This window comes from Kaistella treverensis, assembly GCF_900114045.1.
Lineage (GTDB): Bacteria > Bacteroidota > Bacteroidia > Flavobacteriales > Weeksellaceae > Kaistella > Kaistella treverensis.
The window spans coordinates 285,995-343,392 of sequence record NZ_FORQ01000001.1 but is presented as its reverse complement, the minus strand read 5'-3'; the positions used below and the strand labels follow the sequence as shown (position 1 = coordinate 343,392).

The following is a 57,398-nucleotide window of genomic DNA, read 5'->3' as shown; positions in this document are numbered from 1 at the left end:
CCGAATATTACCGCCTCATTGATTATTTTGCGACTTATACAAACGGTAAAATTGGTGTGGCAATGGGCGTTAACAATCTATTGGATGTTTTTGATGAGAATTATTACAAAAATCTTTCCGGTGGAATTCTGGAAGCTTTCGGTAAATTTTTCCGCCAGGATATGCGTGTTTACCTGTATCCTTACAAAGATCCGGAAAGCCACGAGCTGCTTACAGCCGACAATTTGAAGGTGAAAGACAGTTTGAAAGAACTCTACAAATATTTCAAACACAACAACAGAATTGTAGATATCAAAAATTATAACCCTGATTATTCTGAAATTTATTCCCGCATCATTCTGGAAAAAATTGCAAATCACGTTTCCGGTTGGGAAAAAGAAGTTCCCGACGGCGTTGCAGAATTGATTAAAGAACGCGGTTTATTCGGTTATAAGGAAGAATTGAAATTAAAAGAATTTTCTTAAAAAAATAAAAATGTCAGAAATTAAAAAACGACTTTCGTCGATTATTGAAAGTCCCGCTCACGATACGCAGGTGAAATTACAGAAAATCTGTCAACTGTTGGATCAGGAAATCCCATATTTCAACTGGACAGGATTCTACTTCAAAAATGGAGACAAAGATGAGCTGATTCTAGGTCCTTATGTTGGGGCGCCAACCGATCATACCATTATTCCGTACGGAAAAGGAATTTGCGGTCAGGTTGCCGTTTCCAATGAAACTTTTGTGGTTCCGGATGTTCACGAGCAGGACAATTATTTAAGCTGCTCCATCGATACCAAAGCCGAAATTGTGGTTCCGATTATTGTAGATGGCAAAAATGTAGGCCAAATCGATATTGATTCGCATAAAGTTGATCCTTTTACCGATGAAGACCGCGAAATGCTAGAATGGCTTTGCGCTGAAGTCGGAAAGATATTGTAACAGATTTGCCTAAAAATAAAAAGTGTGGATTTTACGGTCCACACTTTTTTTTGAATTAAATTTTACTGAGCTAAATCCGCGATGCCTTTTTGGTCTAAACGGTAAACAGTCCATTCGTCCATCGGTTTTGCCTGAAGCGATTCGTAGAAGTCGATTGCCGGCGTATTCCAGTTCAGCACCGACCATTCCATTCTACCGCAATTTTCTTCGCGCGCAATTTTTGCGAGTTCAATGAGCAATTTTTTACCGTAACCTTTTCCGCGGAATTCCGGTTCTATGAAAAGATCTTCCAGGTACATACCTGGTTTTCCCACGAACGTTGAAAAATTAAAGAAATACAGCGCGAAACCAACCGGTTTTCCCTCTTCTTCTGCGAGCAACACTTTTGAAAAATTCTTGGTGAAAATATTCTCGCGAAGTTCTTCTACCGAAGTGATGACTTCATTCTCCATTTTCTCGTAAACGGCTAGTTTTTTAATCAAATCAAAAATAACGGGCGTATCGTCTGGTGTGGCTTTTCTTATATTGAGCATGTGCTATTTTTTAGGAAACCAAAGTTAACTATTTTGAATACAATGGCTAACAAAATAGGCGGCTAATACGGCAAAAAATTTAAACCACAAAAGGCACAAAGTTTTGCTGAAAAATAAGCTGCTTTTTGAGCATAATTCCTCGTTTTAACAACATTTATAAGCGGAAAAGCACAAAGTGCACAAAAGCTGAGAATAAGATATTTGCTGCTTTATGGGCAAAATATTTAACTTTACCAAAGTTTGCGTAAAGTAATGAGGATATAACTTAAAGCTTATAGCTTATAGCATAATGCAAATTTTAAGCTGCTTAAAAAGCACCGCAATAGCAGCTAAAAAAAACCTCCGGAAAATAACCGGAGGTTTTGCTGTTTTTTTCGTTTTACAAGATTAAATCTCGGTATTCATATCCCAGTTCTGCAGATAATCATGAACGTGTTTCAGGAACATTCCACCCAAAGAACCGTCAACCACGCGGTGATCGTAAGAATGCGACATAAACATCAGATTTCTAATCGCGATAACGTCGCCATCTTTGGTTTCCAGAACTGCTGGTTTTTTCACGATGGCACCAACGGCTAAAATCGCAACCTGCGGCTGCGGAATAATTGGTGTTCCCATGAGATTACCGAATCCGCCAACGTTGGAAATGGTGTAAGTCGCGCCTTGAGTATCTTCCGGTCGTAATTTTTTGTTTCGTGCGCGGTGAGCCAAATCATTAATGGCTTTCGCCAGGCCGGAAAGTGAAAGCTGGTCGGCATTTTTAATCACCGGGACAATCAGGTTTCCGTCCGGAAGCGCAGTTGCCATTCCGATATTGATATTTTTCTTTTTGATGATTTTATCGCCGTCCACGGAAATATTGATGAGCGGAAAATCCTGAATCGCTTTTACAATTGCTTTTACGAAAATTGGCATGTAGGTGAGTTTTTCGCCTTCACGCTTTTCGAAAATATCTTTGTGTTTGGTTCTCCATTTTACCACGTTGGTTACATCGGTCTCGATGAATGACGTAACGTGCGGCGAAATTCTTTTCGAATTCACCATCGCTTCGGCAATAATTTTTCGCACGCGATCCATTTGGATAACTTCATCGCCGGCATTTACCTGAACCGGAGCTGAAACCGGAGCAGCTGCTTGCGGTGTTGGAGTCACTGGCGTTTGAGCGGCTGCCGGAGCGCTTTGCGGCGCTTGTCTATTCGCTACGAAAGCCAGAATATCTTCTTTGGTGATGCGGCCTTCCAGACCTTTTCCTTTAATCGACTGCAATTCTGCTTCAGAAATATTTTCCTGCTGTGCGATCGATTTTACCAAAGGTGATAAATATAAATCTGATCCTTCGAAATTAGTTGAAGTTTTTGCGCTTTCCATGGCTTTTACCGCGTCAGAATCTACATTTGGAATTTGAGTTTTCACTTCTTCAGCGCTTTTCGGTTCCTGTGGCTGCTCTGCTACGGCATCACCAGCGCCGGAAACTTCCAGAATCGCAATGGCTTCTCCTACTTTTGCTACTTCATCTTTCTGTTTCAGAATTTTTAAAATTTTCCCCGAAACAGGCGTCGGTACGTCGCTGTCCACTTTGTCGGTTGCGATTTCTACAACCGAATCATCTTCTTTTACGCTGTCGCCTTCGCTAAACATCCAACTGATAATCGTCGCTTCCATCACGCCCTCTCCCATAGAAGGCAATAGTAATTTATATTCTGCCATTTTAATTTTCGGTTTTTACAAAGATAAAAATTTTTACCATTAAGAAAAATTGAATTAAAAAGCCGATTTTTTGATTTTTTTCTAAAATTTACATTTCCAGTTTCTATCTTTGGTGTCTTATTTTAAAACATGAAAAACTTATATATCGTCGCGCTGTTTCAGTTCAAAGAAAATGATATCATGGATGCTTTGGAACTGCTGAAAAAGCTTGTCATTGAAACGCGGAAAGAAGAAGGTTGCCTTCAATATGATTTGGTGGAAGACCGCGAAAATAAAGGCGTATTTTTCATCGTAGAACTTTGGGAAAGTGAAGAGCATCACCACCAGCACAACGGTACGGACCATTTGATGAGTTTCCGTATGCAGTCAACATCGATGCTGCAGAAATCCGCAGAAGTATACAAAGGCTACAAAACTTTTTAGCCGCTAAAAGGGCAGTTTTTTCCGATTTAGCGCGCTAATGAAATCAGATAAAACTGGCCTCAAAAACCGCCAAAAAATGCTTTTTGATTTTTTCTTTCAGCTCCGCCATTTCAGCTTCTGAAAATTCTCTTTCCAGTTCGCGCTGTAGTGAAGTCACCGATTTGTCCCGAATTCCGCAAGGAATAATATATTCAAAATATCGCAAATCCGTGTTTACATTCAGCCCGAAACCGTGCATGGTCACCCATTTCGAGGTTTTCACGCCCATGGCGCAAATTTTCCGTGCGTACGGTTTGCCCACGTCCAGCCAGACGCCGGTTTCGCCTTCGCTGCGCTCGCCGTTTAAGCCATATTCCGCAATGGTTCGTATAATCACCTCCTCCAAGTTCCGCATATAAAGGAAAATATCAGATTTGAAATTGTCCAAATCCAGAATCGGATAACCCACCAGCTGCCCAAAACCGTGGTACGTAATATCGCCGCCGCGGTTCGTTTTTACAAAAGTCGCGTTGATTTCCTCCAGTTTTTTCGCGTTCGCCAGCATATTATGGTCGTCGCCCGATTTTCCGATCGTGTACACGTGCGGATGCTCTACAAACAGCAGATAATTCGGCGTTTCCACTTGCTCATCTTCGCATTTTTGGCGGTTTTCCAGCTTTAGATCGATAATTGTTTTCATCAGTTTTTCCTGCAAATCAAAAGCCGGCTCGTAATCCATCAAACCTAATTCCTGAAAATTCAAACTTCTATTTTGGGTGCGTGTCATTAATTATTATTTTTGGGGGCAATTCCCTCGCAGCCGCCTATCCAGCCGCTCGGGTCGGGCTCTCCGCTGCAATCTTTTTTCCGCGGCGGCTTCGCCGCTGCGGAAAAAAGGATTTTCACTGCGATCCCTATTGCGAAAAATTCGCCGGTTAAAGGTCTTTTTTTTGAAAAAAACCGAAATAATTCACCTGATTTTTTCCGTTGCAAATTTATAAAATTAATTTATTATGCATCGAATAAAACTTTCACCTTCTTCGGCCCAATTTTCCTTGTTCAGCAAAATATTTACAAAAGCCGTCCCGATGATTCCGCCGGCAGCTTTTTCAGTGACTTTTTCGAAATCCATTTTATTTTTAATGCCAAAACCAATCATCACAGGATTTTTCAGATTCAGACTCGCTAATCTTTCCAAATACGCTTCGTTGTTGATTTCTTTCGCATTGTTTCCCGTTGTGGATGAGCTGGAAACAGCGTAGAGAAATCCGGAGCTTAACGAATCCAGATATTTAATTCTTTCGTCCGGAGTTTCCGGAGTCACCAGAAATATGAAATTCAGACCAAACTTTCCGAGTATTTTGCCGTAATTTTTCTCAAATTCAATGGGCGGCAAATCCGGAATAATCAAACCAGAGACGCCGCAATCTTTACATTCTTTGCAAAAATTCTCAAAACCAAAACTTAAAACCGGATTGATATAGCCCATCAAAACAATGGGAATTTTAATTTCATCTTTCACCGCTTTCAGCTGGCTGAACAATTTGGCGATCGTCATGCCGTTTTTTAGCGCAATTTCATGTGCTTTTTGAATCACCGGACCGTCGGCCACCGGATCGGAATACGGCATACCGATTTCCATAATTTCCGCGCCGGCATGCTGAATAAGTTTCATGATTTCCGTGGTGTCCTCCAGTTTCGGGATTCCCGCGGTGAAATAAATGTTGAGTTTTTTGGATTGCGGGCTGTTGGGTGTCGGATGCTGAGTGTTGCGTGTTGCGTGTTGGCTATTATTTTGGTCAGTCATAATTCTGTTTTTACTAAATATTTTTTAAAGCGGAAACCCGCGCCCCGGCCTGAGTGGAGCTCTTTTGCGAGGAGGAACGACGAACAAAAAGCGGGAACGGAGGACGGAAAAGATGCCCAATTCTTTAAAGATTTTGCAAGTAAGTTTCCATGTCTTTGTCGCCACGTCCCGAAAGGCAAATCACGACAATGTCGTCTTTCGCAAACTTTTTCTTGTCCAAAACCGCCAGCGCGTGCGCCGATTCCAGCGCGGGAATAATGCCTTCAGTCTTGGTCAGTTCAAACGCCGATTTCAGTGCTTCTTCGTCGGTGATACTGAAAAATTCTGCCCTTTTAGCGGTAAATAAATTCGCGTGAAAAGGCCCGATTCCCGGATAATCAAGTCCCGCAGAAATCGAGTGCGGATCGATAACCTGACCGTCTTCGGTTTGCATCACAATGCTTTTACTTCCGTGCAAAATTCCTAAAGTTCCCAAAAATGTCGTCGCGGCAGATTTCCCGGAATCCAGACCAAATCCACCCGCTTCCGCGGCGATTAATTTTACATTTTCTTCGTTCACAAAATGGTAAAAAGTGCCTGCTGCATTGCTGCCGCCGCCCACGCAGGCGATGACATAATCGGGTTTTTCGCGCCCGATTTTTTCCTTTAGCTGCCATTTTATTTCCTTGGAAATCACGCTTTGAAACCTCGCTACCAAATCCGGAAACGGATGCGGACCTACAACGCTGCCGATGATATAATGCGTGGTTGTGGCATTGTTAATCCAATCCCGAAGTGCTTCGTTTACGGCGTCTTTCAAAGTTTTGGAACCTGAAGTTGCAGGAATAACTGTGGCGCCGAGCATTTTCATGCGGCCAACGTTTGGCGCCTGTCTCGCAATATCCACTTCGCCCATATAAACGATGCATTCGAGGTTCATCAAAGCGCACGCTGTTGCCGTGGCAACGCCGTGCTGGCCCGCGCCGGTTTCGGCAATGATGCGCTTTTTACCGAGTTTTTTGGCAAGTAAAACCTGACCCAAGGCGTTGTTGATTTTGTGCGCGCCGGTGTGGTTCAAATCCTCTCTTTTAAGATAAACCTGCGTTTGGTATTTTTCGCTGAGATTTTTCGCAAAATAGAGCGGCGTGGCGCGTCCCACATAGTTTTTCAGCAAATCCTGAAACGCGGTTTGAAATTCTTCGGAGTCGATAATTTCAATGTATTTCTGCTTAAGTTCCGCCACATTTGGATACAACATTTCGGGAACGAAAGCGCCGCCAAATTCGCCGTAATAGCCGTTTTCGTCTGGGTTTTTATAATTTTTCATAAAGCTTTTTTATTTTTTCAAGGTCTTTTACGCCGGGTTTAATTTCAAATTTTGAATTGATGTCGAGCGCAAAAGGTTGATTTTTAATATTTGAAATTTGATCTACATTTTCAAGCGAAATTCCGCCGCTTAAAAAGTAAGGTTTTGGAATTTCCAGATCATCTAAAATTTGCCAGTCAAAAGTTTTTCCCGTGCCTCCGTACGCCGCGGAATCGGTGTCGAAAAGAAAAAAATCAACAAATGGATAATGGTAAATTGTTAATTGTAAACTCTTAACGTCGTTTCCTATTCGTATTGCTTTTATAATTTCAATTTCGGGCTTTAAAAAATTCCGAAGTATTTCGACGTATTTTTCGTTTTCATCGCCGTGGAGTTGAACAAAATTTAGGCAACTTTTCTCGGCGATTTCAGCTATTTTTTCCACATTTTCATTTACGAAAACTCCAATTTTTCCGGAATGTTCAATACATTTAATTTCGTCAAAGGTTAAATGATTTAATACAAAACGTGGCGACTTTTCATAAAAAATAAAGCCCAAAAAGTAAGTTTTCAGCGAAATTAATTCCTGAATTTGATCAAGTTTTGTGAGTCCGCAAACTTTTAATTTCATCACAATATTGTATTTGTAAATTCTTCAAAAGCTTTTCCGGGATTTTCGTTTTTCATAAAATATTCGCCCATTAAAAATCCGTCGAAACCTTTTTCCTTTAAAAATTTGAAATCTTCAACATTGTAAATTCCGCTTTCAGCAATCGATAAAGTTCCGCTTGGCAGTTGGTTTTTTAAATTTACCGAATGCTGTAAATCAACTTTAAAATCTTTCAGATTTCTGTTGTTGATTCCGACCAAATCGATGTTTTTATTAAAATGCTGCAATTCTTCTTCGGTATGAATTTCAAGCAAAACTTCCAATCCGAGTTCGTGCGAAAATTCTGTAAATTCCTGTACCTGAGCTGGTGAAAGACAGGCAGCGATCAGCAAAACGACATCAGCGCCAATGGATTTTGCTTCGTAAAACTGATATTCATCAATCATAAAATCTTTGCGCAAAATGGGAATCGAAATCTCATTTCGAACTTTTAAAAAATCCTGCATTTTACCGCCGAAAAAATCCTGGTCGGTGAGAATTGAAATTCCACTTGCGCCAAATTTTTGGTAAGCTTCCGCAACTTCTAAAACGTCAGCTTTATCATTTATAATTCCTTTGCTTGGAGATTTGCGCTTAAATTCAGCGATAATTCCGGATTTTTCTCTCAGTGATTTTTTCAAGGAATAGGTTTTGCGTGCAAAAAATTCGGTGTTTTTTAGCTCGTTAATTGAAACTTTATTTTTTGCCTGCAAAACCTCTGTTTTTTTCCGTTTTACAATTTGTTCTAAAATATTCATTTTTTAATCTTACTTTAATTTAATGACAATCTGCGACCCGGCTTGAACGGAGCTCTTTTTGCGGAGCGCAGCGCAGCAAAAAAGCGGGAGTGGAAGACGGAATTTGTCGCCACAAAAATTTTAATTGATAATATTATTCAGCGAGAGCAACGCATTTCCATTTTCTAAACTTTCCGTTGCTAACGCCAAACAATCATCGTAGCTGCCGTATTTTTCGGTGTTTTTCAGTGCCATCGCGGCATTTGCAAGCACGACGGAATTTTGTTCGAAAGTGCCATTTCCTTCCAGAATATTTTTGAAAATTTTCGCTGCTTCCTGTTTGGAATTTCCACCAAAAATAGTTTCAGCATGAATATTTTTGAAACCTAATTCTTCTGCGGAGAAAATGTATTCGCCGGATTTATCGAAAATTTTGGTGTCTGAGGTCAGAGAAATTTCGTCGTAGCCGTCCAGCGCGTGCACAAGCAGGAAATTTTGATTTTTTTTCTGAAGCAAATACTGGTAAATCCGTGCGATTTCTAGACTGTACACGCCGATCATTGAATATTTCGGCTTCGCGGGATTTACCAACGGACCCAAAACATTAAAAAAGGTACGCAAACCCAAGCCTTTCCGAAGTGGACCAACCGATTTCAAAGCCGGATGAAAAACGGGCGCGTGCAAAAAACAGATGTTTCCTTTTACCAAGTCTTTCTTTAAATCTTCGGAATTGGATTTAAATTGATAACCCAATTCTTCGAGAACATTTGAAGAACCGGAGATCGTAGAAACGCCGTAATTGCCGTGTTTTGCCACTTTCTGTCCCGTTCCCGCAACCACAAAACTAGCCAAAGTGGAAATATTGAAGGTGTTTTTGCCGTCGCCACCGGTTCCCACAATATCCACCAAATCATTCGTTCCCAAATCCACGGGCACCGAAAGCCGAAGCAGCGCCTCCTGAAAACCCGCCATTTCGTCGAGCGTAATGCTGCGCATCAGGAAAACGGTAACAAAAGCTGTGACTTCATTTTCGTTGAATTTATTTTGCGCAATTTCGGTGAGAATTGCTTTGGCTTCAGCTTTTGAAAGCGTATTGTGATTGAATAAATATTGTAAAATGTCTTTCATTTTTTAAATTGAGAGTTGATAATTAATAATTGGCAATTAATAATTAACCATTAAAAGCTAACCATTAATAAAGTTTTCAAGAATTTGCTTTCCATGCGGTGTTAAAATGCTTTCAGGGTGATATTGTACGGCATGAACGTCGTAGGTTTTGTGCTGTAAACTCATGATCATCCCGTTTTTATCAACGCTTGTAATTTGGAGTTCTGCCGGAAAATCTTCGGTGTTTACTGCCCAGGAATGATATCTGCCGACTTCTAAAATATCGGGCAAATTGTGCAAAATTTTGTGATTTGAAATTTTTGTAGCTTCGGTAGCAACGCCATGATAAATTTCGGCAAGATTGATTAAACTTCCACCAAAAGCTTCCGCAATCGCCTGCTGACCGAGACAAACGCCCAAAATTGATTTTGTTGGCGCGAACTTTTTAATGACTTCAAGCAAAATTCCGGCTTCTTCGGGAATTCCAGGTCCTGGTGAAAGTATGATTTTATCATATTTTTCAATGTCTTCCAGCGAAATTTGGTCGTTGCGGAAAACATCAACTTTTTCCTGCGTAATCTGCTCAATCATCTGAACGAGGTTGTAGGTAAAACTGTCGTAATTATCGAGAACCAGGATTTTGGTTGAAGGTTGATGGCTGATGGTTGTCGGTGTTGTATCCGTCATTTTATTTATTTCTATAATAATTAATAAATCCGTTCAATAATTTTTTGCAGATTATTATCTGGTTTAAAATGATTGTAAGCTGTTCTTCATTTAAATAGTTTTGATCAAATGAAATGTACAACTGTGTTTCTAACTCGTAGAGCGATCCTCTTGCAATAAACAGAAAGTGTATGGTCTCTTTTGATGAATCTCTTCCGCAACCTTCTGCGATATTTGACGGAACAGAAACTGCACTTCTCCTCATTTGACTTGTAAGACCAAATATTTCGTCTCCAGGATAATTTTTAGTCGCTTTGTAAATTAGGTTTGTAAGTGTTCTCGATTCTATCCAAACATTAAGATTTATGTATTCCATATCCATTTATGTATTTCTATCAACTATGATCTATCAACAATCAACTATTACCCAATTTTTTCCGCTTTTAAAACTGCTTTTTTCAGCGCGCCAAGTTTATGGTTAACTTCCTGCAATTCGTTTTCAGCGGAAGATTTTGCCACAATTCCAGCTCCAGCTTGGTAAAATAAAGTATTGTTTTTGCTTAAAAAAGTGCGGATCATAATCGCCTGATTACAGCTTCCGTCGAAACCGACAAAACCAATAGAACCGCCGTAAAAACTTCTGGAAGTTTTCTCGTATTCATCGATAAGCTGCATGGCGCGGTATTTTGGCGCACCGCTTAAAGTTCCTTGCGGAAAAGTAGTTGCAATCATTTCATACGGATTTTGATCTTCCGAAACCTCAGCAGTAACTTCAGAAACCATATGAATAACGTGAGAAAAAAACTGAATTTCCTTGAGTTTTGAAACCTTTGTATTTTTTCCCAAAATACTTAAATCATTTCGTGCTAAATCAACAAGCATGGTATGTTCCGCGTTTTCTTTCGCATCTTTTCGAAGTTCTTCAGCTGCTTTTAAATCATCTTCTACATTTCCGGTGCGCTTGAAAGTTCCTGCAATCGGGTGAATTACTGCTTTTTTATCCTTAATTATCAATTGACTTTCCGGACTGGAGCCCATTAATTTATAATCTCCATAATCGAAGAAAAATAAATATGGTGACGGATTGATGTTCCGCAAAGCGCGGTAGACATTGAACTCGTCGCCGACAAATTTTTGTTGAAATCTTCGGCTTAAAACCAGCTGAAAAACATCACCACGGAAACAGTGTTTTTTTGCTGTATCAACAGCAAATAAATATTCATCGTCGGTTAAATTGGATTCTTCATCACCCACTTTTTCAAAAGGAAAAGTTGGCGCATTTTTTTGCTGAATCAGATTTTCGATTGTAGAAAGTTCAGATTTTAAACCCTCGATTTTGTTTTCGATCAAAAACATTTCATCGTTGTGGTGATTAATCGCAATCACGTACTGATAAAGACGGTAACGTAAAAGCGGAATTTTATTTTCGCTGCTTTTTTCAGTAAATTTTATATTTTCAAAAAACGGAATCGCGTCGTAAGAAGTGTAACCAAAAAATCCCTGCGCCGATGTCCCGAGCGGCAAATTCGGTTCTTCACATTGGAAAACGTCAGAAAAATTCTGAAGTAAATCGGTTAATTTTTCGGTTTTAATATCGATTTTTTCTGCACTTTCAAGCGGAAATTTTATTTGTGCTTCCTCATAATTTCTAATTTCTATTCCGGCAATCGCATTCACCGCGATAAATGAAAAATTATTGTCGGTATTTTGGTTTCCGGCGCTTTCCAAAAGAATGGTGTCGCGGAACTGGTCGCGCAGCCTGAGGTAAATTCCAATCGGAGTGAAAAGGTCGCTCAATGTTGATTTTACCGTGGTTTTCAGCTTTATTTTTTGGTTGAATTTCATGCAGATTTTTGATTTTTGGATATAAAAAAAGACTTTAACACAATGTCAAAGTCTTCTTATTATTTTGATAAAATATATTTTTTTACACAAAAGAACAGTGCTCAAGACTTTGAAAGTTTTGAGGCCACCACCAGTTTGTATTGTTTACCGATTTCATTGTTGCAAATGTATAAATCATTTTCTTACCACCAAGAAAAAATGTTATAAATCTTTTATTAAAATCTACTCTTCAACGTTTTTCAGCGCCATCAGCAAAGTGTAAGCACCTTTAATTACATACTTTTTGCTGCGGTTTTTCGGTTCGAAATTTACAAGTTCGGAAAACCCATTTTCAGAATTTCCTATGGTCACAGGAAACATTGCAAAAGTTTTAGGCTGTATTTCTTCAAAAATATATTGTCGGTTTTCCCAGGTCACGATTGCATCATCGTTAATTACGAAACCATTTTCCGCATTCACCTCAAATTCAGCGTTCATAAATGTTCCGGGAATTAATGATTCGTCCTTGTCAATCAAATCACAATGAATTGTCACACTTCGGTCCGGCGCGAAATCTTTACCAATAAGTTTCACTACAGCGGCATATTTTTTCTCCGGATTTTGGTTCGTAAATGCACGGACGCGCTGTTCCAGAGAAATTTTACCAAGGTCTTTTTCAAAAACTTTAAGTTGCAGTTGCGTGGAATTGTTATTGATGATGGTAAAAATTACTTCCGCCGGCGAAACGTACTGGCCAACAGCAACATTTACCGTTGAAATATAACCGGAAATTGGTGCTGTAACCGAAATACTTTTATGGATTTTTCCCGCGCTTACACTTTTCGCATCAATTCCGTATGAACGCAACTGCGACGCAATACCTCGAACAGCCGCATTTTGATTTTCTGCATCATTCAGCGCTCGCTGCGTAACTTTGTTGGAACTTGCCTGATATTGATTTAAATACTTCTGTCTTTCGTAATCTTTTTGCGCGTAACTGAGTCCGGATTTTGCCTGAAGATAATCCTGTTGAAGTTTTGCGAGTTCAGGATTTTCAACAACGGCAAGCGTCTGACCTTTGGAAACAAAATTTCCGGGCATAAAACGGGCAATTTTTACAATTCCGCCAGACGACGACGAGACGCTGGACATCGCTTGCGGCGGCACATCAATTTGCCCCGAAAGCATAAGTTTGTTCGCAATCTCCTGACTGCCGAGCGTTTTGGTTTCAATGCCGGCATTTTTCAGCTGTCGATCCGTTAGCGTGATTTGATTACCCGAAATAGTAAACGTATCTTTTACCACCACTTCTCCCTTTTTTGAACAGGAAAAAAGGAGCGCAACAGCAGAAATTATGGTTATTAAATGTTTCATTTTTTTTGTTTTTTTATTCGCCTTTTAAAGCGTTCAGTTCTATAATTTTTTCGTTAAACAGTTTTTGCGCGTCAATATAGCGGCTCTGAATTTCGAGACTTTGATTGACGAGCATGGTGTATTCCAGGTAATCTATTTCGCCTTCTTTTAAAAGCAGATTCGCCGTGAACATGATGGTTTCCGCGTTTTTCAGGCCACCACTTTTGTAATATTCAAGTTCTGATTTCAGTTTTTCCGATTCAGCAACAGCTACGGCGTATTGATTTTTCAGATTTTCGACGGCTATTTGGTAATTATTTTCGGCAATTTGCTGATTGATTTTCTGACCTTCAATCACCGATTTCTGCGCAGAATTAAATACCGGCAAACCAACACCAACCAATCCGCTTTGGAAACGCTTTCCATGATTATAGAATTTTTCGTCCGCACCAAAACCGTACTGTGTCGCGGAGGTTATCCCGAAATTAAAAGTCGGTAAAAGCTTGGTTTTTTCGGCGTTTAAACGGGCATTTTCTATATTTTTTTGCTGTTCAAACTGTTGCAGAATTGTTGGATTTCCTTCGTAAATATGATTTTCATTCAGCTGCGTTTTGTAGAAATCATCTTGAAGATTCGTGAAAATATAAGTGTCATTAATTAAATAATTAAACAGCTGAAGTGCCACCTCGCGGTCTTTTCTCAAATTCTGTAATTGAATTTCAGCCTGACTTCGGTAATTTTCCGCTGTTGTTTTCTCTAAAATATTGCTTTCGCCCGCGCGCAACCGAAGCTCCGCTCTCTGAAGGTATTTTGAGTAAATGCTGTCGGTTTTTTCAAGAAGTTTCTGCTTTTCGTCGAGGTAATTTAAAGTATTGTAAACCTTTGCCAAGTCACGTTTTAAATAGGATTTTTGAACCTCAAGACTCAACTGCGCATTATTCCATTCTTCCACCAAAACCTGAGTTTGGTTTTTGTAAAATTTCGGTAAACGCAGCGTTTGCTGAATTGAAACAGCGTTGTCCACATAAGCCGAATTCATTTGGCCGATTTCACCCGTAATATTTAGCGGATCAATCGCGACTGCGGAATTTTTAATTTTCTGCTGATAATCAATTTTTAGCTGACCTGCTTTTATCGAAAGGTTATTTCCAATTGCTTTCTGCTGCGCGGTTTCAAGCGAAACAGGAATTTGAGAAAAAACCCTCAAACAGGCCAGAAAAAGTAGTATTGTTAGATATTTTGTTTTCATTTTTAAAATTTATTCTTCAAGATTTACAGTTTTTCTGCGCTGTGGAAAATGCTTTTCAAACCAAATATATACAGTTGGCAAAATGAAAAGCGTTAGGAAAGTCGCGAGTAGTAAGCCACCGATAACCACGGTTGCAAGCGGCCTTTGCACTTCTGCCCCTTCGCCCTGACTTAAAGCCATTGGTAAGAATCCAAGTGAGGCAACCAAAGCGGTCATTAAAACCGGGCGAAGTCTCATTTTACCACCAATTCTTACTATTTCATTCAAATCTGAATGGGTTTCTTTCTGCCGGTTGAATTCGGCAATCAAAACAATCCCGTTGAGCACTGCAACGCCAAAGAGCGCGATAAAACCGACACCTGCGGAAATGCTGAAATTCATGCCGCGAAGCCACAATGATAGAATTCCACCGATTGCTGATAATGGAATTGTAGTGAAAATGATCAGGCCGTATTTTATCGAGTTGAATGCGAAGTAAAGCAGCAGCAGGATTAAAGCTAAACTCACCGGAACTGCGATTCCCAGACGTTTTTGTGCCTGCTGTAAATTTTCGAAAGTTCCGCCGTATTTTATGGTATAACCAACCGGAAGTTTCAGTTCTTTATCAACAACTTTCTGTAAATCCGTAACCGTAGATTTGATGTCGCGACCTTTGACATTGAAGCCAACGATGATTCTGCGGTGCGCCTGTTCGCGCTGAATTTGGTTTACACTTTCTTTAATATCCACCTGCGCAACAGAAGCCAGTGGAATTTCACCACCTGAAGGCAACGGAATCAAGAGGTATTGTACGTTTTGCAAATTTTTACGAAGGTCGCCGTCCAGCCGTACCACGAGATCAAACTTTTTCTCCTCTTCAAAAACAGAACCCGCAGTTTGGCCGGCAAAAGCAGTATTCACCATTTTGTTGACTTCGCCAATATTCAAACCGTATTGCGAGAGCGCGGCACGATTGTATTCAATGACGATTTGCGGCATTCCGGAAACAGGTTCAACGTAGATGTTTTCAGCACCATCGATTTTCTTGGAAATTTCTCCCAATTTTTCTGCGTAAACTTTCAGCGAGTCGAGATTTTCACCAAAAATTTTACAGACAACGTCTTGCCGCGCGCCGGTCATGAGCTCATTAAAACGCATATTTACCGGATACTGAAAAGAATAAGTAACGCCAATGAGATTTTTTTTGAGCTCTGCGGACATTTTTTCTGAAAGTTCATCGTAAGTAGTTGCGGACGTCCATTCAGCGCGCGGTTTCAAAATAATCATCATATCGCTGGCATCAATAGGCATTGGGTCGGTAGGAATTTCGCTGCTGCCGGTTTTCCCCACAATTTTTTCGATTTCAGGAAATCTTTTCAGCAGAATTTGCTGACTTTTTAGTACTGCTTCGGTGGAAGTTTTTAGATTACTTCCCGGTAAAACCCGCGTGTCTACAGCAAAATCGCCTTCAGGCAATGTTGGAATAAACTCGCCACCCAATCTTGACATGATAAAAACCGAAATAAAGAAAATAACCAAGGTTCCGAAGAAAAGCGCATTCTGATATTTCAAAACTTTTTTCAAAATTCGGTCGTACCCAGCTTCCAGTTTCGCCATCATCCGGTCCGCATAATTTGTCGTGTGCGTAATTCTTTTCGAGAGAAACAGTGCGCTCATCATGGGAACGTAGGTCAAAGACAGAATAAATGCACCTAAAAGCGCAAAAATTACCGTTTGCGCCATCGGTTTAAACATCTTGCCCTCCACACCTTCCAAGGTTAAAATCGGCAAATAAACGATCAGAATAATAATCTGCCCGAAGACCGCTGAGTTCATCATTTTTCCGGCAGAACTCTGTACGGTTTCGTCCATTTCCCGTACGGTCAGCATGCTTTTGTTCTGAAGTGTTGGACCGTGAAGCCGATGGAGAATTGCTTCGACGATGATTACAGCACCGTCCACAATTAAACCGAAATCCAGAGCACCCAAACTCATCAAATTTCCGCTGACTCCGAAAAAATTCATCATAATGAAGGCAAACAGCATCGAAAGCGGAATTACTGAAGAAACAATAAGCCCGGCACGCAGATTTCCGAGGAAAACCACCAAAATAAAAATGACGATAAGCGCACCTTCAATTAGGTTTTTTGAAACCGTTGAAATAGCGTTGTTCACCATTTTGGTACGGTCTAGAAATGGTTCGATTACCACGCCTTCGGGTAAGGTTTTTTTTATTTCTTCAATCTGGGATTTTACCTTTTCAATCACCTCATTAGAGTTGGCACCTTTCATCATCATCACCACCGCGCCCGCAACTTCGCCTTTTCCATTGTACGTCATTGCCCCGTATCTTATCGCATTTCCGTACTGAACTTTACCAATATTTTCGATTAAAACTGGTGTCCCGTCGGGAAGGTTCTTCACCACGGTTTTTTCAATATCCTGAATTTTTCCCATTAAACCTTCCGTTCGGATGTAGAGAATTGTGGGACCTTTTTCGATATAAGCGCCGCCCGTATTTTGGTTATTGTTTTCAAGCGCAGTGAAAACTTCCTGCATCGTGACGCCCATCGATTTCAGCTGTGATGGATTAACAGCAACCTCGTACTGTTTTAGGTTTCCGCCAAAACTCGCAACATCAGCAACACCATCGGTGCCGAGAAGTTGCCGTCGAACAATCCAATCCTGAATCGTGCGCAGCTCCATTGCATTAAACCGATGTTCGTAGCCGGTTTTTGGCCGGATGATGTACTGATATATTTCTCCAAGACCTGTGGAAATTGGTGCCATTTCGGGGACGCCGAGTGTTTTCGGAATATCTTTGGAAACATTTTGCAACCGTTCGGAAACCTGTTGTCTTGCAAGATAAAGATCTACACCTTCTTCGAAAACGATGGTAACCACGGAAAGTCCGAAGCGCGAAAAACTCCGCATCTGCTTAATGCCCTGAATATTGTTCATCGACTGCTCAAGCGGAAAAGTGATGAACCGTTCGATGTCCGGAGCGCCCAAACTAGGTGACGAAGTGATGATCTGAACCTGATTGTCAGTTATGTCCGGCACCGCATCTATTGGCAGTTTCCGGAGTTCTATAATTCCATAAATAATCCAGCCGAGCGTCATCAGAATAATGATCAGCTTGTTTTTTATGGAAAAACTGATGATTTTGTCTAACATTGTAAAATTTTAAATTAATTATTTAGCAAAGTTTTTACGCGCTAATGATCTCATAATTAGAAAACTATGAGATTCATTAGCCATAAAAGGACATTAATCATCGTGTTCGTCTGCTACATTTTCAGCAGCATTATCGCCGCCATTATCAGTTTGCGCGTCGTTTCGGATCTCAGTGTGACGGATTTCACCACCGGTTGTTCCTGCTTTTTGGGCAAAAAACAGGCTCGAGACAGCAAAAATTCCGACCAAAAAAGGCATTATTTTGGAAAATGTAAAATTTCTGAAACTCGCGAACAGTGCGACCAAACTTAAACCGCCTACGACATAGGAAAGTCCGGCGAAAAGCTCAGCAGCTTCTTCATGAGTTTTAATTAAACTTTCGGCAACGCCGGGAAGATGTTCCACGCCTTCTTCGGCGCCTTCGCCAGTAGCCATCGCCGCGATGGAAGCAACAGCACCCAAAATAAAAATGATATAAGCATTGCGTTTTGAAACTTCGGATTTAGCAAAAATTCCGATAAGCAGAAGCACGATTCCTACGAAAGGAAATATAATTGGCAAATGGTTTACAACCAAGTGCAGATGTGAATTGTTCATTGTTTTTGATTTTAAAATTTAAATAATAAGATTGGCGAAAACCTTTCAGCAAACGGTTTTGCTGAAAATACTTCCTGTGTGGTTTTACTAATTAAATAAAAATCGGCGGACGGAAAATAGACGCGAACGCGTCTGAAGTGTGTCCGGAGAAATAGGAAAAAATTGGTGCTTTTTGCCCGAAATTTTCCGGTGCTTTTAGTTTAATGCTGAAAATTTCCGGAACGGCAAGCGAGCCAATAGAAAAAACATTGCTTTCGTGCGTCTTAAAAGGCAATTTCATATCCTGGCTGTAATCGGAATCTATGCCGTGGTCTTCGAAATAATGCATTTCTATAAAAGAGAAAAAAGTGGTGTTTTTGCCGGTAATTTTGTGCGAAATGTAATGTTCGACGAGGTTCGGCAACTTCAAAATCTGGCGCGCCTCTGTAAAAGACAAGAGGTAAATGCAGAGAAAGAAATATATAACCGGCTTTTTCACATCACAAAGGTACGACGGGAAACACCCAAAAAGTACGGCAAAAAGTAATTTGGAATTACTTTAATTAAAAATAAAAAATTGGTCATTCAGCCTGTAAGAAATTTGAATTTAATGCTGAAAATTTCAGGTAAATTTTAGCCGCTATTTTGCCATTTTTTTCGTTATTTCAGTTGCAGAAAATTCTGTAAATTTGCCATCTTAAAATTTGTCAGCATCATGCAGTTATCAGAACAGGAAATTATCCGCAGAGAAAAGTTAAAAAGCCTGGAAAAATTGGGCATCAACGCATTTCCCGCCGAAGAATTTAAAACCACCGAAACCACCGAAACCATTAAGCAGGATTTTGCTGAAGGTAAAAAGGTTGTTATCGCCGGCCGCTTGATGAGCCGACGAATTCAGGGAAAAGCGAGTTTTGCGGAACTTCAGGATTCTGCCGGTAAAATTCAGGTTTATTTTAACCGCGATGAGATTTGTCCGGGCGAAGACAAAACGCTTTACAATGAGGTTTACAAGCATCTTTTGGATATTGGTGACATCATCGGTATCGAAGGTGAACTTTTTACCACACAGGTTGGTGAGATGACCGTAAAAGTGACGAATTTCAAGATTTTAACCAAATCTCTACGTCCGCTTCCACAACCAAGAACCGACGAAAACGGAGTAATTCACGACGCTTTCAATGATCTGGAACTTCGCTACAGACAGCGTTATGTGGATTTAATTGTAAATCCGCATGTGAAAGAAGTTTTCATCAAAAGAACAAAACTGTTCAATGCAATGCGGACTTTTTTTAACGACGCAGGATATTTCGAGGTGGAAACGCCAATTTTACAGGCAATTCCGGGCGGCGCTGCGGCGAAACCTTTCATCACGCATCATAATGCTCTCGATATTCCCCTTTATTTGAGAATTGCGAATGAATTATATTTGAAAAGACTGATTGTTGGCGGTTTTGACGGTGTTTATGAGTTTTCTAAAAACTTCAGAAACGAAGGAATGGACCGAACGCACAATCCGGAATTTACCGCGATGGAAATTTATGTCGCGTACAAAGATTATAACTGGATGATGGATTTTACCGAGAAATTGCTGGAATTTTCCGCAATGCAGGTAAATGGAAGTGTAGAATCTACGTTCGGCGAGCATACAATCAGCTGGAAAGCACCGTATCCGCGCGTTTCTATGACCGAAGCTATTAAAAAATATACAGGTTTCGACATTACGGGGAAAACCGAAGAGGAACTGTTTGATTTTGCAAAATCCATTGGTGTGGAGGTGAATGAAACCATGGGGAAAGGAAAATTGATCGACGAAATTTTTGGTGAAAAATGTGAAGGTAATTTCATACAGCCGACTTTCATCACCGACTACCCTATTGAAATGTCGCCTTTAACCAAAAAACACCGCAGTCAGGAAGGTTTAACAGAACGTTTCGAACTGATGGTTTGCGGAAAAGAAATCGCAAATGCCTATTCGGAATTAAATGACCCGATTGACCAAAGAGAACGCTTTAACGAACAGCTGAAATTAGCGGAAAAAGGTGATGATGAAGCAACCGGCTTTATCGACGAAGACTTTCTTCGCGCGCTGGAATATGGCATGCCACCAACTTCCGGTTTGGGAATCGGTATGGACCGTTTAATTATGTTTTTAACCAACAATCCTTCCATCCAGGAAGTGCTGTTTTTCCCGCAAATGAAGCCGGAAAAAGCTGCACCAACTTTCGAGCTTGATGAAGACGAAAAAATGGTTTTAGAAATCCTGAAATCGCAGGAAGAACCAATGACTTTGAACGTGGTAAAAGTGAAAAGTCAGCTTTCCGGAAAAAAGTGGGATAAAGCCGCGAAAAATTTAACCAAATACGAATTGGTTAAAGTTGAAAAAATTGATGACGTAGTTTTGATGAAAGCACTTTAAGCGCTACATTTTTTGAAATATTTAATCCCCAAATTTTCGGGGATTTTTTTATGGATTTTCCCCAATTTTATAGGCGAATAAATTTCAATATTCCATCGAAATTCAGTATCTTTGTTGGTCTTTTGAAATAGAGAAAAAACGCTCTGTTTCTCAGCAAATTTTTAATTTAAAAATATTTAAAATTCGGGGCTTTGGTCCTGAAGAATAGAAAAAATATGAGCCAAAAAGAATACACAGCGAGCAGTATACAAGCATTAGAGGGAATGGAGCACGTAAGAATGCGGCCATCAATGTACATTGGAGATGTGGGCTCCAGAGGTCTGCACCACCTGGTTTACGAGGTTATTGACAACTCCATAGATGAAGCTTTGGCAGGCCACTGCGACACCATTTCAGTGGTGATTCACGAAGGTGAAAGTATTTCGGTAAGAGATAACGGCCGCGGTATTCCGGTGGATATGCACGAAAAAGAACAGAAATCTGCCCTGGAGGTTGTAATGACCAAGATTGGTGCGGGTGGAAAGTTCGATAAAGATACTTACAAAGTTTCCGGTGGACTCCACGGTGTGGGTGTTTCGGTGGTTAACGCGCTTTCCAATTCTTTGGTGGCGACCGTTTACAAAGACGGTAATGTGTATCAGCAAAAATATGCTAAAGGAAAAGCTTTGGCAGATGTGGCGCAAATCGGTACAACTGAAGAACGCGGAACTTTGGTTTCGTTTACGCCGGATGACACCATTTTCCAGGATTTGGTGTACAGCTACGATACTTTGGCCAGCAGACTTCGCGAACTTTCTTATTTGAATAAAGGCATCACGATTACTTTGACTGATGAAAGATTCATCGATGAAGAAGGCGCTCAGAAATTCGATATTTTCTACTCTGAAGGTGGTTTGAAAGAATTTGTTGAATATATCGATGGTAACCGCGAAAGTATTATGAACAACGTCATCTTCATGGAAGGTGAAAAAGACAATATTCCGGTGGAAGTTGCAATGCGTTACAACACGTCTTACAACGAAAATCTGCACTCTTACGTAAACAATATCAATACGCACGAAGGTGGAACACACCTCGCGGGTTTCCGTAGAGCTTTGACAAGAACTTTAAAAAAGTTCGCTGATGAAATCGGTCTTCCTGCAAAAGAAAAAGTAGAAGTTACCGGTGACGATTTCCGTGAAGGTTTAACTGCGGTTATCTCTGTGAAAGTGATGGAACCTCAATTTGAAGGTCAAACCAAAACAAAACTTGGAAACTCCGAAGTTTCCGGTGCGGTAGACAAAATTGTTGGCGAAATGCTTACTAATTTCCTGGAGGAAAACCCGAACGAAGCGAAATTAATTGTTCAGAAAGTAGTTCTTGCAGCAAAAGCACGACAGGCGGCGAAAAAAGCCCGCGAAATGGTACAGCGCAAATCGCCGATGGGCGGCAGCGGCTTACCGGGAAAACTTTCCGACTGTTCTTCAAAAGATCCCGCAATTTCCGAACTGTTTTTAGTTGAGGGAGATTCCGCAGGTGGAACAGCAAAACAAGGACGTGACCGTCATTTTCAGGCGATTTTGCCTTTACGAGGTAAAATTCTGAATGTGGAAAAATCAATGCTTCATAAAGTTTATGACAATGAAGAGATTAAAAATATTTATACCGCATTAGGAGTTTCTGTAGGAACCGAAGAAGACAGTAAAGCGCTGAATATCTCCAAGTTACGTTACCATAAAGTGGTGATTATGACCGATGCTGATATTGATGGCGCGCACATTTCAACCTTAATTCTTACCTTTTTCTTCCGTTATATGAAGGAACTGATCGAAAACGGTTACATCTACATCGCGCAGCCGCCATTGTACTTACTGAAAAAAGGCAGCAAGAAGATTTATGCCTACAACGAGAAAGAACGCGAAGAAATTACGCTTCAGCTAGCGCCTGATGGCAAAGGTGTGGAAGTACAGCGTTACAAAGGTTTAGGGGAAATGAACCCGGAACAGCTATGGGACACGACTCTGAACCCAGAATTCCGTATTTTGAAACAGGTAACCATTGAAAGTTTAGCAGATGCTGATAATGTTTTTTCAATGTTGATGGGCGATGAAGTTCCACCAAGACGTGAATTTATTGAGAAAAACGCAATTTATGCAAAAATCGATGTGTAACACTTCAATTATTCAAAAACAAAAAAACCGCTCAATTTGGGCGGTTTTTTTTATTTTAAGATTTCAGCGAAATAAAAATAATTAAGTAAATTTAGACATGAAATTTTCCGTCATTTATTTTCTCGCTTCGTTTCTCGCAATTTCCGGTTGTGAGCAGAAAAAACCAGCCGTACAGAAGTCTGCCACGGAGAAAACTGAAACTGCAAAGACGGTTTCAAATTTTGTAGTAGATTCAATTTCGGTTAATGATTCGCTGGAAATAACTAAGAATCTGACGGCGTCTTTCGCCAAGAAAATCCTGATTTTCCCCAATTTTAACCGCCAAAATATTTTAGATTCCATTTACGCGCCCGAAAAGATTCAGCTTAAAGACTATTCAAAAGAAAATCTGGGAAAAGCTTTGGAAGAAAAAAAACAAGGCTATTTCGATGAAACCAAAAAATCGCTGAAAAACTTTAGTCCGGATTTCAAGCAAACATGGACCAACAATTCAAAAATGGCAGTTTTTTCCAATACCAACGGTTTTCTGACTTTGGTGTATACCGGCGACGGTTACACGGGCGGCGCGCACGGCTATTACTATAAAAAATTCAAAGTTTTCGACCTTAAAAACAATAAAACTGTTCAGCTTTCCGACGTACTCACCAATCAGGATGCTGGAATCTGGGGACGGATTTTAATGGATAACTTCCTTAAAAATGATCTGGAAAACGGCCAGAGCGAAATGCTTTTGGTGAAGAAAATTCCGCTGAACGACAACTTTTATTTCGACGCCGAACATCTTTATTTTCTTTATAATCAGTATGAAATTGCAGCGTATGCCGCCGGTCCGGTTTTAGTTAAAGTTCCGCTGTCCGACATTAAACCGTTTTTAAATTCCAATTTTAAAAAGCGAATGGGTTTGTAGATTAAAACTGAGTTTCACGATTAACCGCACACTTTCGCTATTTTTGCAGTTATGAACCACGTTGCTTTCATCATCAACCCATTTTCTGCGCAGAAAAATTATCAACCGTTTTTAGAATTATTAAAAAAAAGCCTCGAAAAGCCGGTAATTTTTCTTTCAGATTCCGTTGAAGGGACTGAAAAATTCATCAAAGAAAATTTTGATCACATTGATATTTTTGTGGCAGTTGGCGGTGATGGAACAATTTCGTCGGTAGCAAAAAACCTCATTTTAACCGACAAAATTCTTGCAATTTTTCCCGCAGGTTCCGGAAACGGTTTTTCGAACGAAAATAATTTTACCAAAAATCTGGTCAGTTTGCTCGGAAAAATCAAGAATGGAAATCACCGCGCAATCGACACTTTCATGGTGAATGAGCATTTTTCCATCAATGTTTCAGGAACCGGTTTCGATGGAAAAGTGGTGAAAGATTTCGAAAAAACAAGCCGCGGCTTTTCAAATTATATCAAAGTTTCTCTGCGTACTTTTTTCCGTTTTAAAACCGTGGAAATTCAGTTTAAAGCAAAAGAATTCCAGCAACACAACGGAAATTATCTGATGATAAACGTCGCAAACACGCGCCAGTTCGGCAATAACGCATACATCGCGCCGCACGCCAGCACAATGGACGGTCTTGCAGAAATTGTTTTGGTGAAAAAGTTCCCAATTTGGTACAGCGGAATTTTTGCGGTGAATATGTTTGCTAAAAAACTGAAGAAAAACCGTTACCTCACCTACCTTTCCGTTCCGGAAATTGAGTTTAGCGTTGATTCTGAGGATTGGCATCTGGACGGCGAATATACGGTGATTAAATCACCGATTCACGTCAAGGTTTTACCGAAAAGTTTAAAAATTCTGGTTTAAAATCAGCTGTTTTCAAGACCAGATTTATAAGCATTTAAAGCTCTTTCGCGCGCAAACTTATGCTCGATCATCGGTTCCGGATAATCTTTTGACCCAAATTCCGGCACCCATTTTTTAATGTAAATAAAATCCGGATCGAACTTTTTTTGCTGCTCCATCGGGTTAAAAATCCGGAAATAGGGCGCCGCATCGCAACCGCTTCCCGCACTCCATTGCCAGTTTCCGTTGTTTGCTGAAAGATCATAGTCAAGCAGTTTTTCCGCGAAATAGGCTTCACCGATTCTCCAGTCCATCAAAAGATGTTTGGTGAAAAATCCGGCGCAAACCATGCGCACGCGGTTGTGCACAAATCCTGTTTCGTTCAGTTGGCGCATTCCTGCATCAACAAGCGGATAGCCGGTGTTTCCCGTTTGCCACTTTTTTAAATTTTCTTCGTCGAAAAGCCAGGCAATTTCGTCGTATTTTCTTTTAAATGACTGATGAACTACGTGTGGGAAATGGAAAAGAATCTGCATGAAAAATTCCCGCCAGATCAATTCCTTTAAATACGTTTGGTTAAAATTTGCCGCTGACGCAGCTAATTTTCTGATGCTTACCGTTCCGAAGCGCAGATGAATGCTCATCTCCGAAGTTTTCACAGTCGGAAAATCTCGTGTTTCGTGGTAATTTTTAATGATTTCAGGATTGAAATGCGGAATTTCAAAATTCAAAGAAGTTTTTTCAAAACCGATTTTTTCACACGAAATATTTTGCTTCTCAACATCAATTAAATGATGCAGCAAATTTTCGCTGAGATATTCTGCTGATTTTTCGCTTTCGAATTGCATTAGCCATTTTTTAGAATATGGTGTATAAACCGTGTACGGCGTGCCATCGGGTTTTACAATATCGTTTTTATGAAAAATTACCTGGTCTTTAAAAGCGAAAAAATTTACCCTTTTAGCGGCTAAAAATTCCGCTATTTCAGCATCCCTTTTAATTGCTGCCGGTTCGTAATCTTCATTGCAGAACACCGCTTCCAGATCATATTTTTCCGAAAGTAGCTGAAAAACTTCTAAAGGTTTTCCGTGAAAAATTTCGATCGATTTGCCTGTTTTTTCTAAAAACGCATTTAATGTCTGTAAAGTCTGAACAATATAATCAACGCGTTTGTCTGCCTTATTTTCTAATTTCGACAGAATATCTGTATCAAAAATAAAAATCGGCAAAACTTTCTCGGAAGTTTCAAGTGCGCGAAAAAGTCCGTGGTTATCGCTTAACCGCAGATCGCGCTGAAACCAGAAAACTGTAATTTTTTCAGCCATTTCCCACCATTTTCAGGATTTTTTCCGGGTCTTCATTCCGCAGGTTCGTGTAAACCGTATGGTGAAAAGTATTCAGCTTTTTCAGTGAATTCAGCAGCTGCTCCTTTTCTTCCGAACTAAGTTTGCCGCACATGATTTTTGAAACCACCGTGATATCCTGCATTGCTTGCTGAAAAACTTTTTTCCCTTTTTCAGTCACCGCGATACGAGTGCTTCTTTTATCATTTTCATCGGGACTTTCTTCGATCAAACCATTCCGAACCAGCCTTTTAATAATTTCAATTCCGGACTGTTTTTCGTGCGCGTTTTTCTCGATCAGCTGCATCTTCGTGAGCGACGGATAGTCCATGAGGCGGAAAAGATAAGTGAAATCTTCGTTGATGAGATCGCTGTGATTTTCCAGTGATTTTTTAATCAAATGCTTAGAATATCGGCCCAGCATAATCACCTGTTTCGCGATTTCATTTTCGAGGTCGAAAACTTTTAAATCATATTTTTCCGTCAGATTTCTCGGATTTTCCCTTTCATAAGCTTTTTCGTTCAGGTACAGCCGAAAATCTTCCAGGGTTGGCTGGTTGCTGTTCTGGCTTTTTTGAAAAGTATCAAGCTCCGACAGAATCTCAATGACTAAATTTAGTTCCATACCGATATTATAATTTTATATTACCTAAACCTCCGTCTACACCAATAATTTGACCCGTCATCCAGGAACTTTTCTCGGAAAGTAAAAATTCCACCAATTGCGCGCTGTCTTCAGGCGTGCCGATTCTTTGAAGAGGATGCCGATTTGCTGCGGCGATTTTTTTATCCTCCGTGGAGAGAAGGTGGTCAGCAAGCGTGGTGTCGGTAAGTGAAGGCGCTATTACATTCACCCGTATTTTGGAAGCAGAAAGTTCAGCAGCTAAACTTTTAGCAAAACCTTCAATTGCACCTTTGCTGGCAGCAATTGAGGTGTGGAAAGGCATCCCGAGCTTGGCTGCCACGGTGGAGAATAGCACGATGCTGGCGCCACGAGATTTCTTTAAAGCAGGTAAAACTTTCTGAATAACCTTTACAGCGCCCAAAAAATTTTGGTTAAAATCCGCTAAAAAATCGTCTTCCAAGAGGCGGTTAAAAGGCCGTAAATTGATGCTGCCGGGGCAGAAAACCAAACCGTGCAATTCCTCCGGCAGCTTTAAACCTGAGAGGTCATCCTTTGTAACATCGGCTTTATAGAATGTTGTATTTAATGCCTCTAATTCCGTGGTTAAATTTCTGGAAACCGTGAAAACATTTTCTGTTTTTAAAAGTTTTGCGCTCGCTAAACCAATACCTTTTCCGGCGCCGATAATCAGAATATTTTTCATCAGTCGGTAAAGTTCTTATAATTATTAATTCGGATTTCTTTCGCGTTAATCTCGTGCATCAAATTGAAAAGTCCGAAAAACGTACGGTTCATGTAAATAAAATGTTTGGAGCCGCGGTTTGCATTTCTACCTTTAATTTGAGTGTTTTTCGCGTATTTCTGACCGAGGTCTGCAATAGCTGCGAAAAATTTGGCGTCCGAAAAATCGAAAGTTTCGTCCTGGAATGGTGTCGTAAACAGGAAAAGCAAGTCGTAGAAAATTTCGGTAAAAAATGCTTTTTCCTCGGGTGAATCGTCAGGTCTGATGATTTCCAGTTCCAGTAATTTCCGGTCAAAAAACGCCTTATTTTTCAGGTTTTCTCTTGACGCAAGTTCAAAATACGGAACGTAAAAATCCTCCGGAATGCTTTTCATACAGCCAAAATCTATGGCCGTTAAAGTTCCGTCGTCAGTCACCAGAAAGTTTCCGGGATGCGGATCGGCGTGAACTTTTCGCAGCTCATGAATCTGAAACATATAAAAATCCCAAAGCGCCTGCCCTACTTTATTTGCTTTTTCCGGATCGGTGTTTTCCGCACAGAAAGTCGAAAGATGCTTGCCGTGCATCCAGTCCATGGTGATGATTTTGTTGTTCGACAGTTCCGGATAATAATCCGGGAAAATTAAATTCGGCAAATTTTCACACTTTTTCCTGATTTCCAGACTTTGCTCAATTTCCAGTTTATAATCGGTTTCTTCCAGCAATTTATCTTCAACTTCCTTAAAATATTGGTCGGAATTTTTGCCTTTTATATTAAACATTTTCATGGCAATTGGCTTTACCATCGCCAAATCGGAGGAAATGCTGTCGGAAACTCCGGGATATTGAATTTTTACTGCGAGTTCCTTTCCGTCTTTAAAAGCTTTGTGGACCTGTCCGATGCTCGCCGCATTGCTGGAAGTGCTATTGAAAGAATCAAATAATTCTGTCGGCTTTTTACCGAAATAATTTTTGAAAATTTTGTTCACCAAAGGCGCAGAAAGCGGCGGAACCTGGAATTGCGACAGCGAAAATTTTTCTACATATGCAGCGGGCAGAATATTTTTTTCCATGCTGAGCATTTGCGCGACTTTCAAAGCGCTGCCCTTCAGTTCTTTTAAGCTGTCATAAATATCTGAAGCATTATTGCTATTCAGATTTTCCTTGGCTTCGTCTTCGGTTTTGGTGATTTTTTCACCGTAATATTTCAGATAATTTACGCCAACTTTGGCTCCGGTGGAAATTAATTTGCTTGCGCGCTGTATTTTACTGGTAGGAATTTTGTCTAATGTTTTCATGAATTGGGTCTCACTTTTTCGTTAAATAAAAATTTTCCCAGATCCAGCAGCTTTTTAAACGGTTTTACGTCAAGCAAATCCATGCCTGTGTCTACGGATTTTTCGATGAAAATATCGGTTTTTTCGAAGTTTGAACTCGTGTCATCAAGCCAGAATTTCAGCGTTGCCAAAAACTGTCCCCAATAAAATTCCTCGATTCCTTTGTTTTTAATTCTTTCCAACTTCATTTTGCTTTCCGAAGAATTTCCCAACATGGAATCTGTAACATCAAGACTTTTTATAAATCTTAAAAATTCGGCCTTTAAAGCCCATAATTTTTTAAAATTCTGAAGGTTGTTTTTTTCCTGACCAATGAGGTAAATCACCAAAGTCCGGTTCAACGTAAGCTGTTCGAAAAAGGTAAAGTAAAAAGAAAGCAGCTTATTTTTCGGCGTCTCCATTATATAAGATTCTTCCGCGGAAATCAGCAGCAAAGTTTGCTCAAGGAAATATTTTAAATAATCAGCTTCCAGCTGGTCAAAATTGGCGTAATAAAAATAAAAATCGCTTTCTGAAATCTCGTGATCATCGCAGAAAGTAAAGACATTCAGCGGCTTTCGGTTATTGCGAAGGACATAGTTGGAGTACAGCTCCAAAATATTTTCCTGTGTTATTTCTGTATTTTTCATATCTTCTCTGTGTATTAAAGCACAAATTTAGTAAAAAAATTTTCTATTTAAAAAATAAAAGTATATTTTTGTTCCATTATAAAATTAATGAAAAAAGTTGTAATCATCGGATCTGGTTTTTCTGCGCTCGCTTCTGCCTGTTATATGGTGAAAGCTGGTTTTGCAGTGCAGGTTCTGGAAAAAAATGAGCAGCTTGGCGGGCGCGCTTCGATGTGGGAAAAAGATGGTTTTAAGTTTGACATGGGTCCGAGCTGGTATTGGATGCCTGATATATTTGAACGTTTTTTTTCTGATTTTAGTAAAAAAGTTTCAGATTATTATTCCCTTGAAAAATTATCGCCGGCTTACCGCGTAGTTTTTGGTAAAAACGATTTCATCGATATTTCCGACGATCCAGAGAAAATCATTGAAAAATTCGAAGAAGTTGAATCCGGAAGTGGCGCGCATCTCAGAAAGTTTATGGCGGATTCGCGGAAAAATTACGAAATCGCGATGCAGGATTTGGTTTACAATCCTGGAAAATCGCTTCTGGAACTTGTAAGCTTTGAAACAGCAACACGTCTTCCGCTGTTTGTAAAAAATATCTCCGAAACCGTCCGAAAAAACATTAAAAATCCAAAGCTCCAAAGTATTTTAGAATTTCCGGTTTTATTTTTAGGCGCAAAACCGCAGAATACGCCGGCTTTTTACAATTTTATGAACCACGCGGATTTCGGTTTAGGAACCTGGTATCCGAAAGGTGGTTTTAATGCTGTGGCACGTGGCATAGTAACTTTGGCTGAAGAATTGGGTGTGGAATTCCACGTCAATCAGGAAGTGACGAAAATTGAAACAGAAAACAATGTGGTAAAAAAAGTGATTACCACGACAGATTCCTTTGATGCTGACATCGTAATTTCCGGCGCTGATTATGCACATACAGAAAAACTGCTCAAACAACCGGAAAAAAATTACAGCGACGATTACTGGATGAAAAAAGTTTTCGCACCGTCGTCCTTTCTATATTATGTCGCGTTCGATAAAGAAGTTCCGGAATTGCACCACCACAATTTGTTTTTCGATACCGATTTTGGCCGGCACGCGGTGGAAATTTACGACGAACCGCAATTGCCAAAAAAACCGCTTTTTTATGCCAATTTTTCTTCAAAAACAGATAAAGATCTCTGTCCGCCAGGAAAAGAAGTCGGATTTTTTTTAATTCCTGTTGCGGTAGATTTAGAAGACGGCCCGGAAATTCATGAACAATATTTCGAGCTGATTATGGATCGAATTCAGAAAAATATAGGCGTTGACCTTCGAAAAAATGTTCTGTTCAAAAGAAGTTTCGGCGTTCAGGATTTTAAAGACCGTTACAACTCCTGCCGCGGAAACGCTTACGGATTGGCTAATACTTTGCTCCAAACTTCGGTACTGCGGCCCAGCATCACCAATAAAAAGATTAAAAACCTTTTTTATACCGGACAACTTACGGTTCCGGGACCTGGTGTGCCGCCGGCTTTAATCTCCGGAAAGGTGGTGACAGACTACATTCTTAAACATGAAAAAAACACGACCAGATGAATAATTTAGAAATTTTTAATGAAGTCTGCGGTCAGTCATCCAGGCTGGTGACGGAGCGCTACAGTACCTCTTTTTCGCGCGCTTCTACCCTTTTTCAGCCCGAAATCCGCCAGCATATTTACAATATTTACGGATTTGTACGCTTGGCGGATGAAATTGTAGATACTTTTCACGATTTCGATAAAGCAAAACTAATGGCGGAATTTGAACAGAATTATCACCTCGCTCTCGAAAACGGCATTTCGCTGAACCCAATTTTGCAATCATTCTGCACTACACAGCGCGAAAAAAATATTCCGCAGGATCTTGTCGATTCTTTTCTGTATTCAATGAAAATGGATTTGGATGAAATTAAAAACCTGAATGACGAAAAGTATAACGAATATATTTACGGCTCGGCCGAAGTGGTGGGTTTAATGTGTTTAAAAGTTTTCGTAAACGGAAATGTGACAGAATATGAAAAGCTGAAACCTTACGCACAAAGCCTTGGCGCAGCTTTTCAGAAAATAAATTTTTTACGGGATATAAGCGCAGATTTTAACGATTTAGATAGAACGTATTTCCCGAATGTAGATTTCCGGAATTTTTCGGCTGCTGATAAGGAAAAAATTGAGCTGGATATTGCAAAGGATTTCGCGCACGCAAAAACCGGAATTAAAATGCTGCCGTTAACCTGTAGACTGGCAGTTTTTATGGCGTATAAATATTATTTCAATCTCTTTAAAAAAATTAGAAAAACGAAACCGGAACTTCTTTTAACCAAAAGAATCCGCGTTTCGAATGCAAGAAAAATCTATCTTTTCGGGGAAATGATTTTAAATAAAAACCTGAATTTGCTTTAATGAAAAAAATTAGCCTTTTATTACTCCTTTTTTTTATGAACGTCACCAACGCTCAAAACCTTAAAGATTACCGTACCCTTCTTCAGAAAGGAGAAAACTCTGAAGTTGCGGCAAAAATGCTGATTGAAAAATCTTCGTCAGCTTTTAACGAAACGAAGGAACCGATTTACGCCGGATTTTTAGCGGTCGGAAAGTTTTTTATGGCGAAACACGTTTTCAATCCGCTGAAAAAAATGTCTTATTTCAACGAAGGTAAAAAAACGATGGATGCGGCGGTAAAATCTGACCCGAAAAACCTGGAAGTCCGTTTGATGCGGCTTATCACCCAGGAAAGTGTACCCAAACTTTTGGGTTATTATCAGAATATCGAAGAAGACCGAACTTTTCTTACGAGAAATTATAAAAATTCGGCTGATAAGGACCTAAAAACTTACATCAAAGCGTATTTAAAATTGTAAAAAATGGACTTTACTGGATATATATTTTTAACGATAGCCGTGGTAATTACCATGGAGGGAGTAACGTGGCTCACGCATAAATTCATCATGCACGGTTTGGGCTGGTATCTTCACGAAGATCACCACCAGCCGGGTTATCCGCATGTTTTCGAAAAAAACGATGCATTTTTCGTAGTTTTTGCCATTCCAAGCATGTTGCTTTTTTGGTTCGGAACAGTAGACGGCATCAACTGGATGTTTTTTGTCGGCCTCGGAATTTTAATTTACGGAATCTGCTATTTTCTAGTTCACGATGTTTTGATCCACCGCCGTTTTAAATGGTTTGACAAAACCAATAACTGGTATTTCCGCGGACTTAGAAAAGCGCATAAAATGCACCACAAACATCTGGGCAAGGAAGACGGCGAATGTTTTGGAATGCTGTATGTTCCGATGAAATATTTTCGCGAAGCGCGTTTATCCACTTTAAAAAAATAAATTTTGCAGTCCTACTATTATCTTCTCCTCGATTTTTTCAGCTTTATAATACCCTTCCTGTTCAGTTTTGAAAAAAAGCGGATGCATTTTATTCAGCACTGGAAGGCTTATTTTACGGCGATAATCTCCGTCGGGATTTTCTTTATTTTATGGGACAGCTATTTTGCGTACAATGATGTTTGGGGTTTTAATGACCAATATTTAGTCGGTTGGCGAATCTTAAAATTACCGATTGAAGAATGGCTTTTTTTCCTTTTAATACCTTACGCCAGCGTTTTTATCCATTATTCACTGAAATATTTTTTTCCGCAAATTATTCTTTCTAAAAAAATTACGCATTTTATTACTTATATTTTATTTGCAGTTGGTTTGGTTTTGTCGGTTTTCAATTACGATAAAATGTACACTTTCGTCTGCATCGGACTTTTCACGGTTTTGATGTTGCTGCAAATTATTTTTGAATGGAGTTATGCCCGAAGATTTTATCTCAGTTTTATGATTATTTTTATTCCTTTCTTTTTTGTGAATTCTGCGCTGACGGGAAGTTATTCGGAAAATCCCGTGGTTTTTTACGACAATTCCGAAAATCTCGGCATTCGGCTCGGCACCATTCCGGTGGAAGATACTTTTTACTGTTTCGCGCTTCTGTATTCAATCACTTTGGTTTTCGAATATCTGAAAACGAAAAAATTATTCCGTTCCAGCCATGAAAATTAATTTGACCAAACAATCAGGAATTTATACGCTGACCTCGGAGCAGGTTTTGCCATTATCTTTAGAAAAAGCCTGGGAATTTTTCACATTGCCGACGAATTTAGACAGAATTACACCGAAGGAAATGGAATTCAGAATTACAAATAATCCGCCAAATAAAACTTACAAAGGTCAGATTATCACTTACAAAATTGGCGCTTTACCTTTCATTAAATCCAATTGGATTACGGAAATCACGCATCTGGAAGAGCAAAAATTTTTCGTCGATGAACAGCGATTCGGACCTTATGCGATGTGGCATCACGAACATCATTTTAAAGCAGTTTCGGACAACGAAGTTTTAATGACGGACATCGTTAATTTCAAGCTGCCATTCGGAATTTTGGGTGATTTATTGGCGGGAAATTATGTAAAAAATAAGGTGAAATTTATTTTCGAAAGCCGCTATGAAATCTTGGAAAAAACATTATTATCATGAAAATTTTACTCACTGGCGGCACCGGTTACATAGGCAAAAGACTTCTGATTCAGTTGCTCGAAGAAGGTCACCACGTGGTGTGTTCTGTGCGTGATAAAAACCGGTTCGGTTTAAAACTTTTTAAAGATAAAATCGACCAGATTGAGGTTATTGAAAACGATTTCTTAGATGAATCGAGCTTAGAAAATATTCCGAAAGATATTGAAGCTGCGTATTATTTAATTCATTCCATGTCGTCCAGCGACGGAGATTTTGAACAAAAAGAAAAAATTTCTGCCGATAACTTTCGAAAAGCTTTAGAAAAAACAGCCGTAAAGCAGGTAATTTTTCTCACTGGAATCATCAATGAAGAAAAACTCTCGAAGCATTTACAATCGCGGAAAAATGTGGAAGAAGCTTTGCAAAGTTCGGTTTACAATTTAACGAGTTTACGCGCAGGAATTATCGTGGGTTCTGGCAGTGCGTCTTTCGAAATCATCCGTGATTTGGTAGAAAAGCTTCCGATCATGATCACTCCAAAATGGCTGAACACCAAATGTCAACCGATTGCCATCCGAAATGTGATGCAGTTTTTAGTTGGAGTTTTAGGAAAAGAATTTACCTACAACCAAAATTACGATATCGCCGGCACCACGGTGGTTACGTACAAAGAAATGCTTTTGCAATATGCAAAAATTAGGGGCTTAAAGCGGCAAATTTTTATAGTCCCTGTGATGACACCGAAATTATCGTCTTACTGGCTCTATTTTGTAACATCAACAAGTTACTCGCTTGCCGTAAATTTGGTGGACAGCATGAAAATCGATGTGGTGGCAAAACCGAATAATCTGGCTGAAAAGCTCGGTATTCATCTATTTTCTTACGAAGAAGCCATCCGTCAAGCCTTTGATAAAATCAAGCAAAACGATGTTTTGTCCAGTTGGTTTGATTCTTTTACCAACCAGTTTCACAACAGGAAAGTTTGGCAATATCTGGAAGTGCCGACGGAAGGCTGTTTTAAAGATATCCGAGAGGAAAAAGTGGATGATGTAGAAAAATCTCTAGACCGAATCTTCAGCATCGGCGGTAAAACAGGCTGGTATTACGCAGATTTTCTCTGGAAAATCCGCGGGCTTTTAGATAAACTTTTTGGTGGTGTAGGATTACGCCGTGGCCGCCGAAATATGAGTGAGTTGGAAGCCGGCGATTCCGTGGATTTTTGGCGCGTGCTTTACGCCAATCGCGAAGAAAAACGCCTTCTGCTTTTCGCTGAAATGAAACTTCCCGGTGAAGCCTGGTTGGAGTTCAAAATAAAAAATGGCGTCCTGCATCAGGAAGCCACTTTTCGCCCGCTAGGTTTATCGGGCAGACTCTATTGGTATTCCGTTTTGCCGTTTCACGGTTTAATTTTCAACGGAATGCTGAAAAAACTGGCTGGAAAATAATTTATTCCACCGCTACGGAATCATCGCCGCGACCATCTGCAATAGCGACCGCATTTCCATTTTCATCGATTACGATTACTTCTGTACGACCGATTTGCGCAGTTTTTTCGATGGTATATTTGTTTTTTACCAAATCGGCAACCGTTGTTTCGGGGAAATTCCTTTCGATTAATACTGATTCCGGCAGCCACTGATGGTGAAATTTCGGTGAATTAATCGCCATGTTTGGACTTAATTTAAAATCGATAATATTCACGATGGTTTGAAAAACGGAAGTTGGAATGGTTGTTCCGCCCGGCGTTCCCACGATGATATAAGGTTTTGAATTTTTCAGAACAATGGTTGGCGTCATGGAACTCAACATTCTTTTTCCGGGTTGAATGGAATTCGCTTCGCCGCCGACCGCGCCAAACATATTTGGAACACCGGGTTTTACAGAAAAATCATCCATCTCGTTATTCAGGAAAAATCCGGCACCGGAAACCACGACTTTGCTGCCGTACAAACCATTTAAAGTAGTCGTAACCGCGACCGCGTTTCCGTCTTTATCGATGATGGATATATGCGTAGTTTCCGTGGATTCTTTTGATTGTGGAATAATTTTACCAACTTCAGCGGTTGGCGTAGCGCGGTTCATAGTAAAAGTTTTCCATCGGTTTTTTAAATATTTTTCGGAAATCAGCATTGCGGTTTGGTCTTTAATAAAACCCGGATCACCCATAAATTCCGCTCGGTCGGCGAAAGCGCGTCTTTCAGCTTCGACCATAATTTGAACGGCGGGCGTGGAATTGTGCTGATATTTTTCCAGATTCTCAAATGACGTCATTTTCAGCATCTGTGCGAGTAATATTCCGCCGCTGGACGGTAACGGCATGGAAACAACTTCGTTTTCTTTATAATTAAAAGTGATCGGTTTTCTTTCCACCACCTTGTAGTTTTTCAGATCGGCTAAAGAAATAATGCCGTTTCCGCGCTGCATTTCTTTGACAATTAAATCTGCGGTTTCGCCTTCATAAAAACCTTTTGCCCCGTTTTTCTGAATGAGTTTCAGGGTTTTTGCCAATTCTTTCTGAATTAAAATTTCTCCCGCCTTCCAGGGCATTTTTTTCTGAAATACCGTGGCGCTTTTATTGTGCTGATGGAAAAATTCCATTTGATTATTAAGCAAATTTGCTTCTTTTTGGGTGATTGCAAAACCCTGTTCCGCCAAATCGATTGCGGGCTGAATAAGTGTTGACATCGGCAGGTTGGCGTGTTTCAATGTCGCATAAAACCCCGCTACAGAACCGGGAATCCCGACCGCTAATCTTCCGTTTTGGGAAAGATCGGTGTTTGCGTTTCCTTTTTTGTCGAGATACATATCTCGCGAGGCTTTTGCGGGTGCTGTTTCGCGGAAATCTATGGTGAATTTTTCACCGTTTTTTTTCACGCCGACTAGAAATCCGCCACCGCCGATGTTTCCCGCCTGTGGATAAACGACCGCCAAAGCGTATTGTGTGGCGATGACCGCATCGAAAGCGTTGCCGCCGGCTTTCAGTATTTTTGCGCCGGCTTCGCTGGCTAAAGGATGCGCAGAAACCACGAGACCTTTGTCTTTGGTGTGGATTTCCTTGACGATATTAATATCGGTAAATTGTGCGAAAACAAATTGGGACAAAAGAAGAAAGGAAAGAAAGAACTTTTTCATGCTGAAGAATTTTACCAAAATTAGGAAAAAAATGCCCAAATAGCCGCTAATTTTTTTTGGTGCGGTTACCGCGACCCGGCTTGAGTGGAGCTCTTTTTGCGGAGCGCAGCGGAGCAAAAAAGCGGGAACGGAAGACGGAAGTTGTCGCCCAAAAAAAATAAGAAAATTATCTTTAGAAGCCGTTAAATGTCACCCAAAAAATTCCGCCTAAAAACGGGTAATTTTAAGCGATTTTTCTAAATTTGTGGAAATCTAAAATCAACGCATGGAATCTCACACGGAAAAAACACTTATTACAGGCGCTCTGGGCCAAATCGGAACTGAACTTACAAACCGCCTGGTGGAAATACACGGCGCGGAAAATGTGGTTGCATCCGGACTGGACCGCTGGGACAAAAGCCTGACTTCCGCGGGATTTTATGAAAGAATGGACGTTACCAACACGCAGCTGGTGCGCCAGGTGATTAAAGATTACGAAATTACAACCGTTTACCACCTTGCGTCGTTACTGTCCGGAACGTCGGAAAAACAGCCGCTTTTCGCCTGGAAACTGAATTTGGAACCGTTGATTCAGTTTTGTGAAATGGCAAAAGAAGGTTTGATACAGAAGATTTTCTGGCCGAGCTCCATCGCGGTTTTTGGGAAAGGAATTCCAAAAGAAAATGTGGGTCAGGAAGTAGTTTTGAACCCAACAACGGTGTACGGAATCTCGAAAATGGCGGGCGAAAAATGGTGTGAATATTATTTTGATAAATATGGCGTGGACGTGCGCAGTATTCGCTATCCGGGCTTAATTTCCTGGAAAACTCCGGCAGGTGGCGGCACAACTGATTATGCAGTGGAAATTTTTTATGAAGCTGTAGAATCGGGAAAATACACGAGTTTTATCGCCGAAAATACCGGAATGCCAATGCTTTACATGGAAGATGCGATCAACGCGACGCTGAAACTTATGGCAGCGCCGAAAGAAGATTTAAGTGTGCACACTTCGTACAATTTGGGTGGCTTGTCTTTTACGCCGAAAGAATTGGCGGCAGAAATTCAGAAAGAAATGCCGGATTTCAGCATTGATTACCAGCCGGATTTCCGGCAGCAGATTGCAGATTCGTGGCCGGCGTCGATTGACGATTCAGTGGCGAAAAAAGATTGGAGCTTAACTTACGATTATGACATCAGCGAAATGACGAAAGACATGCTGAAAAATCTGAAGGTAAAACTGCAAAAAAATTAAATTTTACAAAAACGCAAAAAGTCTGCAATACTCAAATTTGCAGACTTTTTTTATTATCTTTCTGAAATGATTTTACTGACTTTCAATATTCTAGCGAACGATTTCAGTTACAAGCAAAAAACGGAAAAAACTGCTGTAGAGCCGGTAGAATTTGCAATTGTGACGACGAAAACCATTTTAAAAAGTTTGGAACAAGCTGAAATTTCCGCGACATTTTTTGTGGAGATTTCACTTTTGGCCAAAATGGAAAATCTGCTGAAACAAATGCGAAATGAAGGTCATGAAATTGCTTTTTTTCACCAAAATTCAAGTTTGGAAGAAATAGAAGCCGCGAAAAAATGGACGGAAGATTTAATTGGAAAAAATGTGCGCGGAATCCGCGTAAACGAAAATGCTTTTGAGGTGAGCGCGCTGAAAAAACTTCAGTTTAATTATATTTCATACATCGATGATCAGAAACTTTCTTTTCCGCTGAAAAAACTTGCGCGAAAAGCGCCTTTGAAGGAAGAAAATGGATTGACACTACTCTACCAAAGCATTTCGCCGTATTCGCAAATGCCGTACGACGATTTGGTTTTTCAGCTGGTTCCGTTTATTTATTACCGGAATATGGTGGTAGAAACGGTAAAAAGAGACGATTTTGTTTTGGTAAATTTAAATTCCTGGCAATTTGGAAATGTGAAAAATCTGCCGTTCCAGCTGCCATTTTTTAGAAAATTAAAAAGCGGAAAAGCGATGCAGCTGAAACTTGAGCGTTTTCTGGATTGGATTAATGAAAACCAAATGGCGACTTCGCGCGTAAAAGATTTTATCAGCTAATCAAAAAAAATTACCCGCTAAAACGGCATTTTTTTGAGATTTTGCTCAATAACGAAAATTCAGCACCGAATTTAATTTCGAAAGTGCTTTAAATTCCTTCAGTATCTTGCATGTTAGCAAAAGAAGTTATATTTTTGCACCTCGAAATAATTAACAATTTTAATTAACATTATGAACAATTACGAAACTGTTTTCATTTTAACTCCCGTTCTATCTGACGCACAGGTGGAGGAAGCAGTAAAAAAAGTTGAAGATCTTTTAAAATCTAACAATTGCGAAATCGTTGCCAAAGAAAACTGGGGACTGAAAAAATTGGCTTATCCAATTCAATTAAAAAAGAATGGTTTTTACACTTTGATCGAGTTTAAAGGTGAAGGAACTGTGGTTGCAGATTTAGAGTTGATGTTTAAGCGTGACGAAAGAGTAATCCGTTACCTTACTACAAAACTTGACAAGCACGCGATCGAATATGCAGTGACAAGAAGAACCAAAGTAAAAACTGCAAAAGTTTAATTTAACCCTCAAAAAAAAGAACAATGGCAATAGATGATATGGCTAAACAAGCCTCAGCAGGTGGTGAATCTGAAGTAAGATTTTTAACTCCGGTAGACATCAACACAAAATCTGACAAAAAATACTGTAGATTTAAAAAATACGGTATCAAACACGTAGATTACAAAGATCCTAACTTCTTACTTCAGTTCGTTAACGAGCAAGGTAAAATTTTACCAAGAAGATATACAGGAACTTCTTTGAAATACCAAAGAAAAGTATCTGCAGCTATTAAAAGAGCAAGACATTTGGCAATGATGCCTTACGTAGCAGATTTATTAAAATAACATTAATCATTGGTTGTTGGTTATTGGCTGTTGGTTCGCCAGCGTCTAAAATCTAACTTCTAAATAAAAAAGGACAACAACAATGGACATTATCCTAAAAAAAGACGTAGAAAACTTAGGTCTTGAATTCGACACGGTAAGTGTAAAGCCAGGTTACGCAAGAAACTTCTTATTGCCTCAAGGTGTTGCAGTATTGGCAACTCCAAAAAATAAAGCAGACTTAGAAGCCACTTTAGAAGCAAGAAAAGAAGAGGAAGCGAAATTGGTTGCTGCAGCTAACGCAACAGTAGATCAGTTGAAAAAAACAAACATTACCATCGCTACCAAAGTTGGTGCAGGTGATAAACTGTTTGGTTCTATCAACAACGCAAACCTTTCTGAAGAATTATCTAAAGCAGGTGTACAGGTAGATAAAAAATACATCAAAATTCCAGGGAACAATATTAAGAGAACTGGTAAATTCACAGCATTGATCAGACTTCACAGAAATGTAGAGCACAGCTATGAATTCGATGTTGTATCTGATGCACCACCGGTTGTAGAACCAAAAGCAGCTCCGGCAAAACCGAAAGCACAGCAAGAGGAAACTCCGACTGAAGAAGCTTAATCGCTCTTTTAAAATAAAAAAATCCGGTATCATTGATGCCGGATTTTTTTGTTTTAGTTTTCAGTGGGCAGTAGTCAGTTTTTGGAGTTGAAAGTTGACAATTGATAGCTGAAATTACAGGCTTTTCGGGCATTTTTTTCTGAATTAAATTTCAGCAAAATAAGGGTAAATAACGCCGAATAAATAAATTTTTGATGCAAGCTTTTGTGGTTTACTTTTAAAAAATTACCGGCTTTTCAGGCATTTTTTTCTGAATTAGATTTCTGGAAAATCCGCTCAAATAAGGCCCAAAAAAAAGCTCCGGATCAATTTCCAGAGCTTTTATTTTTGTTTAAATTTTAATAACGGTGAACAGGCGCTTTTACGTTTCCTAAAATATCTGGGAAATAATAATCGGCAAGGTGTTCAAACTCGTCGCCGCGCATAAACATGCTCGCATCCACTTCTTCGTACGACGTTCTTCCGGCAGCCGCAATCAGCTCGTTACACGTTCTTAAAGTATTTTTGTGGAAGTGGTACACTCTTTCGCTTTTATCGGTTACATCAAGACCTTTAATGAGCATTTTGTCCTGTGTCGCAACGCCGGTCGGGCAAGTGTTCGTATTACAGCGCAAAGCCTGAATACAGCCGAGCGCAAACATAAATCCGCGCGCGTTGTTACACATATCAGCGCCCATTGCGATAGCGCGCAGAATGTCAAGCGAGGTTAAAACTTTACCGCTTGCGATTACTTTCAATTTGTCGCGAACGTTGAAGTTGGTTAAAGTTTTATTCACGAAAATCAAAGCCGGTTCCAGCGGCATTCCTACTCCATCCGAAAATTCCGGCGGCGCGGCTCCTGTTCCACCTTCAGCACCATCAACGGTGATGAAATCCGGATAAATTTTCAGGACATTCATCTGAACGCAGATGTCTTCAAATTCTTTGGTATCGCCAATACATAATTTAATTCCTACCGGTTTCCCTTCTGAAAGATCGCGCAGCTGTTTCACAAAACGCAACATTCCTGCAGCATCTGAAAAGGCTGAATGCGACGGCGGCGAAATAATGGTCATTCCTGGTTGTACGTGACGGATTGCGGCGATTTCCGGTGTATTTTTAGAACCTGGTAAAACTCCACCATGTCCCGGTTTTGCACCTTGAGAAATCTTGATCTCGATCAATTTTACACTAGGTAAAGACACATTTTTCTGAAAAATTTCCGGTGAAAAATTTCCATGGTCATCGCGGCAGCCGAAATATCCGGTTCCGATTTGCCAGCAAAGATCACCACCTTGCAAATGGTAAGGTGAAATTCCACCTTCGCCGGTATTGTGGAAAAATCCACCTTTTTTGGCTCCTCTGTTTAGGGAAATCTGAGCGCGGTCACTTAACGAGCCGAAACTCATCGCGGAAATATTGAACAAAGATGCTTTGTATTTTTGTTTACAGTCTACACCACCAACCAAAACCGTAGGTAATTCTTCCGCCGGTGATTTTGCGTAAATGGAATGTTTGATTCCTTCGTAATGTCTGTTATTAATTTCCAGCTGAGTTCCGAAAGGTACCGTATCGCTGATGTTTTTGGAGCGTCGGTACGCTGCTGAACGTTGGTTTCGCGGAAATGGTTTTCCGTCGGTTTCTCTTTCAATAAAATATTGCTGCATTTCGGGTGAAATTCCTTCAAAAATATATCGGAAATAACCGATCACGGGGAAATTTCGCAGGATTGCATGTTTTTTCTGGAAGCTGTTGTACAGTCCCAAAGCGTAAATGGCGGTAAGTAAGATGGGAATCCAATAGTGGGTTTTAATCAAAATAGCAATTGCCCAGGTGACCACCAGTATTACAATTCCCCACTTAATGAACTTGTCTCTCATTATAATTTTATTTTGTATTTTCTGCAAAATTACCAATAATAAACCGATAAAAAAACCGCACGGCGCCGAAAAAGGGATAAAAAATTGCGAATTTAGAAATTGGAAAAAAAAGGCCGTTTTAGCACCATATTTTTTGGCGTGCTATTTGTGATGCATCGATAAATCAAAATACAAATATTATGAATAGAAATACAATATTAGTGGCAACCATGGCAGTTGCAACTATCGGTACCACAGCGCAATCCTGCGTTGCTTTAGCTACTTCGGCAGTGGGCATCGCGGTTTTAAAACAGATTCTTTTAGGTGGTATCACCAAAGGTCTTAATATTTTCGGCGACAAAAACAGCTTCCTTGCAAATAATCTCATCGATGCTGCGCTTCCGTCGCAATTGCGCGACCTCAACAATACTTTACAGAAACTTGGTCTGAACAGTTTGGTTCAGAAAGAAAAAGAATATATCGCTGAAGCTGCTGCTTTTACCGTAGAAACTTCGCGACCGATTTTGGTAAATGCTGTAAATTCTTTAACCGCAGATGATGCAGCCAGAATTTTACAGGGCGGAAGCGGCGCCGCAACACAAATTTTGCGCGAAAAAACTTCAGAACAGCTGATGTTGGCAATAGCGCCGAAAGTTGATGCAAAACTGAATGAATTTGGTTTGGTACAGTCGCTGAATTCTGCGCTTACCGGCACCAATCTTTTGAGCGGAATTTTCGGTGGACAAACCAATAACGGACTCACCAGCGGAATAAGCAAATTTGCAGCACAGCAAATGGTGAACGGACTTTTCAACATTATTGAAAGTCACGAACAGCAAAACTCAGCAGCGATTATGAACTCGCTGAGCGGCGCAAAATAATATATTATTAAATACGTAAATTTGAAAATCCGGCCTTTGGTCGGGTTTTTATTATTTTAATTAAAACTTGCAAAATGAATATTATAGATAACGAAAGCAGCAAAAATCCGGAAGAATTTTACACTTCTCTGAAGGAAAAGCTGGATCACACGCATAATTTTCCCGAAGATTTCCTTTTTAAATTTATAATTGAAGGCAGCGAAGCCAAAAGCACCGAAATTTTTCGCGTTTTTGATGATGTGAAATTCACTTTATCCACGCGCGACAGCTCTAACGGAAAATACACATCGATCAGCATCAACGCTTTTGTAATGGATTCCGATCAGGTGATCAGGCTTTACAAAGAAGTTGGTAAAATTGAAGGCGTGATGATGCTTTAACTATGAACATTTTAATCACGGGCGGCACCGGTTTAATCGGTAAAGCTTTAACCGAAAATCTTCAGCAAAAAGGACATACCGTTCGGGTTTTAAGCAGAAAACCTGAGGGTGACGAATTTTACTGGAATCTAAAAGAGAAAAAAATCGATGACGCGGCTTTTGAAAACTTAGACTGCATTATTCATTTAGCCGGTGCCACTATCAGCCAGCGCTGGACCGACGATTACAGAAAAGAAATGTTTGCCAGCCGTGTAAATGCCGCGAAACTTCTGAAAGATTATTGTCTTAAAAATAATGTCCATTTAGATTCTTTTATTTCGGCTTCCGGAATTAATTATTATGGCACCCTTACTTCGGATGAAATTTTAGATGAAAAATCCGGCGTTATAAAGGCAGATTTTTTAGCAAAACTTTGCGTTGACTGGGAAAAATCCGCTGATGATTTTTCTGATATTTCCGATCGTGTAGTTTGTTTACGAACTGCAATGGTTTTAGCGAAACACGGCGGCGCTTTTCCGCTTTTAGGAAAAACCGTTGCTTTAAATATCGGTTCTGCGGTTGGTTCCGGAAACCAGTGGATGAACTGGATTCACCTCGACGATTTGGTAAAAATGTACGTTTTTGCGGTAGAAAATCCTGAAGTAAACGGAAAATTTAATGCGGTTGCAGATGACATCCCGACCAATAAAGAATTTATGAAAAATCTGGCCAAAATGCAGGTAAAATTTTTCCTGCCGCTAAATGTTCCGGCTTTTGTACTTCAAACGGTTTTAGGCGATATGAGTTCAATTATTCTCGAAGGAACGCGCGCCAGCAACAAAAAAATCAAATCGCTTGGATTTGATTTTAAATATTCTGCTTTAAAAGAAGCTTTTAAAAGCTTGGTCTATTAAGGTTCAACAAAAAATTTTGCCAGTTCTACCGGTCTTGCGATCATCGCCACGGCATCTTTAATGATAATTGGCCGCTGAATGAGTGACGGATTTTTTACCATGACATCAATCCATTCATCTTCGCTTAAATTTTTGTCGCTGAACTGTTCTTTAAAAAGATTTTCGTTTCTGCGGATTAAATCTTTCGCTGCGATGTGCAGCTTTTTCAAAACCGTGCGGATTTCCAGCTCGCTTAAAGGATTTGTAATAAAATCGATTATTTCAAACGGTACGCCGTTTTCGTCCAGATATTCCAAAATTCCGCGGCTTTTGGAGCAGGTATGATTGTACAGAACTTTTACCATGATGAATAGTTTTTTTTAAAATTACAGTGGTAAAAAACTGAGTTTTTAAGCTCAATTCACTTAGAATAAACCGTGCAATTCTGTCTCTATTCTTTCCAGGATATAACCAAAATCTTCGGGTCTTTCTACAAAATCCAGGTCATCAACTTCGATGATCAGGAGTTTTCCTTCATTGTATTCAGAAATCCAGCGTTCGTATTTTAGGTTAAGTTTGGAGAGGTAATCAATGGAAATTGAGGATTCATAATCGCGGCCTCTTTTGTAGATTTTCTTAACCAGATTCGGTACGTCAGACTTCAGGTAGATCAGCAAATCCGGTGCCGAAACAAAGCTTTTCATGAGGTTAAAAACCGACGAATAATTCTGGAAATCGCGGTCGGTTAAAAGGTTCATATCGTTTAGGTTTTCCGCGAAAATATGTGCATCTTCATAAATCGTGCGATCCTGCACAATATCTTTTCCGCTTTCGCGAATTTCTTTCACCTGACGAAATCTGCTGCCCAAGAAATAAATCTGCAAAGCAAAACTCCATTTGCTCATATCCGCGTAAAAGTCCTCCAGATAAGGATTGTGGTCTACATCTTCAAACTGAGCTTCCCAATTATAATGTTTCGCCAACATTTTGGTTAAAGTAGTTTTTCCCGCGCCGATGTTTCCTGTAACAGCAATATGCATTCTTAAAAGTGTATTTTTTTAATTAAATTTTGGCTGCTTTAACGGCAAATTTTTTATTTCTGCAAATCGCGGACAGCTATTTTTCAAGCGGGTAAAGATAAAGTTTGTTGTTGCTGATTGCAAAATAAGACGAAGTGTTTTTATCCACAATTTCGCAATCATCACACTGAAATAAAATATCCTGCTGATTACCAGAAATTTGTGAAACAGCATTTTGACCGATCACTAAAATTTGGTCATTTTCACGCCGAAGTTTTCTTGAATTTTTAGCCGTTATTTCGGCTAATTTTTCCGATTTGAAATTATAGATTTCAAGTTTATTTTTAAAGAGCAAATAAAGCTTTTTATCGTACACGATCATGTCCAAAATCTCATCGAAATCGAAGTTTAAAGGAAATTTATTTAAAACTTTATCGTCGCGGAAATGGTATTGAATTAAATTTCGGGAACTTGCGTCCAGAAGCCAGATTTGCTGTAAATCTTCGGCGTAAGCAGCTTTAATGAAACCAAATTTTTGCTGAAACTTTACGGTCTGAATTTCTGCCAGGTTTTTATCGAAAAATTTCATTTCCTGTGCATTTTCGGAAAAAGACGGAATATTCAGCGGATTTTGCACCGACTGAATTTTGAACGGAAAAGTCAGCCGCAACTGCGCGCTTAATTTTCCGATTGAATCGTATTTCATCAAACTGAAATCAGCACTTCGGTAGAAATAAAAATTACCGTAATCATCTGCGAAAAAATCTTTCGTTTCCGGTAAATTTTCAGCGATTAAAACCGCTTTTTTCTGCGCCGAAACCGAAGTGAAGAAAAGCAAAAGAGCAAAAAATATGATTTTCATTAAACTAAAAAATTTGCCCTTTTAACGGGGAATTATTTGATTTTAACTTCGTAAATCGTCGGCCAGTTTTTTCCGGTCACGAGCATGTTTTCACCTTTAAAAGTAATTCCGTTTAAAACAGAATCGGTGTCCGTTTCGTGTTTTTTCGCGATTTCCGAGAAATCAAATTTCCCGACAACTTCGCCATTTTTCGGGTTAATCTTCAAAATAATCGGTTTCTGCCAAACATTAGAATAGATAAATCCGTCGTGAAATTCCAGCTCGTTCAGTTGGTCGTAAGCTTCGGTGTTGCCGGCAACCGAAATATAGCGCACCATTTTTGACGGATCATTCACATCCAGAAAATAAATATTTTTCGTACCGTCAGACGCGATGAGATTTTTACCGTCGTAAGTCAATCCCCAACCTTCGCCCATCACGTTCGGATAGTCGAATTCGCTCAAAAATTTGAACGAATTTTTATCGTAGATAAAGCCTTTTTTATTTCTCCAGGTCAGCTGATAAATTTTATCACCGACGATGGTACAACCTTCAGAAAAAACGTCTGAAGCCTGCGGCGCCTCGTTCAAAGCATTTGTCGTTCCAAGCGTATATTTTAAAATTCGGGATTCCCCAAACTGTCCTTCAGATTCGTAAATCGTATTTCCTTCCAACTCAAATCCCTGCACGAAATTATTCGGGTCGTGTGGATATTCTTTTACAATTTCGTAAGTCAAAATAGCTTCCGGATTTTTCGCAAAAACATTGATGGTGGCATCCTGCGTTAAAATTTCGCCGCCTTTCTTTTTAATATTAAAAGTCACCGCATTATCTCCAAGTGTAAAAAATTCGGGTTCTACAACGAGTTTATCGGTTTCTTTATCGCCAAAGCTAATGGTAATGCTTTCCGCGTTTTCAAGCACTTTTGCCGGCAAATCCAGCTTGTCACCGAAATGATAACCTTTGCTTTCCATCGACAGGTTGTAATCGTTCAAAGTGTTTAGAACTTCCTTGTCGTTGTTACAGGAAAACAGAAAAATAAGGGCAAAAAGGGCGGAAAAAATTCGAAGTTTCATTGAATAAAATTTTTTTCAAAAATACTGAATTTAATCAAGAATAATTTGCGCAACATTTTTCCACACCGACTTCTGCGGAAATAATATTTATCTTTGCCTTGCTTATCAAACTAAACATGAAAAAAACAGTCATTTTCCTGCTAATTTCCTCGGGATTTTTTTCCGCGCAGCAAGCTACAAAACAAGACACTTTAAAAGGTTCCAACACCGAGTTCCGTAATTTTTGGGACGTTAAAAAGTACGAGATTTCTGTAGAGCCGAAGTTTGCTGACCAGTCGGTTTCCGGCACGAATAAAATTACTTTTGAAATCCTACGCGATGTTACCAATCCGGTTTTCCAGATTGATTTACAGCAACCGATGGATTATAAAATCATCGATTCTGATGAAAAGTTATGTTCCTCAAAACGCGACGGAAATTTTATTTTCATCGAAACCAAACGCACCTATAAAAAAGGAGAAAAACACTCTTTTACCCTGCAATTTTTTGGAAAACCAACCGTGGCGAAAAATGCGCCCTGGGACGGTGGCTGGGTTTTCAAAAAAGACGAAAACGGCAACCCGTGGATGTCTGTCGCGCAGGAAGGAATTGGCGCTTCGGTTTGGTTGCCCTCAAAAGATCTTTGGAGCGATGAGCCGGACAATGGAATGGTGATGAACATCATCACGCCAAAAGATTTGATCGGCGTTGGTAACGGCCGCTTGATTTCTCAAAAAACAGAAAAAGACAAAAATGTCTTCACCTGGGAAGTAAAAAATCCCATTAACCTCTACTCCATTGTGCCGAATGTTGGGAAATATGTAAATTTCAAAGATTCTTACGCCGGCGAAAAAGGCGCGCTGGATTTGGATTATTGGGTTTTGGACTATAATCTTGACAAGGCTAAAAAGCAGTTCACCCAAGTAAAACCGATGATGAAAGCCTTTGAATATTGGTTCGGGCCGTATCCATTTTATGAAGATTCTTATAAATTAATTGAAACACCGTATTTGGGGATGGAACATCAAAGTGGTGTCGGCTACGGAAATCATTATGAAAATGGTTATTTAGGGCGCGATTTATCGGGAACTGGCGTTGGTTTAAGTTGGGATTTCATCATCATTCATGAAAGCGGCCACGAATGGTTTGCGAACAATATTACGGCGAAAGAAAAAGCGGATATGTGGGTTCATGAAGGTTTCACGAACTATTCTGAAACATTATTTGTGGAAAATTTCATCGATAAAGGTTCGGCGGAAAAATATGTGGTGGGAATCCGGAGAAACATCAGAAATGATGAACCGATTATCGGGAAATATGGAATTGCAAAATCCGGAAGCGGCGACATGTATTATAAGGGTGCGAATATGCTTCACACGATTCGCCAAATTATCAATGATGATGTGAAGTTCCGGGAAATTTTACGTGGCTTGAACCGGGATTTTTATCATCAAACCGTAACATCAAAACAGGTTGAAAATTATATTTCCGAAAAATCCGGCATCGATTTTTCTACTGTTTTCGACCAATATTTGCGCACCACTCAAATCCCGACTTTGCAATATTCACAGAAGGGAAATACTATGAAATTCCGGTATGATGCCGCGGTGAAGAATTTAACACTGCCAATTAGAATTAATGAAAATCAGGAAATCAAACCGACAGACAAATGGCAGACTGTAAAGTTGGCTTCCGCTGAACCAGTAAAATTTGATGAAAATTATTACATTTATTATTCTGCAGAAAAATAAATTTTACCGGCATTTTGCCCGATTTTTTAAAATAGAAAAATACCGCCTTTTAAGCGGTATTTTTTTGGTTTTAGCTGAATTAGGAATTCCGTATCATAATCCGGAAAGTGGTTCCTGCGCCGGGCGCGGTCGCTGCAATTTTAATATCGCCGCGGTGATATTCCTTCACCACACGGCGCGCCAACGAAAGTCCGAGACCCCAACCTCTTTTTTTCGTGGAATAACCTGCTTTAAAGGCGTTTCGCGCCTGTGAACTCGTCATTCCCGAACCGGAATCTTTTACATCTATTATCGTCGTATTATTTTTTTCGTACAGCTCAATTTCTAGGCGGCCTTCCCCTTTCATTGCATCTACGGCGTTTTTCACCATATTTTCTATCACCCAGCTCATCAAAATCCGATTGTGCGGAATCAGCAGCTGTTGTTTCGGCAAGACGAGCATGAATTTTACTTTTCTGGAAATTCTGGACTTTAAATAATCGTAATTCTGCTGCACGGTTTCATTGATATTCAAATCGTTCAGCTCCGGCACAGACCCGATTTTTGAAAATCTTTCCGAAATTGTTTTCAGGCGGTTAATATCATTTTCAATTTCTTTTACACCAACGCTGTGTTCGTTTTCCATACGAAGAATTTCAATCCAGCCAATCATTGATGATAATGGTGTTCCAATTTGATGCGCAGTTTCTTTCGCTAAACCGGCCCAAACATAACCTTCATCGGTTTTTTTGATCGTTCGTAAAAACCAGAAAGAAAAAAAGATGTACGACAAGATCAAAAGTCCCAAAATATACGGCGTATACCGCAGATTATTCAGCAAGTTGGAGTTGGTATAAAATACATATTGGTTATTTCCGTCGGGCATTTGCAGTTCAATTGGTTTGTAGGAACTTTCCATCTGCCGCAGCAGCGCCAGCATTTTTTCCGGGTCTTTCCGTATGTTTTCCGGAATATTTATCTGAAAACCTTCACCATCAATTGGTACTTTATTTTTATCGGTAACAATAACAGGAATGGTATTGTTGGTTTTGGTGATCTGCAGAATTAGATCTAAAGTCATCGGATCTTCGATGATTTCTTCCTGCTGATATTTTATAGCTGTCGCGAAAAGTTCAATACGTTTGATTTCCTCTTTCCGTAAATAATCAATAAGAACAATCGATGCCACAACGACCGCAGCCACCGCCGAAGTCAGCAGAAGATAAATGATCCAGTTGTTGAATTTCGATAAAATATTCCGCTGTTTCATGGTTTTTTTGCTATTTCAATGGACTTAAAACCTGGTACAGCGCGTCGCTGATGTTGCTTCCCTGATAATTATTGATGATGATTGCAAAAACATACTTTTTACCGTCGCGCGAAGTCTGGTAACCCGCGAATGACTTGGTGTCTTTCATAGTGCCGCTTTTCATTTTCATGCCGTTTCCCTGCGTTGGGAATCCTTCAAAAAATTCGGGGAACCACGGCTGTTTTTTGCTGTAAATTAAAGCCTGAACTTCGGCGCGCGCTGAGACGTAATTTTGTGGTGAAAGTCCGCTGCCGTCCGCGAAATTAATCATCGATGCCTGGATTCCTTTTCCTTTCCAGAAGTCTTTGAGATATGAAATTCCCGAATCGAAACTGCCGTCGCGCTTTTTTTCTTTTGCTAAAGTTTTAATTAAAGTTTCGCCGTACAAATTCACGCTTTTTCGCATAAACCAGAAAATTATTTTGTCTAACGTTGGCGATTTATATTCAAGCAAAATATGAGTTTTAGAAAAATTTGCCGTTTTCTCCCCTAAAATTTTTTGTTCGGAAACCGTTATTATTTTTCCTTTTAAATCAATTTTTGAAGTTTTCAGCCAATCACCAATTTCATTTCCAAAAGTCAAAGGCGGATTGGGCATCGCACCGGAAACGGTAATGGATTTTGCAGGCAATTTCCCATTTATATAAGCCACATCAGAATGTGGTGCTGTAAAAATCAAACTTTGATCTGAACTTCCTGAAACGCTAACTTCGTTTACCCATTGAACATTCGGCAATTCTACATTGGTGTTTTTCAGTTTCCCGTTCACCATTTCCATGTCGAACTGGTTTTCGCGCCAGTTTACGCCCCAAACGCCGGCACCGTAGTAATTTCCGAGATCATTCCACGGCCAGCCGCCCGGCACGGTTTGAAAATCAAAATAAGAATCATCGATAATGAGGTTTCCGGTTACTCGCGAAATTCCTTTGTCTCTCAGCGCCTGCAACAGTTTTTGCTTGAAATTTTCGGGTTTGTAACCGTCGTAACGCCAGCTTCCCAAAGTAGGATCGCCGTTTGAAGTTAAATATAAGTCACCGTTTATAGTGCTGCCGGACACCGTTCCGTTATACTGCAGTGTGGTGGTATACTGAAAATCTTTACCTAAAGTTTCCAGCGCGGCCGCGGCTGTGAAAATTTTCTGCGTCGATGCGGTGGAAAGTCCTTTATTTCCGTTGTATTCGTAAACAAAATTTCCGTCTTCATCGGCCACATAGAAAGAAAGATTCGCTGAATAGGCTGCATCTGAGCTTAATAATTTCCGGGTTGTATCGTCTAATTTTTGCGAAATAGTCTGCGAAAAACAAATTTGCGAAATCAAAAGCAAAGCGGGAATCAGTCTCTTCATAAAAATTTTATTTCAAATATAAAGAAATTAAAAATTCGGTATAATTAAAATACGGTTATTCCACTCCAAAGGCACTGTTAAAAATAAAAATATTTGACGTTTTTATTGCATTTTTAATAATTAAAACGTAAACTTTGTACATAAAATCTAATTAATCACACAATGACATCAATTATTACCGGCTTATTCAGAAGCCAAAGCCTGGCACCCATTATTGCCTTAGATTTAGAGACCGCTGGTGTTAAAAAATCATCTTACATTTTGTACTTACACCCCATCGCTAAAGAAATTAAAACCTCGCTCTGGAATTATTTTTTCAAAGACAACCTAATTTTGCAGGACGACAGTTTGGTCGTAAGTGTAAAAGCGAAAACACCAGAACGTAAAGAAAGTGTACAGTGCATTTTCTGCGGACATGAATGTTTGGTTCAAAACTATTTTGAAAATATTAAATTTAAAGATGCGCGTTCGCTAGAATATTTACACAGACTTGCTGCCATCCGCGCAAAAGCTCAAATTTATTCTGTGCCGCCAACACACCATCACATTTCGCACGAAGGAATGAGCTCCGAAATTAACTTTGGCAGAGCCTGATTTTTTCAGTATGAAAACTACGCCGTAGGCCATTTTCCATTTAAAAACGGTTACGAACAGTTCATGTTTTTTTTCTTATTTTCGTAACTTAATTGCAGTGGATAAATGGTTTACGATTTAGAACAGGAAAACAAAGAAATTCTGGCAAGGTACAGGGATTTGATTACCAATACGTACCGAAACTTAGATGAGGAGCAAAATAAACTCATCCGGAAAGCCTTTGATATTGCGTTGGATGCTCACAAAGATCAGCGCCGCAAAACCGGTGAACCGTATATTTATCACCCGATTGAAGTTGCTAAAATCGTAGCCAACGAAATTGGTTTGGGAGCAACTTCAATCGCTTGCGCGCTTTTGCACGACGTCATAGAAGATTCCGATTACACTTACGAAGATTTACAAAAGATCTTCGGAAAAAAAATTGCGGATATCGTAAATGGTCTGACCAAAATTTCGGTCATGAACCACCAGAATATTTCCATCCAATCCGAAAATTACCGAAAGTTATTGCTGACTTTATCTGAAGATTTCCGCGTTATTTTAATTAAAATCGCTGACCGGCTGCACAACATGCGTACGCTGGACAGCATGACGCCCGAAAAACAGAAAAAAATTGCCTCGGAAACCGTTTATATTTATGCACCACTCGCACACCGTTTGGGACTTTATAATATTAAATCGGAGCTTGAAGATTTATCGCTAAAGTTCAATAATCCAGAAGTTTACAATGAGATTTCGGAGCAGTTAAAATCTGCAAAAGAAAACCGCGAAAAATATATTGAAGAATTCCGGAAAGAAGTTTCCGTTCAGCTGGAAGCCGAAGGTTTAAATGTTTCCATCAAAGGCCGCGCAAAAGCAATTTCATCGATTTACCGGAAAATGCTGAAACAGGGGGTAACTTTCGATGAGGTTTTCGATAATTATGCGATTCGGATTATTTATAGATCTGATGCTAAAAACGAGAAATTTCTCGCCTGGAAAATTTATTCCATCGTAACAGATTTATACCACAGCAATCCGCACCGTATGCGAGACTGGATTTCACGGCCGCGTTCAACAGGCTATGAAAGTTTGCATTTAACAATTTTGGGCCCGGATAAAAGATGGATTGAAGTGCAGATCCGTTCCGAAAGAATGGATGATATTGCGGAAAAAGGCGTTGCAGCACATTATAAATATAAAGAAGGTTTTAACCAGAATCAGGATGAGAAAAATTTCGAAACCTGGGTCGCAGAAATCCGTGAAGTGCTGGAAAATCAGCAATCGCTTTCAACAACCGAATTGCTTGATGATATTAAATTAAACCTTTATTCCAAAGAAGTTTTCGTCTTCACGCCGAAAGGTGAAATCAAGATTTTACCGATAAACTCTACCGCTTTAGACTTTGCTTTTTCGGTACACTCCGATCTAGGAACCAAATGTCTCGGCGCGAAAGTCAATGGAAAATTGGTGCCGATTTCTTATGTTTTGAAAAACGGCGATCAGGTGGATATTTTGTCCTCACAAAACCAAAAGCCGAAAGCCGACTGGTTGGAATTTGTGGTGACGTCGAAAGCAAAATCCAAAATAAAAGCCATTTTAAACTCGGAAAAAAACCAGCTTTCCGAAGAAGGAAAAGAAATTCTGCAGCGCAAAATGCGTCACGCGAAAATCAATTTCAATGATGAGGAGATCAATAAAATGCAGAAGTTTTTCGGCTTAAAATCTTCGCAGGAACTCTTCCTGAAATTTCAAAACGGTCAACTCGACATTAGCGATATTAAAAAATATACTGAAGGAAAAGGAATTTTCAGCAATATTTTGCAGCGTTTCCGCAAGTCGCCGGAAAAAAATACCATTTACGAAGAGACACCCGCCACCAATTTAGATATGATTGTTTTCGGGAAAGATGAGGAAAAAATGAACTACTCTTTCGCTAAATGTTGTACAGTTATTCCAGGAGATAAAATTTTCGGGTTCATCACGATTTCGGAAGGAATTAAAGTCCACAACGACAATTGCCCCAACGCTGTAAACCTTCGTGCCCAGTACGATTACCGCGTTTTACCGGCGAAATGGGTAAATGAGGAAAGCTTCCGAAACCGAATTAAAATCGAGATTGAAGGTCTTGACAGAATGGGAATGATTAACGACATTACTGCCGTCATCAGCAACAACATGAACATGGACATGAAAAGTATGTCTATCGAATCCAATAACGGAATTTTCCTCGGGAATATCAACCTTGAAGTGAAAAACCGCAGTCAGCTTGACGAAACCTTCAAGCAGCTAAAAAACATCAACGGCGTTTCACGCATCAAACGACTTTAATATTTAAATTTTTCCATGCTCATCACCGATTATTTTAAAAAATTCCTCCACAGTTCACAATCTTCCGGCATTTTGCTGATTTTATGCGTTTTGATCTCGCTTTTCATCGCAAACTCTTCGATGGGCGAAGCTTTTCAAAACCTTTTAGATACCAAAATTGGCACTGAACTTTTTCATCTGAATTACCCAGTCAGTATCTGGATTAATGACGGTTTAATGGCTGTTTTTTTCCTTTTGGTCGGTTTGGAAATTAAGCGTGAAATAGTTGAAGGCGAGCTTTCAAGTTTCAAATCTGCATCATTACCAATTGTTGCGGCGTTGGGCGGAATGGTAGTTCCGGCACTGATTTACGTACTTTTTAACCAAGGAACAGATTATGCAAACGGTTGGGCAATTCCGATGGCAACAGACATTGCTTTTTCTCTTGCAATTATTTCGATGTTAGGAAAACGCGTGCCGCTTTCTTTAAAAATATTTCTTGCAGCACTGGCGATTGTAGATGATTTGGGCGCTATTTTAGTGATTGCGATTTTCTACACTGACCAGATTAACTGGATGTATTTAGGTCTCAGCGCGCTGATGGTAGCAATTCTGGTGACTTTTAACTTACTGAATAAAGTCAGACATTTTTGGTACGTAATACCAGGAATTTTTCTGTGGTATTTCATGCATAATTCCGGGATCCACGCTACAATTGCCGGCGTCGTTCTGGCATTCACCATTCCCACAAATACCTCCGCGACGGTGAGTTCACCTCTCGAAGAAATGGAGCATAAACTGCATCTGCCGGTAAACTTCCTCATCATGCCGATTTTTGCGCTTGCAAACACCAACATTATGTTTAAAGAAGGCATGGTTGACGGTTTATTTTCGAATTTCGGTTATGGGATAATTTTTGGGCTCTTTTTTGGCAAAATTTTAGGAATTAACCTGTTCTCGTGGATTTTCATTAGACTAAAAATCAGCTCTTTACCAGACAAAAGTTCGTGGTCGCAAATGCTGGGCGCCGGACTTTTAGCCGGAATCGGTTTTACAATGTCGATTTTTATTTCGCTGTTATCCTTTAAAGGAAATCCGGAAATTCAGGATGAAGCGAAATTTGCCATTTTGGTCGCCTCCGTTTTATCCGGATTTGCTGGTTTTTCGCTTTTGAAATATATCGGCAAAAAGAAGGAAGCGCTTGAAGAGGAATAATTACTGAACCGTAATGTGGTGATGATCTTCAAGATCGTCGTTGATTGCCATTTGTTCTTTGGTGATCTGCAGACTATTGGTGTAGATTTCATCGGCGATCATTTTTTCAACCCGAACTTTTTTAATAGCAATGTTCAGCTCATTACCGAGCAGAATTAAAACAATGTTGATATTCACCCAGATCATCACCAGAATAATGGTCCCGATCGAACCGTAAAGCACGTTGTACCGCGCAAAGTTCCGCACATAAATGGCAAAAAAGTAGGTTACAACTACAAATAAAATCGTGGTTAAAATAGCGCCGGGAATTGCCTGCTTAAATGAAGTAATTTTCAGACAGCCAACCCAGTAAAACAAGCCGAGTAAAATAAAATAAAATACCGGGAAAGAAATAAATCCGATAATTTTCGACATATTATTTACGAACCACGAAATATTGATTTCTGGCGTAAAAAGTTTCAGCACCACCTCGCTGTAGTACACGCCCAAAAGCGAAACCACAATCAGCAAAATAAACGCAATGGTTATCCCAAACGCGACCAAATATTCTTTCACCACGCCGCGTTGCAGATTGGTGTGAATATTAAAACCATTAATTAACGAGTGCGTGCCATTTACCGCGAAAACCATCGCGAAAATAATGGTTAGATTGCTGATGTTTTTAATATTTGGAAGGATAAAATTCTGGATATAACCCGTTACATCTTTCTGGATGTGCGCCGGTAAAATATTGTTCATCAGAACCTCGAAAATGTAAAACTGAAGTTTATCGTAATGCGGCAAATAAGGCAGCATCGACAATAAAAAAAGTATGAAAGGAAAAAGACTCAGGAAAAAACTCCAGGAAATGCTTGCGGCGCTGCGGCCAATCTGCATTTTAAAAACGCCCTCACCATATATTTCGAACATTTTCAGCAGAGAAATCCCTAAAAATGGAATATGAATTTCATCCAGAAAGTCCCGTATTTTAATGATGAATCTAGGAGTTTTAATACCCATTAATTTATATTTGCAAAACAAAGATATGAAATGCGAATTAATTTAGTGTGCATGGGCAAAACGGCTGATAAGGAAATCGCCTCGCTTCTGAAATATTACGAAAACCGGCTGCCCAAATACTGGAACTTCGAATTGGTGGAAATCAGCGATGTTAAAAATGCCAAAAACCTCACACCCGAACTTCTGAAAAAAGAAGAAGCAAAATTATTTCTGAATTTCATTGAAAACTCCGACTATGTTGTAATTCTGGACGAAAAAGGTTCGCAATGGACCAGCCGCCAGTTCGCCGGAAAAATAGACCAGTGGATGTCTGCCAGCATTAAGAAAGTCGTTTTCATTGTTGGCGGCGCTTATGGCTTTTCCGATGAAATTTATTCCCGCGCGAACGAAAAAATTTCACTTTCGAAAATGACTTTTACCCACCAAATGATCCGGCTTTTTTTCCTCGAACAAATTTACCGCGCCGACCAGATTCTTCAGGGAAAACCGTATCATAACGATTAGCGCAAAATTTTCAATTCAAATTTCTCTTTCAAAAAAATTTCCCGCTAAAAGCACCAATTTTTCCAAATTACCAACTTCCACCTAAATCCTTATTTAATAATGGTTTGTGGTACATTTTTTTCTGTATAGCGAAAAAAATAAATTATGGCTCTGGAAAATCTCGATAATTACGCTAAATTTTTTGCATTTATTCTAAAATATTATAACAGTGATGTTGTAAAATCCACCACAGAAACTGCTTTAGGCGAAACTGATCCGACTGAAAAATCGCAGGATTTCTCCCAAAAACCGGAAGAATTGGTGGAAGATTTAAAAAAAATGGGTCCAACTTTCGTAAAACTGGGCCAGCTCCTTTCCACAAGACCCGATTTACTGCCCGACAATTATCTCGAAGCACTCGCTGATT

The 57,398-nt window shown here is 39.8% G+C and carries 56 protein-coding genes and 1 pseudogene (2 of these 57 running past the window's edge); 28 read left to right on the top strand and 29 right to left on the bottom strand.

Annotated elements, in window-relative coordinates:
* Together BMZ55_RS01690 and BMZ55_RS01685 are read left to right on the top strand one after the other, a co-directional pair.
* Nucleotides 1-464: the final stretch of a nicotinate-nucleotide adenylyltransferase gene (locus BMZ55_RS01690; RefSeq protein WP_089819356.1), read on the top strand. The gene continues 964 nt to the left of window position 1, outside the view; the window shows 464 of its 1,428 coding nt (coding positions 965-1,428); its start codon lies beyond the left edge, outside the window; the stop codon is at nt 462-464.
* Between the two features lie 10 nt (nt 465-474).
* Nucleotides 475-924 carry a GAF domain-containing protein gene (locus BMZ55_RS01685; RefSeq protein WP_089818098.1) on the top strand — a complete coding sequence of 150 codons (450 nt, stop codon included), beginning with the start codon at nt 475-477 and terminating at the stop codon, nt 922-924.
* A 62-nt stretch (nt 925-986) separates the two neighbouring features.
* On the opposite strand, the gene BMZ55_RS01680 is transcribed toward BMZ55_RS01685, so the two are convergent.
* Entirely contained in the window at nt 987-1,457 is a 471-nt protein-coding gene (locus BMZ55_RS01680) for a GNAT family N-acetyltransferase (protein ID WP_089818096.1), read from the bottom strand.
* 387 nt (nt 1,458-1,844) lie between these two features.
* Nucleotides 1,845-3,164: a dihydrolipoamide acetyltransferase family protein gene (locus tag BMZ55_RS01675; RefSeq protein ID WP_089818094.1), complete on the bottom strand. Its 1,320-nt coding sequence runs from the start codon at nt 3,162-3,164 to the stop codon at nt 1,845-1,847.
* A gap of 129 nt (nt 3,165-3,293) precedes the next feature.
* On the opposite strand from BMZ55_RS01675, the gene BMZ55_RS01670 reads away from it, so the two are divergent.
* A complete protein-coding gene (locus tag BMZ55_RS01670) occupies nt 3,294-3,587 on the top strand; it encodes a putative quinol monooxygenase (protein WP_089818092.1) in 294 nt (97 codons plus the stop codon).
* Nucleotides 3,588-3,630: 43 nt separating this feature from the next.
* On the opposite strand, the gene lipB is transcribed toward BMZ55_RS01670, so the two are convergent.
* The 13 genes and pseudogenes from lipB to BMZ55_RS01595 all read right to left on the bottom strand — a co-directional run bounded on the left by lipB (nt 3,631) and on the right by BMZ55_RS01595 (nt 18,432).
* Nucleotides 3,631-4,353 (bottom strand): lipoyl(octanoyl) transferase LipB, encoded by a 723-nt coding sequence (lipB, locus tag BMZ55_RS01665; protein WP_089818090.1) that lies wholly within the window; start codon nt 4,351-4,353, stop codon nt 3,631-3,633.
* A 216-nt stretch (nt 4,354-4,569) separates the two neighbouring features.
* On the bottom strand, nt 4,570-5,373 hold the full coding sequence (gene trpA / locus BMZ55_RS01655) for a tryptophan synthase subunit alpha (protein WP_089818086.1): 804 nt from the start codon (nt 5,371-5,373) through the stop codon (nt 4,570-4,572).
* Nucleotides 5,374-5,497: 124 nt separating this feature from the next.
* A complete protein-coding gene (gene trpB / locus BMZ55_RS01650) occupies nt 5,498-6,679 on the bottom strand; it encodes a tryptophan synthase subunit beta (RefSeq protein WP_089818083.1) in 1,182 nt (393 codons plus the stop codon).
* Nucleotides 6,666-7,289 (bottom strand): phosphoribosylanthranilate isomerase, encoded by a 624-nt coding sequence (locus tag BMZ55_RS01645; RefSeq protein WP_089818081.1) that lies wholly within the window; start codon nt 7,287-7,289, stop codon nt 6,666-6,668. Before BMZ55_RS01645 ends, trpB begins: the two co-directional genes overlap by 14 nt.
* On the bottom strand, nt 7,289-8,065 hold the full coding sequence (trpC, locus tag BMZ55_RS01640) for an indole-3-glycerol phosphate synthase TrpC (RefSeq protein WP_089818078.1): 777 nt from the start codon (nt 8,063-8,065) through the stop codon (nt 7,289-7,291). Before trpC ends, BMZ55_RS01645 begins: the two co-directional genes overlap by 1 nt.
* Before the next feature lie 120 nt (nt 8,066-8,185).
* The gene (gene trpD / locus BMZ55_RS01635) at nt 8,186-9,172 is read right to left on the bottom strand and encodes an anthranilate phosphoribosyltransferase (RefSeq protein ID WP_089818076.1); all 987 of its coding nucleotides are present in this window, start codon (nt 9,170-9,172) and stop codon (nt 8,186-8,188) included.
* Between the two features lie 57 nt (nt 9,173-9,229).
* Nucleotides 9,230-9,838 (bottom strand): anthranilate synthase component II, encoded by a 609-nt coding sequence (locus BMZ55_RS01630; protein WP_089818074.1) that lies wholly within the window; start codon nt 9,836-9,838, stop codon nt 9,230-9,232.
* A gap of 1 nt (nt 9,839) precedes the next feature.
* Nucleotides 9,840-10,193 (bottom strand): four helix bundle protein, encoded by a 354-nt coding sequence (locus BMZ55_RS01625; protein WP_233701866.1) that lies wholly within the window; start codon nt 10,191-10,193, stop codon nt 9,840-9,842.
* Between the two features lie 47 nt (nt 10,194-10,240).
* Nucleotides 10,241-11,662: an anthranilate synthase component I family protein gene (locus BMZ55_RS01620; RefSeq protein WP_089818071.1), complete on the bottom strand. Its 1,422-nt coding sequence runs from the start codon at nt 11,660-11,662 to the stop codon at nt 10,241-10,243.
* 222 nt (nt 11,663-11,884) lie between these two features.
* Nucleotides 11,885-13,015, bottom strand: a complete 1,131-nt coding sequence (locus tag BMZ55_RS01615; RefSeq protein ID WP_089818069.1) for an efflux RND transporter periplasmic adaptor subunit — start codon at nt 13,013-13,015, stop codon at nt 11,885-11,887.
* A gap of 13 nt (nt 13,016-13,028) precedes the next feature.
* Nucleotides 13,029-17,399 (bottom strand): annotated as a pseudogene (locus BMZ55_RS01605) (CusA/CzcA family heavy metal efflux RND transporter).
* A gap of 93 nt (nt 17,400-17,492) precedes the next feature.
* The gene (locus tag BMZ55_RS01600) at nt 17,493-17,996 is read right to left on the bottom strand and encodes a DUF2231 domain-containing protein (RefSeq protein WP_177179768.1); all 504 of its coding nucleotides are present in this window, start codon (nt 17,994-17,996) and stop codon (nt 17,493-17,495) included.
* Nucleotides 17,997-18,087: 91 nt separating this feature from the next.
* Nucleotides 18,088-18,432, bottom strand: coding sequence for a hypothetical protein (locus BMZ55_RS01595; RefSeq protein ID WP_143068734.1), 345 nt, complete (start codon nt 18,430-18,432; stop codon nt 18,088-18,090).
* Nucleotides 18,433-18,690: 258 nt separating this feature from the next.
* Here BMZ55_RS01595 and lysS point away from each other — a divergent pair, with 258 nt between their 5' ends.
* From lysS to BMZ55_RS01575, 4 genes are all read left to right on the top strand, one after another.
* The gene (lysS, locus tag BMZ55_RS01590) at nt 18,691-20,391 is read left to right on the top strand and encodes a lysine--tRNA ligase (RefSeq protein ID WP_089818060.1); all 1,701 of its coding nucleotides are present in this window, start codon (nt 18,691-18,693) and stop codon (nt 20,389-20,391) included.
* Between the two features lie 215 nt (nt 20,392-20,606).
* Entirely contained in the window at nt 20,607-22,541 is a 1,935-nt protein-coding gene (gene gyrB / locus BMZ55_RS01585) for a DNA topoisomerase (ATP-hydrolyzing) subunit B (protein WP_089818058.1), read from the top strand.
* 97 nt (nt 22,542-22,638) lie between these two features.
* Nucleotides 22,639-23,448: a DUF3298 and DUF4163 domain-containing protein gene (locus BMZ55_RS01580; protein WP_089818056.1), complete on the top strand. Its 810-nt coding sequence runs from the start codon at nt 22,639-22,641 to the stop codon at nt 23,446-23,448.
* 51 nt (nt 23,449-23,499) lie between these two features.
* A complete protein-coding gene (locus BMZ55_RS01575) occupies nt 23,500-24,351 on the top strand; it encodes a diacylglycerol/lipid kinase family protein (protein WP_089818054.1) in 852 nt (283 codons plus the stop codon).
* A gap of 2 nt (nt 24,352-24,353) precedes the next feature.
* Here BMZ55_RS01575 and BMZ55_RS01570 read toward each other — a convergent pair whose 3' ends face one another.
* From BMZ55_RS01570 to BMZ55_RS01550, 5 genes are read right to left on the bottom strand one after another with little or no spacing between them, the layout of a single operon-like run.
* Complete coding sequence (locus BMZ55_RS01570) at nt 24,354-25,655, bottom strand: cryptochrome/photolyase family protein (protein WP_089818052.1); 1,302 nt, start codon at nt 25,653-25,655, stop codon at nt 24,354-24,356.
* Nucleotides 25,648-26,298, bottom strand: a complete 651-nt coding sequence (locus tag BMZ55_RS01565) for a MarR family winged helix-turn-helix transcriptional regulator (RefSeq protein ID WP_089818050.1) — start codon at nt 26,296-26,298, stop codon at nt 25,648-25,650. Before BMZ55_RS01565 ends, BMZ55_RS01570 begins: the two co-directional genes overlap by 8 nt.
* A gap of 7 nt (nt 26,299-26,305) precedes the next feature.
* Nucleotides 26,306-27,001: an SDR family NAD(P)-dependent oxidoreductase gene (locus tag BMZ55_RS01560; RefSeq protein WP_089818048.1), complete on the bottom strand. Its 696-nt coding sequence runs from the start codon at nt 26,999-27,001 to the stop codon at nt 26,306-26,308.
* Entirely contained in the window at nt 27,001-28,317 is a 1,317-nt protein-coding gene (locus tag BMZ55_RS01555) for an ABC1 kinase family protein (protein WP_089818046.1), read from the bottom strand. Before BMZ55_RS01555 ends, BMZ55_RS01560 begins: the two co-directional genes overlap by 1 nt.
* Nucleotides 28,314-28,985 carry a TetR family transcriptional regulator C-terminal domain-containing protein gene (locus BMZ55_RS01550; protein ID WP_089818044.1) on the bottom strand — a complete coding sequence of 224 codons (672 nt, stop codon included), beginning with the start codon at nt 28,983-28,985 and terminating at the stop codon, nt 28,314-28,316. Before BMZ55_RS01550 ends, BMZ55_RS01555 begins: the two co-directional genes overlap by 4 nt.
* Nucleotides 28,986-29,072: 87 nt before the next feature.
* Here BMZ55_RS01550 and BMZ55_RS01545 point away from each other — a divergent pair, with 87 nt between their 5' ends.
* From BMZ55_RS01545 to BMZ55_RS01515, 7 genes are read left to right on the top strand one after another with little or no spacing between them, the layout of a single operon-like run.
* Nucleotides 29,073-30,545: a phytoene desaturase family protein gene (locus BMZ55_RS01545; RefSeq protein WP_089818042.1), complete on the top strand. Its 1,473-nt coding sequence runs from the start codon at nt 29,073-29,075 to the stop codon at nt 30,543-30,545.
* The gene (locus BMZ55_RS01540) at nt 30,542-31,387 is read left to right on the top strand and encodes a phytoene/squalene synthase family protein (protein WP_089818035.1); all 846 of its coding nucleotides are present in this window, start codon (nt 30,542-30,544) and stop codon (nt 31,385-31,387) included. Before BMZ55_RS01545 ends, BMZ55_RS01540 begins: the two co-directional genes overlap by 4 nt.
* Nucleotides 31,387-31,845 (top strand): hypothetical protein, encoded by a 459-nt coding sequence (locus BMZ55_RS01535; RefSeq protein ID WP_089818033.1) that lies wholly within the window; start codon nt 31,387-31,389, stop codon nt 31,843-31,845. The genes BMZ55_RS01540 and BMZ55_RS01535 overlap by 1 nt, the downstream gene beginning before the upstream one ends.
* Before the next feature lie 3 nt (nt 31,846-31,848).
* Complete coding sequence (locus tag BMZ55_RS01530) at nt 31,849-32,322, top strand: sterol desaturase family protein (protein ID WP_089818031.1); 474 nt, start codon at nt 31,849-31,851, stop codon at nt 32,320-32,322.
* A gap of 3 nt (nt 32,323-32,325) precedes the next feature.
* Nucleotides 32,326-33,039, top strand: coding sequence for a lycopene cyclase domain-containing protein (locus BMZ55_RS01525; RefSeq protein WP_089818029.1), 714 nt, complete (start codon nt 32,326-32,328; stop codon nt 33,037-33,039).
* Nucleotides 33,029-33,514, top strand: coding sequence for an SRPBCC family protein (locus BMZ55_RS01520; protein ID WP_089818027.1), 486 nt, complete (start codon nt 33,029-33,031; stop codon nt 33,512-33,514). Before BMZ55_RS01525 ends, BMZ55_RS01520 begins: the two co-directional genes overlap by 11 nt.
* Entirely contained in the window at nt 33,511-34,938 is a 1,428-nt protein-coding gene (locus BMZ55_RS01515) for an SDR family oxidoreductase (protein WP_089818025.1), read from the top strand. Before BMZ55_RS01520 ends, BMZ55_RS01515 begins: the two co-directional genes overlap by 4 nt.
* Before the next feature lies 1 nt (nt 34,939).
* Here BMZ55_RS01515 and ggt read toward each other — a convergent pair whose 3' ends face one another.
* On the bottom strand, nt 34,940-36,625 hold the full coding sequence (gene ggt / locus BMZ55_RS01510; RefSeq protein ID WP_089819354.1) for a gamma-glutamyltransferase: 1,686 nt from the start codon (nt 36,623-36,625) through the stop codon (nt 34,940-34,942).
* 265 nt (nt 36,626-36,890) lie between these two features.
* Between ggt and BMZ55_RS01505 the strand changes: the two genes are divergently transcribed.
* The 5 genes from BMZ55_RS01505 (at nt 36,891) to rplI (ending at nt 40,121) form a co-directional block, all read left to right on the top strand.
* The gene (locus BMZ55_RS01505) at nt 36,891-37,856 is read left to right on the top strand and encodes an NAD-dependent epimerase/dehydratase family protein (RefSeq protein ID WP_089818023.1); all 966 of its coding nucleotides are present in this window, start codon (nt 36,891-36,893) and stop codon (nt 37,854-37,856) included.
* 66 nt (nt 37,857-37,922) lie between these two features.
* Nucleotides 37,923-38,675: a polysaccharide deacetylase family protein gene (locus BMZ55_RS01500; RefSeq protein WP_089818021.1), complete on the top strand. Its 753-nt coding sequence runs from the start codon at nt 37,923-37,925 to the stop codon at nt 38,673-38,675.
* Nucleotides 38,676-38,846: 171 nt separating this feature from the next.
* On the top strand, nt 38,847-39,188 hold the full coding sequence (gene rpsF / locus BMZ55_RS01495; RefSeq protein ID WP_039344972.1) for a 30S ribosomal protein S6: 342 nt from the start codon (nt 38,847-38,849) through the stop codon (nt 39,186-39,188).
* Between the two features lie 23 nt (nt 39,189-39,211).
* Nucleotides 39,212-39,514 carry a 30S ribosomal protein S18 gene (rpsR, locus tag BMZ55_RS01490; RefSeq protein ID WP_039344975.1) on the top strand — a complete coding sequence of 101 codons (303 nt, stop codon included), beginning with the start codon at nt 39,212-39,214 and terminating at the stop codon, nt 39,512-39,514.
* 82 nt (nt 39,515-39,596) lie between these two features.
* Complete coding sequence (rplI, locus tag BMZ55_RS01485; protein WP_089818019.1) at nt 39,597-40,121, top strand: 50S ribosomal protein L9; 525 nt, start codon at nt 39,597-39,599, stop codon at nt 40,119-40,121.
* Nucleotides 40,122-40,459: 338 nt separating this feature from the next.
* Here rplI and BMZ55_RS01480 read toward each other — a convergent pair whose 3' ends face one another.
* Complete coding sequence (locus BMZ55_RS01480) at nt 40,460-41,980, bottom strand: FMN-binding glutamate synthase family protein (protein WP_039344982.1); 1,521 nt, start codon at nt 41,978-41,980, stop codon at nt 40,460-40,462.
* A 179-nt stretch (nt 41,981-42,159) separates the two neighbouring features.
* Here BMZ55_RS01480 and BMZ55_RS01475 point away from each other — a divergent pair, with 179 nt between their 5' ends.
* From BMZ55_RS01475 to BMZ55_RS01465, 3 genes are all read left to right on the top strand, one after another.
* On the top strand, nt 42,160-42,840 hold the full coding sequence (locus BMZ55_RS01475) for a DUF4197 family protein (protein ID WP_089818018.1): 681 nt from the start codon (nt 42,160-42,162) through the stop codon (nt 42,838-42,840).
* Nucleotides 42,841-42,914: 74 nt separating this feature from the next.
* Complete coding sequence (locus BMZ55_RS01470) at nt 42,915-43,220, top strand: DUF493 domain-containing protein (protein ID WP_039344985.1); 306 nt, start codon at nt 42,915-42,917, stop codon at nt 43,218-43,220.
* A 2-nt stretch (nt 43,221-43,222) separates the two neighbouring features.
* Nucleotides 43,223-44,113: a TIGR01777 family oxidoreductase gene (locus BMZ55_RS01465; protein WP_089818016.1), complete on the top strand. Its 891-nt coding sequence runs from the start codon at nt 43,223-43,225 to the stop codon at nt 44,111-44,113.
* Here the strand turns inward: BMZ55_RS01465 and BMZ55_RS01460 are convergent.
* The 4 genes from BMZ55_RS01460 to BMZ55_RS01445 form a co-directional block, all read right to left on the bottom strand.
* Nucleotides 44,110-44,457 (bottom strand): ArsC/Spx/MgsR family protein, encoded by a 348-nt coding sequence (locus BMZ55_RS01460; protein WP_089818014.1) that lies wholly within the window; start codon nt 44,455-44,457, stop codon nt 44,110-44,112. The genes BMZ55_RS01465 and BMZ55_RS01460 overlap by 4 nt on opposite strands.
* A 60-nt stretch (nt 44,458-44,517) precedes the next feature.
* Nucleotides 44,518-45,132, bottom strand: a complete 615-nt coding sequence (locus BMZ55_RS01455; protein ID WP_039344990.1) for a deoxynucleoside kinase — start codon at nt 45,130-45,132, stop codon at nt 44,518-44,520.
* Nucleotides 45,133-45,208: 76 nt separating this feature from the next.
* Nucleotides 45,209-45,973 (bottom strand): hypothetical protein, encoded by a 765-nt coding sequence (locus tag BMZ55_RS01450; protein ID WP_089818012.1) that lies wholly within the window; start codon nt 45,971-45,973, stop codon nt 45,209-45,211.
* 32 nt (nt 45,974-46,005) lie between these two features.
* On the bottom strand, nt 46,006-47,028 hold the full coding sequence (locus tag BMZ55_RS01445) for a glutaminyl-peptide cyclotransferase (RefSeq protein ID WP_089818008.1): 1,023 nt from the start codon (nt 47,026-47,028) through the stop codon (nt 46,006-46,008).
* Between the two features lie 116 nt (nt 47,029-47,144).
* On the opposite strand from BMZ55_RS01445, the gene BMZ55_RS01440 reads away from it, so the two are divergent.
* The gene (locus tag BMZ55_RS01440; RefSeq protein WP_089818006.1) at nt 47,145-48,758 is read left to right on the top strand and encodes a M1 family metallopeptidase; all 1,614 of its coding nucleotides are present in this window, start codon (nt 47,145-47,147) and stop codon (nt 48,756-48,758) included.
* Nucleotides 48,759-48,837: 79 nt separating this feature from the next.
* On the opposite strand, the gene BMZ55_RS01435 is transcribed toward BMZ55_RS01440, so the two are convergent.
* Nucleotides 48,838-50,007: a sensor histidine kinase gene (locus tag BMZ55_RS01435; RefSeq protein WP_089818004.1), complete on the bottom strand. Its 1,170-nt coding sequence runs from the start codon at nt 50,005-50,007 to the stop codon at nt 48,838-48,840.
* 10 nt (nt 50,008-50,017) lie between these two features.
* Nucleotides 50,018-51,391, bottom strand: a complete 1,374-nt coding sequence (gene dacB, locus BMZ55_RS01430; RefSeq protein ID WP_089818003.1) for a D-alanyl-D-alanine carboxypeptidase/D-alanyl-D-alanine endopeptidase — start codon at nt 51,389-51,391, stop codon at nt 50,018-50,020.
* Between the two features lie 162 nt (nt 51,392-51,553).
* Between dacB and BMZ55_RS01425 the strand changes: the two genes are divergently transcribed.
* From BMZ55_RS01425 to nhaA, 3 genes are all read left to right on the top strand, one after another.
* A complete protein-coding gene (locus BMZ55_RS01425; RefSeq protein WP_089818001.1) occupies nt 51,554-51,985 on the top strand; it encodes a hypothetical protein in 432 nt (143 codons plus the stop codon).
* Nucleotides 51,986-52,090: 105 nt separating this feature from the next.
* Complete coding sequence (locus tag BMZ55_RS01420; RefSeq protein ID WP_089817999.1) at nt 52,091-54,295, top strand: RelA/SpoT family protein; 2,205 nt, start codon at nt 52,091-52,093, stop codon at nt 54,293-54,295.
* A 15-nt stretch (nt 54,296-54,310) separates the two neighbouring features.
* Complete coding sequence (nhaA, locus tag BMZ55_RS01415) at nt 54,311-55,489, top strand: Na+/H+ antiporter NhaA (RefSeq protein ID WP_089817997.1); 1,179 nt, start codon at nt 54,311-54,313, stop codon at nt 55,487-55,489.
* On the opposite strand, the gene BMZ55_RS01410 is transcribed toward nhaA, so the two are convergent.
* Complete coding sequence (locus tag BMZ55_RS01410; protein WP_089817995.1) at nt 55,490-56,488, bottom strand: YihY/virulence factor BrkB family protein; 999 nt, start codon at nt 56,486-56,488, stop codon at nt 55,490-55,492.
* Between the two features lie 30 nt (nt 56,489-56,518).
* Here BMZ55_RS01410 and BMZ55_RS01405 point away from each other — a divergent pair, with 30 nt between their 5' ends.
* Nucleotides 56,519-56,992 carry a 23S rRNA (pseudouridine(1915)-N(3))-methyltransferase RlmH gene (locus BMZ55_RS01405; RefSeq protein WP_089817993.1) on the top strand — a complete coding sequence of 158 codons (474 nt, stop codon included), beginning with the start codon at nt 56,519-56,521 and terminating at the stop codon, nt 56,990-56,992.
* 144 nt (nt 56,993-57,136) lie between these two features.
* On the top strand, nt 57,137-57,398 hold the 5' end (the start) of the coding sequence (locus tag BMZ55_RS01400) for an ABC1 kinase family protein (protein ID WP_089817991.1). 1,406 nt of this gene lie beyond the right edge of the window; 262 of the gene's 1,668 nt are visible here — the first part of the coding sequence; its start codon is at nt 57,137-57,139; the stop codon falls past the right edge of the window.

Bases quoted from the DNA above. Each gene is read 5' to 3' on its own strand.
- BMZ55_RS01685 (WP_089818098.1), top strand. From the start codon at position 475: ATGTCAGAAATTAAAAAACGACTTTCGTCGATTATTGAAAGTCCCGCT.
- BMZ55_RS01680 (WP_089818096.1), bottom strand. From the start codon at position 1,457: ATGCTCAATATAAGAAAAGCCACACCAGACGATACGCCCGTTATTTTT.
- BMZ55_RS01675 (WP_089818094.1), bottom strand. From the start codon at position 3,164: ATGGCAGAATATAAATTACTATTGCCTTCTATGGGAGAGGGCGTGATG.
- BMZ55_RS01670 (WP_089818092.1), top strand. From the start codon at position 3,294: ATGAAAAACTTATATATCGTCGCGCTGTTTCAGTTCAAAGAAAATGAT.
- lipB (WP_089818090.1), bottom strand. From the start codon at position 4,353: ATGACACGCACCCAAAATAGAAGTTTGAATTTTCAGGAATTAGGTTTG.
- trpA (WP_089818086.1), bottom strand. From the start codon at position 5,373: ATGACTGACCAAAATAATAGCCAACACGCAACACGCAACACTCAGCAT.
- trpB (WP_089818083.1), bottom strand. From the start codon at position 6,679: ATGAAAAATTATAAAAACCCAGACGAAAACGGCTATTACGGCGAATTT.
- BMZ55_RS01645 (WP_089818081.1), bottom strand. From the start codon at position 7,289: ATGAAATTAAAAGTTTGCGGACTCACAAAACTTGATCAAATTCAGGAA.
- trpC (WP_089818078.1), bottom strand. From the start codon at position 8,065: ATGAATATTTTAGAACAAATTGTAAAACGGAAAAAAACAGAGGTTTTG.
- trpD (WP_089818076.1), bottom strand. From the start codon at position 9,172: ATGAAAGACATTTTACAATATTTATTCAATCACAATACGCTTTCAAAA.
- BMZ55_RS01630 (WP_089818074.1), bottom strand. From the start codon at position 9,838: ATGACGGATACAACACCGACAACCATCAGCCATCAACCTTCAACCAAA.
- BMZ55_RS01625 (WP_233701866.1), bottom strand. From the start codon at position 10,193: ATGGAATACATAAATCTTAATGTTTGGATAGAATCGAGAACACTTACA.
- BMZ55_RS01620 (WP_089818071.1), bottom strand. From the start codon at position 11,662: ATGAAATTCAACCAAAAAATAAAGCTGAAAACCACGGTAAAATCAACA.
- BMZ55_RS01615 (WP_089818069.1), bottom strand. From the start codon at position 13,015: ATGAAACATTTAATAACCATAATTTCTGCTGTTGCGCTCCTTTTTTCC.
- BMZ55_RS01600 (WP_177179768.1), bottom strand. From the start codon at position 17,996: ATGAACAATTCACATCTGCACTTGGTTGTAAACCATTTGCCAATTATA.
- lysS (WP_089818060.1), top strand. From the start codon at position 18,691: ATGCAGTTATCAGAACAGGAAATTATCCGCAGAGAAAAGTTAAAAAGC.
- gyrB (WP_089818058.1), top strand. From the start codon at position 20,607: ATGAGCCAAAAAGAATACACAGCGAGCAGTATACAAGCATTAGAGGGA.
- BMZ55_RS01580 (WP_089818056.1), top strand. From the start codon at position 22,639: ATGAAATTTTCCGTCATTTATTTTCTCGCTTCGTTTCTCGCAATTTCC.
- BMZ55_RS01575 (WP_089818054.1), top strand. From the start codon at position 23,500: ATGAACCACGTTGCTTTCATCATCAACCCATTTTCTGCGCAGAAAAAT.
- BMZ55_RS01570 (WP_089818052.1), bottom strand. From the start codon at position 25,655: ATGGCTGAAAAAATTACAGTTTTCTGGTTTCAGCGCGATCTGCGGTTA.
- BMZ55_RS01565 (WP_089818050.1), bottom strand. From the start codon at position 26,298: ATGGAACTAAATTTAGTCATTGAGATTCTGTCGGAGCTTGATACTTTT.
- BMZ55_RS01560 (WP_089818048.1), bottom strand. From the start codon at position 27,001: ATGAAAAATATTCTGATTATCGGCGCCGGAAAAGGTATTGGTTTAGCG.
- BMZ55_RS01555 (WP_089818046.1), bottom strand. From the start codon at position 28,317: ATGAAAACATTAGACAAAATTCCTACCAGTAAAATACAGCGCGCAAGC.
- BMZ55_RS01550 (WP_089818044.1), bottom strand. From the start codon at position 28,985: ATGAAAAATACAGAAATAACACAGGAAAATATTTTGGAGCTGTACTCC.
- BMZ55_RS01545 (WP_089818042.1), top strand. From the start codon at position 29,073: ATGAAAAAAGTTGTAATCATCGGATCTGGTTTTTCTGCGCTCGCTTCT.
- BMZ55_RS01540 (WP_089818035.1), top strand. From the start codon at position 30,542: ATGAATAATTTAGAAATTTTTAATGAAGTCTGCGGTCAGTCATCCAGG.
- BMZ55_RS01535 (WP_089818033.1), top strand. From the start codon at position 31,387: ATGAAAAAAATTAGCCTTTTATTACTCCTTTTTTTTATGAACGTCACC.
- BMZ55_RS01530 (WP_089818031.1), top strand. From the start codon at position 31,849: ATGGACTTTACTGGATATATATTTTTAACGATAGCCGTGGTAATTACC.
- BMZ55_RS01520 (WP_089818027.1), top strand. From the start codon at position 33,029: ATGAAAATTAATTTGACCAAACAATCAGGAATTTATACGCTGACCTCG.
- BMZ55_RS01515 (WP_089818025.1), top strand. From the start codon at position 33,511: ATGAAAATTTTACTCACTGGCGGCACCGGTTACATAGGCAAAAGACTT.
- ggt (WP_089819354.1), bottom strand. From the start codon at position 36,625: ATGAAAAAGTTCTTTCTTTCCTTTCTTCTTTTGTCCCAATTTGTTTTC.
- BMZ55_RS01505 (WP_089818023.1), top strand. From the start codon at position 36,891: ATGGAATCTCACACGGAAAAAACACTTATTACAGGCGCTCTGGGCCAA.
- BMZ55_RS01500 (WP_089818021.1), top strand. From the start codon at position 37,923: ATGATTTTACTGACTTTCAATATTCTAGCGAACGATTTCAGTTACAAG.
- rpsF (WP_039344972.1), top strand. From the start codon at position 38,847: ATGAACAATTACGAAACTGTTTTCATTTTAACTCCCGTTCTATCTGAC.
- rpsR (WP_039344975.1), top strand. From the start codon at position 39,212: ATGGCAATAGATGATATGGCTAAACAAGCCTCAGCAGGTGGTGAATCT.
- rplI (WP_089818019.1), top strand. From the start codon at position 39,597: ATGGACATTATCCTAAAAAAAGACGTAGAAAACTTAGGTCTTGAATTC.
- BMZ55_RS01480 (WP_039344982.1), bottom strand. From the start codon at position 41,980: ATGAGAGACAAGTTCATTAAGTGGGGAATTGTAATACTGGTGGTCACC.
- BMZ55_RS01475 (WP_089818018.1), top strand. From the start codon at position 42,160: ATGAATAGAAATACAATATTAGTGGCAACCATGGCAGTTGCAACTATC.
- BMZ55_RS01470 (WP_039344985.1), top strand. From the start codon at position 42,915: ATGAATATTATAGATAACGAAAGCAGCAAAAATCCGGAAGAATTTTAC.
- BMZ55_RS01465 (WP_089818016.1), top strand. From the start codon at position 43,223: ATGAACATTTTAATCACGGGCGGCACCGGTTTAATCGGTAAAGCTTTA.
- BMZ55_RS01460 (WP_089818014.1), bottom strand. From the start codon at position 44,457: ATGGTAAAAGTTCTGTACAATCATACCTGCTCCAAAAGCCGCGGAATT.
- BMZ55_RS01455 (WP_039344990.1), bottom strand. From the start codon at position 45,132: ATGCATATTGCTGTTACAGGAAACATCGGCGCGGGAAAAACTACTTTA.
- BMZ55_RS01450 (WP_089818012.1), bottom strand. From the start codon at position 45,973: ATGAAAATCATATTTTTTGCTCTTTTGCTTTTCTTCACTTCGGTTTCG.
- BMZ55_RS01445 (WP_089818008.1), bottom strand. From the start codon at position 47,028: ATGAAACTTCGAATTTTTTCCGCCCTTTTTGCCCTTATTTTTCTGTTT.
- BMZ55_RS01440 (WP_089818006.1), top strand. From the start codon at position 47,145: ATGAAAAAAACAGTCATTTTCCTGCTAATTTCCTCGGGATTTTTTTCC.
- BMZ55_RS01435 (WP_089818004.1), bottom strand. From the start codon at position 50,007: ATGAAACAGCGGAATATTTTATCGAAATTCAACAACTGGATCATTTAT.
- dacB (WP_089818003.1), bottom strand. From the start codon at position 51,391: ATGAAGAGACTGATTCCCGCTTTGCTTTTGATTTCGCAAATTTGTTTT.
- BMZ55_RS01425 (WP_089818001.1), top strand. From the start codon at position 51,554: ATGACATCAATTATTACCGGCTTATTCAGAAGCCAAAGCCTGGCACCC.
- BMZ55_RS01420 (WP_089817999.1), top strand. From the start codon at position 52,091: ATGGTTTACGATTTAGAACAGGAAAACAAAGAAATTCTGGCAAGGTAC.
- nhaA (WP_089817997.1), top strand. From the start codon at position 54,311: ATGCTCATCACCGATTATTTTAAAAAATTCCTCCACAGTTCACAATCT.
- BMZ55_RS01410 (WP_089817995.1), bottom strand. From the start codon at position 56,488: ATGGGTATTAAAACTCCTAGATTCATCATTAAAATACGGGACTTTCTG.
- BMZ55_RS01405 (WP_089817993.1), top strand. From the start codon at position 56,519: ATGCGAATTAATTTAGTGTGCATGGGCAAAACGGCTGATAAGGAAATC.